General features: G+C 69.2%; 48 protein-coding genes, 2 tRNA genes and 2 pseudogenes (1 of these 52 only partly in view). 21 read left to right on the top strand and 31 right to left on the bottom strand.

Annotated features, from left to right (window positions below; translation table 11 throughout):
• Both H590_RS0102635 and H590_RS0102630 read left to right on the top strand, forming a co-directional pair.
• Positions 1-576, top strand: partial view of a hypothetical protein gene (locus tag H590_RS0102635; protein ID WP_028702331.1) — the 3' portion only. 183 nt of this gene lie to the left of the window's left edge; 576 of the gene's 759 nt are visible here — the last part of the coding sequence; the start codon falls outside the window, past its left edge; its stop codon occupies positions 574-576.
• 252 nt (positions 577-828) lie between these two features.
• Positions 829-2,256: an aspartate ammonia-lyase gene (locus H590_RS0102630; RefSeq protein WP_028702330.1), complete on the top strand. Its 1,428-nt coding sequence runs from the start codon at positions 829-831 to the stop codon at positions 2,254-2,256.
• Between the two features lie 111 nt (positions 2,257-2,367).
• Here H590_RS0102630 and fabI read toward each other — a convergent pair whose 3' ends face one another.
• Both fabI and fabG read right to left on the bottom strand, forming a co-directional pair.
• A complete protein-coding gene (gene fabI, locus H590_RS0102625; protein WP_028702329.1) occupies positions 2,368-3,141 on the bottom strand; it encodes an enoyl-ACP reductase FabI in 774 nt (257 codons plus the stop codon).
• Positions 3,142-3,188: 47 nt separating this feature from the next.
• The gene (fabG, locus tag H590_RS0102620) at positions 3,189-3,914 is read right to left on the bottom strand and encodes a 3-oxoacyl-ACP reductase FabG (protein ID WP_028702328.1); all 726 of its coding nucleotides are present in this window, start codon (positions 3,912-3,914) and stop codon (positions 3,189-3,191) included.
• A gap of 138 nt (positions 3,915-4,052) precedes the next feature.
• Between fabG and H590_RS0102615 the strand changes: the two genes are divergently transcribed.
• The 3 genes from H590_RS0102615 to H590_RS0102605 are packed head-to-tail and all read left to right on the top strand — an operon-like array spanning position 4,053 to position 6,230.
• Positions 4,053-4,478, top strand: coding sequence for a DUF3099 domain-containing protein (locus H590_RS0102615; RefSeq protein ID WP_232020930.1), 426 nt, complete (start codon positions 4,053-4,055; stop codon positions 4,476-4,478).
• A 10-nt stretch (positions 4,479-4,488) separates the two neighbouring features.
• Positions 4,489-5,397: an SURF1 family cytochrome oxidase biogenesis protein gene (locus tag H590_RS14530; RefSeq protein WP_126412800.1), complete on the top strand. Its 909-nt coding sequence runs from the start codon at positions 4,489-4,491 to the stop codon at positions 5,395-5,397.
• Positions 5,394-6,230 carry a methyltransferase domain-containing protein gene (locus tag H590_RS0102605; protein ID WP_331855826.1) on the top strand — a complete coding sequence of 279 codons (837 nt, stop codon included), beginning with the start codon at positions 5,394-5,396 and terminating at the stop codon, positions 6,228-6,230. Before H590_RS14530 ends, H590_RS0102605 begins: the two co-directional genes overlap by 4 nt.
• A 34-nt stretch (positions 6,231-6,264) precedes the next feature.
• Here H590_RS0102605 and H590_RS0102600 read toward each other — a convergent pair whose 3' ends face one another.
• From H590_RS0102600 to H590_RS0102590, 3 genes are all read right to left on the bottom strand, one after another.
• A complete protein-coding gene (locus tag H590_RS0102600) occupies positions 6,265-6,780 on the bottom strand; it encodes a helix-turn-helix domain-containing protein (RefSeq protein ID WP_028702325.1) in 516 nt (171 codons plus the stop codon).
• A 68-nt stretch (positions 6,781-6,848) separates the two neighbouring features.
• Entirely contained in the window at positions 6,849-8,447 is a 1,599-nt protein-coding gene (locus H590_RS0102595; RefSeq protein ID WP_028702324.1) for an ABC-F family ATP-binding cassette domain-containing protein, read from the bottom strand.
• A 56-nt stretch (positions 8,448-8,503) separates the two neighbouring features.
• Positions 8,504-8,959, bottom strand: coding sequence for a GNAT family N-acetyltransferase (locus tag H590_RS0102590; RefSeq protein ID WP_036980737.1), 456 nt, complete (start codon positions 8,957-8,959; stop codon positions 8,504-8,506).
• A 56-nt stretch (positions 8,960-9,015) separates the two neighbouring features.
• Here H590_RS0102590 and H590_RS0102585 point away from each other — a divergent pair, with 56 nt between their 5' ends.
• The 4 genes from H590_RS0102585 (at position 9,016) to ypfJ (ending at position 11,338) form a co-directional block, all read left to right on the top strand.
• Complete coding sequence (locus H590_RS0102585) at positions 9,016-9,375, top strand: hypothetical protein (protein WP_028702322.1); 360 nt, start codon at positions 9,016-9,018, stop codon at positions 9,373-9,375.
• Between the two features lie 188 nt (positions 9,376-9,563).
• Entirely contained in the window at positions 9,564-10,058 is a 495-nt protein-coding gene (locus H590_RS0102575; protein ID WP_126412798.1) for a hypothetical protein, read from the top strand.
• Complete coding sequence (locus H590_RS0102570; RefSeq protein ID WP_036980735.1) at positions 10,058-10,366, top strand: transcriptional regulator; 309 nt, start codon at positions 10,058-10,060, stop codon at positions 10,364-10,366. The genes H590_RS0102575 and H590_RS0102570 overlap by 1 nt, the downstream gene beginning before the upstream one ends.
• 78 nt (positions 10,367-10,444) lie before the next feature.
• A complete protein-coding gene (gene ypfJ / locus H590_RS0102565; RefSeq protein WP_028702319.1) occupies positions 10,445-11,338 on the top strand; it encodes a KPN_02809 family neutral zinc metallopeptidase in 894 nt (297 codons plus the stop codon).
• Positions 11,339-11,503: 165 nt separating this feature from the next.
• On the opposite strand, the gene H590_RS14525 is transcribed toward ypfJ, so the two are convergent.
• The 8 genes from H590_RS14525 to H590_RS0102525 all read right to left on the bottom strand — a co-directional run bounded on the left by H590_RS14525 (position 11,504) and on the right by H590_RS0102525 (position 18,294).
• A complete protein-coding gene (locus tag H590_RS14525; RefSeq protein ID WP_028702318.1) occupies positions 11,504-11,929 on the bottom strand; it encodes a metal-sulfur cluster assembly factor in 426 nt (141 codons plus the stop codon).
• Positions 11,926-12,465: a Fe-S cluster assembly sulfur transfer protein SufU gene (gene sufU / locus H590_RS14520; RefSeq protein ID WP_084149222.1), complete on the bottom strand. Its 540-nt coding sequence runs from the start codon at positions 12,463-12,465 to the stop codon at positions 11,926-11,928. Before sufU ends, H590_RS14525 begins: the two co-directional genes overlap by 4 nt.
• Positions 12,462-13,745 (bottom strand): aminotransferase class V-fold PLP-dependent enzyme, encoded by a 1,284-nt coding sequence (locus tag H590_RS0102550; RefSeq protein ID WP_028702317.1) that lies wholly within the window; start codon positions 13,743-13,745, stop codon positions 12,462-12,464. Before H590_RS0102550 ends, sufU begins: the two co-directional genes overlap by 4 nt.
• A complete protein-coding gene (gene sufC / locus H590_RS0102545; protein WP_028702316.1) occupies positions 13,745-14,512 on the bottom strand; it encodes a Fe-S cluster assembly ATPase SufC in 768 nt (255 codons plus the stop codon). Before sufC ends, H590_RS0102550 begins: the two co-directional genes overlap by 1 nt.
• A 7-nt stretch (positions 14,513-14,519) precedes the next feature.
• Positions 14,520-14,855 (bottom strand): non-heme iron oxygenase ferredoxin subunit, encoded by a 336-nt coding sequence (locus H590_RS0102540; protein ID WP_028702315.1) that lies wholly within the window; start codon positions 14,853-14,855, stop codon positions 14,520-14,522.
• Between the two features lies 1 nt (position 14,856).
• A complete protein-coding gene (gene sufD, locus H590_RS0102535; protein WP_414973626.1) occupies positions 14,857-16,065 on the bottom strand; it encodes a Fe-S cluster assembly protein SufD in 1,209 nt (402 codons plus the stop codon).
• Positions 16,066-16,115: 50 nt separating this feature from the next.
• The gene (gene sufB, locus H590_RS0102530; RefSeq protein ID WP_028702313.1) at positions 16,116-17,564 is read right to left on the bottom strand and encodes a Fe-S cluster assembly protein SufB; all 1,449 of its coding nucleotides are present in this window, start codon (positions 17,562-17,564) and stop codon (positions 16,116-16,118) included.
• An 88-nt stretch (positions 17,565-17,652) separates the two neighbouring features.
• Complete coding sequence (locus H590_RS0102525) at positions 17,653-18,294, bottom strand: helix-turn-helix transcriptional regulator (RefSeq protein ID WP_028702312.1); 642 nt, start codon at positions 18,292-18,294, stop codon at positions 17,653-17,655.
• Positions 18,295-18,881: 587 nt separating this feature from the next.
• Between H590_RS0102525 and H590_RS14515 the strand changes: the two genes are divergently transcribed.
• The 4 genes and pseudogenes from H590_RS14515 (at position 18,882) to H590_RS0102505 (ending at position 24,020) form a co-directional block, all read left to right on the top strand.
• A complete protein-coding gene (locus H590_RS14515) occupies positions 18,882-21,464 on the top strand; it encodes a sodium-translocating pyrophosphatase (protein ID WP_126412884.1) in 2,583 nt (860 codons plus the stop codon).
• Between the two features lie 87 nt (positions 21,465-21,551).
• Positions 21,552-22,262: pseudogene (locus H590_RS14510) on the top strand (ABC transporter ATP-binding protein); the annotation flags it as partial.
• A gap of 112 nt (positions 22,263-22,374) precedes the next feature.
• Positions 22,375-23,136: an ABC transporter permease gene (locus H590_RS0102510; protein ID WP_028702311.1), complete on the top strand. Its 762-nt coding sequence runs from the start codon at positions 22,375-22,377 to the stop codon at positions 23,134-23,136.
• Positions 23,124-24,020, top strand: a complete 897-nt coding sequence (locus H590_RS0102505) for a COX15/CtaA family protein (RefSeq protein WP_036980732.1) — start codon at positions 23,124-23,126, stop codon at positions 24,018-24,020. Before H590_RS0102510 ends, H590_RS0102505 begins: the two co-directional genes overlap by 13 nt.
• A 73-nt stretch (positions 24,021-24,093) precedes the next feature.
• On the opposite strand, the gene H590_RS14505 is transcribed toward H590_RS0102505, so the two are convergent.
• Together H590_RS14505 and H590_RS0102495 are read right to left on the bottom strand one after the other, a co-directional pair.
• Positions 24,094-25,125, bottom strand: a complete 1,032-nt coding sequence (locus tag H590_RS14505; protein WP_051238099.1) for a hypothetical protein — start codon at positions 25,123-25,125, stop codon at positions 24,094-24,096.
• Between the two features lie 445 nt (positions 25,126-25,570).
• Positions 25,571-26,551: a heme o synthase gene (locus H590_RS0102495; RefSeq protein ID WP_028702309.1), complete on the bottom strand. Its 981-nt coding sequence runs from the start codon at positions 26,549-26,551 to the stop codon at positions 25,571-25,573.
• Between the two features lie 340 nt (positions 26,552-26,891).
• On the opposite strand from H590_RS0102495, the gene zwf reads away from it, so the two are divergent.
• From zwf to valS, 5 genes and pseudogenes are all read left to right on the top strand, one after another.
• Complete coding sequence (zwf, locus tag H590_RS0102490) at positions 26,892-28,340, top strand: glucose-6-phosphate dehydrogenase (RefSeq protein WP_036980815.1); 1,449 nt, start codon at positions 26,892-26,894, stop codon at positions 28,338-28,340.
• Positions 28,341-28,362: 22 nt separating this feature from the next.
• A pseudogene (locus tag H590_RS14500) lies at positions 28,363-29,262 on the top strand (glucose-6-phosphate dehydrogenase assembly protein OpcA); the annotation flags it as partial.
• Positions 29,263-29,378: 116 nt separating this feature from the next.
• The gene (gene pgl / locus H590_RS0102480) at positions 29,379-30,113 is read left to right on the top strand and encodes a 6-phosphogluconolactonase (protein WP_028702307.1); all 735 of its coding nucleotides are present in this window, start codon (positions 29,379-29,381) and stop codon (positions 30,111-30,113) included.
• Positions 30,114-30,171: 58 nt separating this feature from the next.
• Positions 30,172-30,966, top strand: coding sequence for a DsbA family protein (locus H590_RS0102475; RefSeq protein WP_051238096.1), 795 nt, complete (start codon positions 30,172-30,174; stop codon positions 30,964-30,966).
• Positions 30,967-31,126: 160 nt separating this feature from the next.
• Positions 31,127-33,736: a valine--tRNA ligase gene (valS, locus tag H590_RS0102470; RefSeq protein ID WP_028702305.1), complete on the top strand. Its 2,610-nt coding sequence runs from the start codon at positions 31,127-31,129 to the stop codon at positions 33,734-33,736.
• Here the strand turns inward: valS and H590_RS14495 are convergent, their stop codons facing one another.
• The 13 genes from H590_RS14495 to H590_RS0102405 form a co-directional block, all read right to left on the bottom strand.
• Positions 33,737-34,303, bottom strand: a complete 567-nt coding sequence (locus H590_RS14495; protein WP_071161688.1) for a P-loop NTPase family protein — start codon at positions 34,301-34,303, stop codon at positions 33,737-33,739. It lies immediately after the preceding gene.
• Positions 34,304-34,551: 248 nt separating this feature from the next.
• The gene (locus H590_RS0102460; RefSeq protein WP_028702303.1) at positions 34,552-37,881 is read right to left on the bottom strand and encodes a S41 family peptidase; all 3,330 of its coding nucleotides are present in this window, start codon (positions 37,879-37,881) and stop codon (positions 34,552-34,554) included.
• A gap of 99 nt (positions 37,882-37,980) precedes the next feature.
• On the bottom strand, positions 37,981-39,270 hold the full coding sequence (gene clpX, locus H590_RS0102455) for an ATP-dependent Clp protease ATP-binding subunit ClpX (RefSeq protein WP_028702302.1): 1,290 nt from the start codon (positions 39,268-39,270) through the stop codon (positions 37,981-37,983).
• A gap of 207 nt (positions 39,271-39,477) precedes the next feature.
• Positions 39,478-40,191 (bottom strand): ATP-dependent Clp protease proteolytic subunit, encoded by a 714-nt coding sequence (locus H590_RS0102450; protein WP_036980729.1) that lies wholly within the window; start codon positions 40,189-40,191, stop codon positions 39,478-39,480.
• Between the two features lie 8 nt (positions 40,192-40,199).
• A complete protein-coding gene (locus H590_RS0102445) occupies positions 40,200-40,811 on the bottom strand; it encodes an ATP-dependent Clp protease proteolytic subunit (protein ID WP_036980808.1) in 612 nt (203 codons plus the stop codon).
• A gap of 115 nt (positions 40,812-40,926) precedes the next feature.
• A complete protein-coding gene (locus H590_RS0102440; protein ID WP_084149218.1) occupies positions 40,927-42,300 on the bottom strand; it encodes an AI-2E family transporter in 1,374 nt (457 codons plus the stop codon).
• Positions 42,301-42,449: 149 nt separating this feature from the next.
• Positions 42,450-44,033, bottom strand: coding sequence for a trigger factor (gene tig / locus H590_RS14490; RefSeq protein ID WP_036980727.1), 1,584 nt, complete (start codon positions 44,031-44,033; stop codon positions 42,450-42,452).
• Positions 44,034-44,153: 120 nt separating this feature from the next.
• A tRNA-Gly gene (locus tag H590_RS0102430) sits at positions 44,154-44,227 on the bottom strand.
• Positions 44,228-44,318: 91 nt separating this feature from the next.
• A tRNA-Pro gene (locus H590_RS0102425) sits at positions 44,319-44,391 on the bottom strand.
• 234 nt (positions 44,392-44,625) lie between these two features.
• Positions 44,626-45,462, bottom strand: coding sequence for an alpha/beta fold hydrolase (locus H590_RS14485; protein WP_051238095.1), 837 nt, complete (start codon positions 45,460-45,462; stop codon positions 44,626-44,628).
• Positions 45,452-48,721, bottom strand: a complete 3,270-nt coding sequence (gene lysX, locus H590_RS14480) for a bifunctional lysylphosphatidylglycerol synthetase/lysine--tRNA ligase LysX (protein WP_269471526.1) — start codon at positions 48,719-48,721, stop codon at positions 45,452-45,454. Before lysX ends, H590_RS14485 begins: the two co-directional genes overlap by 11 nt.
• Before the next feature lie 176 nt (positions 48,722-48,897).
• Positions 48,898-50,412 (bottom strand): hypothetical protein, encoded by a 1,515-nt coding sequence (locus tag H590_RS0102410; protein WP_126412797.1) that lies wholly within the window; start codon positions 50,410-50,412, stop codon positions 48,898-48,900.
• The gene (locus H590_RS0102405; RefSeq protein WP_028702297.1) at positions 50,409-51,224 is read right to left on the bottom strand and encodes an Fpg/Nei family DNA glycosylase; all 816 of its coding nucleotides are present in this window, start codon (positions 51,222-51,224) and stop codon (positions 50,409-50,411) included. Before H590_RS0102405 ends, H590_RS0102410 begins: the two co-directional genes overlap by 4 nt.
• Positions 51,225-51,255: 31 nt before the next feature.
• On the opposite strand from H590_RS0102405, the gene H590_RS18840 reads away from it, so the two are divergent.
• Positions 51,256-51,564, top strand: a complete 309-nt coding sequence (locus tag H590_RS18840; protein WP_175415770.1) for a hypothetical protein — start codon at positions 51,256-51,258, stop codon at positions 51,562-51,564.
• Between the two features lie 20 nt (positions 51,565-51,584).
• Here H590_RS18840 and H590_RS0102400 read toward each other — a convergent pair whose 3' ends face one another.
• The gene (locus tag H590_RS0102400) at positions 51,585-52,058 is read right to left on the bottom strand and encodes a ribose-5-phosphate isomerase (RefSeq protein WP_028702296.1); all 474 of its coding nucleotides are present in this window, start codon (positions 52,056-52,058) and stop codon (positions 51,585-51,587) included.
• A 59-nt stretch (positions 52,059-52,117) separates the two neighbouring features.
• On the opposite strand from H590_RS0102400, the gene H590_RS0102395 reads away from it, so the two are divergent.
• Entirely contained in the window at positions 52,118-53,437 is a 1,320-nt protein-coding gene (locus H590_RS0102395) for a GNAT family N-acetyltransferase (RefSeq protein ID WP_051238093.1), read from the top strand.
• Between the two features lie 15 nt (positions 53,438-53,452).
• Positions 53,453-54,055 (top strand): GNAT family N-acetyltransferase, encoded by a 603-nt coding sequence (locus H590_RS0102390; RefSeq protein ID WP_028702294.1) that lies wholly within the window; start codon positions 53,453-53,455, stop codon positions 54,053-54,055.
• A 148-nt stretch (positions 54,056-54,203) separates the two neighbouring features.
• Here H590_RS0102390 and ligA read toward each other — a convergent pair whose 3' ends face one another.
• Both ligA and H590_RS0102380 read right to left on the bottom strand, forming a co-directional pair.
• The gene (gene ligA, locus H590_RS0102385) at positions 54,204-56,432 is read right to left on the bottom strand and encodes an NAD-dependent DNA ligase LigA (RefSeq protein WP_028702293.1); all 2,229 of its coding nucleotides are present in this window, start codon (positions 56,430-56,432) and stop codon (positions 54,204-54,206) included.
• Positions 56,433-56,466: 34 nt separating this feature from the next.
• The gene (locus H590_RS0102380) at positions 56,467-57,069 is read right to left on the bottom strand and encodes a mycothiol-dependent nitroreductase Rv2466c family protein (RefSeq protein ID WP_028702292.1); all 603 of its coding nucleotides are present in this window, start codon (positions 57,067-57,069) and stop codon (positions 56,467-56,469) included.
• Between the last annotated feature and the right edge of the window lie 33 nt (positions 57,070-57,102).

Genomic DNA, 57,102 nt, shown 5'->3' with positions numbered 1-57,102 from the left:
ATCGCCCACTGGCCCGGGGCCGGGTCCGCCCTGTGGGCGATGGTGCTCACCGCTCCCGGTCGGCTGGCCGGACTGCGCGGGCCCGCCGAGCTCAACGCCGACGTGCTGGAGGCGGGGACCGCGGTGATCTGCCACACCTCGGGACCGGCGGGCATTCCGGCCGGGCTGTGCTGGATCCCCCAGCCGGTCGGCCCGGCCATTCAGTGGCGGATAGTGCAGGGCCGACCGCCGATTCCCCCGGCCACCCCTGCCGAGGCGGGCCAGCAGCTGCGTCAGGTGATGGCCGAGGTCTCCGGGGAGCTGGGCCGCCTCGACATCGTCACCGGCAGTCGTCCCGAGTCGGTCCCGCCGAGGTTGGGCCGGGGGCACCGGCACTCCGACCAGGTGCTGCTGGACCTGGCATGGACCGCCCTGGAGGCCAGTGAGTCGGGTCTGGAGTCCTCACCGATGCTCACCTCCCAAGGCTCCCAGGTCCGCGAGTCCGCTCTTCGCAGGCTGCGCGCCGCCGCTCAGGACGCCGTCACCGCCGCCACCGCCTGGCCCCGGGGCGATCGGGCGCCGGGCCGTCGAGAGTGACCGACCGAGCACAGAGCCACGGCCCACCGAGCACGTCTCATGGCCGCTTGAACACAGTGCGGTGACCGGACGAGCAGCCCTGCCCGACCACCTGATCAGCGTCTCGCGCTCAGATCGACGAACACCGTCGACGGCGCCGGACACGGGCCACGAGGAGGACTCGCGCAGGAAGGACCGCGCCGGACCCGAGCCTCGCGGCTGTCCGTATGGTTGGCCCATCATGAGTGGTGTCCAACCAAGGCGAGGAGCTTCATGACACAGCACCCGAGGTCATCCCAGTCCAGCCGCGTGGAGGTCGACCTGCTCGGGGAGGTGCAGATCGACGACGCCCACTACTGGGGCATCAACACCGCCCGCGCCCTCGAGAACTTCCCGATCACCAGCAAGAAGATCGGCAACTACCCTCAGTTCGTCGACGCCCTGGCCGTCATCAAGCAGGCCGCCGCCACCGTCAACTCCGCACAGGGGCTGGTCCCCGCCCGCGCCGCCGAGGCGATCATCGCCGGCTGCCAGCGGATCCGCGCCCGTGAGTTCGACGACCAGTTCGTGGTGGGCACCATCCAGGGTGGGGCCGGCACCTCCACCAACATGAACGCCAACGAGGTGGTCGCCAACGTCGCCCTCGAGGAGCTCGGTCTGGCCAAGGGCCGCTACGACGTCGTGGACCCCCACAACCACGTCAACTGCTGCCAGTCCACCAATGACGTCTACCCCTCGGCCATCAAGATCGCCCTGCTCCTGATGCTCGACGACCTCTCCGGTGCGCTCAGGCACGCCGGCGACGCCTTCGCCGCCAAGGCCGAGGAGTTCTCCGACGTCCTCAAGCTCGGACGCACCCAGCTCCAGGACGCCGTCCCGATGACCCTGGGCCAGGAGTTCGGCACCTATGCCGTGATGCTGCGCAATGACGAGTCGATCCTGGCGGCCGCCCGGAAACTGCTCACCCAGCTCAACATCGGCGGCACCGCCATCGGCACCGGCATCAACACCCCGGCCGCCTACGCCCCCGCCATGATCACCGAGCTCAACAGGCTGACCGGCCTCGAGCTGTCGGCCTCCCCCGATCTGGTCGAGGCTACTCAGGACGTCGGCGGTTTCGTGCAGCTGTCCGGGGTGCTCAAGCGGATCGCGGTGAAGATCTCGAAGATCTGCAACGACCTGCGGCTGCTGTCCTCGGGTCCGCGGGCCGGGCTCGGGGAGATCAACCTGCCGGCGGTCCAGGCCGGATCCAGCATCATGCCCGGCAAGGTGAACCCGGTCATCCCCGAGATGGTCAACCAGGTTGCCTTCGAGATCGTCGGCCATGACGTCACCATCTCGATGGCCGCCGAGGCCGGCCAGCTGCAGCTCAACGCCTTCGAGCCGATCATCGCCCACCTGCTGTTCGAGGAGATCCGCCACCTCCAGCGGGCCATGGTGGTCTTCACCGACCGCTGCATCACCGGCATCACCGCCAATGAGGAGACTCTGCGCGAGGAGGTCTGGAGGTCGGTCTCCATCGTCACCGCGCTGTCGCCGGCGCTCGGCTACCGCACCGCCACCCGGGTCGCTCAGCAGGCTCTGGCGGAGGGCCGCACGGTCGGCGAGATCATCCTGGAGGAGCACCTCCTCGACAAGGACGCACTCGCCTCGGCGCTGGCCCCCGAGCACCTCATCCACCCCTGGATGCCGACGAACTGATCCCGCGAGCCCGGCGGGGCGCCCCACAACCCCGCGGAGCGCCCCAGTACACAGCGACGGTCCGGCACTGCACAGTGCCGGACCGTCGCGTCCTCCCAGCGGAGGGTCGGATCAGGCGCCGGTGGAGTGCAGTCCTCCGTCGGCGTGCACCATCTCACCGGTGGTGGCCGGGAACCAGTCGGACAGCAGGGCCACCACGGCCTTGGCGGCCGCCGTGGCGTCCTTGGTGTCCCATCCCAGCGGGGCTCGGTCCCCCCACAGGTTGTTGAAGGCGTCGGCCCCGGGGATGGAGGTCTTGGCCATGGTGTCCAGCGGTCCGGCCGAGACGAGGTTGCAGCGCACCCCGTCCTTGCCCAGGTAGCGGGCCAGGTAGCGGTTGGCCGACTCCAGACCGGCCTTGGCCACTCCCATCCAGTCGTAGAAGGGCCATGACACGGTCGCGTCGAAGGTGAGCCCGACCACCGCGGCGGTCGTGCCGAACAGCGGCTGGACGGCCTTGGCCAGGGAGACGTAGGAGTAGGTCGAGGTGTGCAGGGCGACGTCGACGTCGTGCCACTCGGTGTTGAGGAACTCCCCGCCCAGGGCGGTCTTCGGGTTGGCGAAGGCGATCGCGTGGACGACGCCGTCGAGCTTCTCGACCCCCAGTGCGCGCAGGGTCTCCGGGAGGGCGGTGAGCTGCTCCTCGTCGGTGGCGTCCAGCTCGATCACCTCAGGTACCGGATCCAGCTTGCGGACCGCCCGGTGGGTGACCCGGATCGCGCGGGGGATGTTGGAGACGATGACCCGGGCGCCCTCGTCCTGTGCGATCTGCGCCACCTTGAAGGCGATCGAGGTGTGCATCGTCACCCCGGTGACCAGGATGGTCTTTCCTTCGAGAAGTCCCATTGTTGTAACCCTTTCGTTGACGTTTCAGAGGCAGCCGGAGGCGGAGCTCAGTGGCCCATGCCCAGACCGCCGTCGACCGGGATGACGGCGCCGGTGATGTAGGAGGTGGCATCGGAGGTGAGGAAGCGCACGGCGTTGACGACGTCGTCGACCTCCCCGAGCCGCCGGGCCGGGATCCGTGCCCGGTAGTCGGCGATGACCTTGTCCGGGAGCACCGCCGTCATGTCGGTGGAGATGAACCCGGGAGCGACGACATTGCAGGTGACCCCGCGGGCCCCGCGCTCCCGGGAGACGCTGCGCGCGATCCCGATCAGGCCCGCCTTGGAGGCCGCGTAGTTGACCTGGCCGGCCGATCCCAGCAGTCCCACCACCGAGGACATCACCACGATCCGGCCGAACCGGGCACGGGTCATGGCGCGGGCGGCGCGACGGATCACCCGGTAAGCCCCGGTGAGGTTGGTGTCGAGGACCGAGGTGAAGTCCTCCTCGCTCATCCGGGCCAGCAGGGTGTCGCGGGTGATTCCGGCATTGGCGACCAGCACCTCGACCGGACCCAGCTCCTTCTCCACCGTGGTGAAGGCGGCGTCGACCGAGTCGGCGTCGGTGACATCGCAGACCACCGGGAGGACTCCCTCGGGTGCGGTGCCGCTGCGACTGGTGGCCGCCACCCGGTAGCCGTCGGCGGCCAGTGCCTGGGCGATCGCCGCGCCGATACCTCGCGACCCTCCGGTGACGAGCGCGACGCGCCCCTGGTCAGGATCCTCAACAGTCATGGCACGAACCTAGCGCCGCACGGGAGCTTCAGGCACGACGGCCCCTGCCGGCGGGTGCCCGATGCGCTGGCAGCACAACCCGGAAAGCAGGTGTCTGTGAGGTCTCCACAGGCCCGACGGCGCGCCTACCCTGAAGGGGTGCCCACTCTTGTGCCATCCGAGTCGTCGCACCGCAGCGACACCGGCCACCCCGGCCGGAGGTCGCACTCGCGCCGCCACGGCGGTCATCTCATCACCGGCGCCCGGCCCTCGGCCTCCGAGGATCTGGAGTCGCGTCAGCGCCGCTACCTCATCTCGATGGCGATCAGGACGGTCTGCTTCATCGGTCTGGTGGTCGCCCCGAACCCGTGGCGATGGCTCTTCATCCCCGGGGCGGCCCTGCTGCCGGCCATCGCGGTGATCCTGGGCAATGTCGACGACCGTCGCACCAGTACCGTCGAGGCCTCCGAGCGTTCGCAGGCCCAGCACCAGCTCGGTTCGGCGGTGACCATCCCGGGACAACTGGCCGAGGACGACCAGGACCCGGCGGGAAGCCCCCGGGACCGGACCGACCGCAGCGACTAGGCTCGGCCGGGTGAAGAGGCTGTGGCTGCGATGGATCGGACTGGCGCTGTTCGTCGTGATCCTGGCCGGGGTGATGGTGCGCCTGGGCGAGTGGCAGCTCCACCGGCTCTCGGGCCGGCGCGAGGCCAATGCGATCGTCCGCGCCCACGAGGGCCAACCGGTCGTCGACTGGGCCCAGGTCTTCACCCCCGGCAAGGTCATCGGCGCCGACGACCAGTGGACCCGGGTCACCGTCACCGGAAGCTATGACGCCGCCCACCAGTTGCAGATCCGCTACCGGAAGTCCGGGGACCAGCAGGGCAGTGAGGTCATCACCCCGTTGCGCGCCGCGGACGGTCGGACCGTGCTCGTCGACCGCGGATTCATCCCGCGAGCCGGGGACGGCACCGATCCCGACATCGCCGACATCCCGGCACCTCCGGGCGGCACCGTCACGGTGATCGGCTATGTGCGCGGCAACGAGAACGGCAAGGACAGTGCCGTCGTCCCGGTCGACGGCCGCGCCAGACTCATCAACTCACAGGCGATCGGCCGCGCCCAGGGCGGCGACTACGTCGACGGGTACATCATGCTGGCCAGTTCGATGCCTCCGCAGTCGGCGCGGATCACCCCGCTGCCGCTGCCCCAGCTCGACGAGGGTCCGCACCTGTCCTACGCGATCCAGTGGTTCTGCTTCACCGCGATCGCGGTGGGCGGGCTGTTCGTCCTGATCCGCGGTGACATCCGCGACCGCCGCACGCGCCGGGAGCGCTCGGCCCGCAGGGCTCACAGGCCGGCCCCGGTCGGAAAGCCAGCCACCCGCAACGGCGTCCCGATCGGTAAGCCAGCCACCCGCAACGGCGTCCCGATCGACTCCGCGACCGGGGTGCCCGGCACCGGTTCCTCGAGCACCGGCCCCTCCTCGGACGATCCCTCGTGACCGGCGGCCTGGCCCAGGTCGTCGACTGGCTCATCTGCCCCACCTGTCGACGCCGGACGGGCGCCGAGGAGGGCCTGGAACTGACCGAGCGAACCCTGCGCTGTCGTCACGGTCACAGCCTGGACGTCGCCCGTCAGGGTCACGTCACGATGATCCCGGCGCGCCCCGGCATCAATGCCGACACCACCGAGATGGTCGCTGCCCGCCAGCGCGTCCTGGACTCCGGCATCTTCGACCCGGTGGACGCCGTGATGGCGCGACAACTGGCCTCATCGCAGCGGATCCTCGAGGCCGGGGCCGGCACCGGACATCATCTGGGGAAGGTGCTGGACGCCGTCGGGTCGGCCCACGGACTGGCCTCCGATGTCTCGGTGGCCGCCGTCCGCCGGGCGGCTCGGGCCCATCCGCGGATGGCGGCTGTCGTCGCCGACACCTGGCGCGGCCTGCCGCTGCGCAGCGGATCGGTGGACGCCGTGATGTGCGTCTTCGCTCCTCGCAACCGCCAGGAGTTCCACCGGGTGCTGTCTGCCGGGGGTCTGCTGGTCGTCGTGACCCCGCTCAGCACCCATCTAGCCGAGCTGCGCGAGGCCACCGGGATGATCGGGATCCAGCCCGACAAGAGGCACCAGATGATGGAGGGGCTGGTGGAGTCCTTCACACCCTTCGCCCATCAGACGGTCAGCAATGTCGTGACCCTGGATCCGCGGCTCGCCGCCGATGCGGTGGGGATGGGACCCAGCGCCCATCACGCCACCCACGTCGATCTGAGCGAACCGATCGCGGTGACGGTGGCGGTCGAGGTGACCACCTTCCGGCGTCGCGGCGGGGACTGACCATCTTCCTGCGCCGAGACCCGCACTGACCGACTCAGTGGCCGGTGTGGGCGTCCAGCTGCTCGCGGATCCGTTCCAGCCGGTCGGCGGCCTTCTCCGACTTCAGGCGGCGGTTGGCCACCTTCTTCTTCGCGGCCCTGCGCTGCTTCTTGGAGCTGTTGGCCTTGGTGAGCTTCGCCCGCGCCCGCAGCGCCTTGGACAGCCGGTTCGTGGCCCGTCGCGCCTTGGCCTCGGCCTTCGCCAGCTGCTCCTCGGTCACCGTCTCGGCTGCCTCATCGGGCTCCCGTGGCTGCTCCGGCGCATCCCGGGAATCATCCGTCGGTGCCTCGCTCTCACGTTCGGCGCGGGTCATCGGGGAGCTGGGGTCGGCTCCGCCACGGGCCCGGAACTCCACCCCGGCCTCGGCGAGAAGACGCTGCACCAGTCCGTAGGACCTGCCGAACTCCACCGCCAGGGACCGGATCGAGGCCCCCTCGTCATAGCGCTGGGCGAGCACCTCGGCCATCGCACGCCTCTGGTCCCCGGTGAGTCTGGGCTGGCGTGCTGGCATGGCTGTCCTCCGCGGTCGTGGTGATGACGCGCTCATGGTACCGGCACCTGCACCGCCGGGCCGGCCGCTCAGGCCAGCGTGATGAGGTCCTGGTAGTCGGGCCCCCACAGATCCTCGGTCCCCTCGGGCAGGATCAGCACCCGGTCGGGCTGGAGGGCCTGGACGGCGCCCTCGTCGTGGGTGACCAGCACGATCGCCCCACCGAAGTGGGCGATCGCGTCGAGCACCTGTGCGCGGCTGGCCGGGTCCAGGTTGTTGGTGGGCTCGTCAAGCAGCAGCACATTGGCCGAGGAGACGACCAGCATGGCCAGGGCCAGACGGGTCTTCTCGCCTCCCGAGAGCACCCCGGCGGGCTTGTCGACGTCGTCGCCGGTGAACAGGAAGGATCCCAGGATCTTGCGGATGTCGGTGTCGGTCATGTCCCCGGCGGTGCGCGCCATGTTGTCCAGCACCGTCCGGTCCATCTCGATGAGGTCGTGCTCCTGGGCGAAGTAGCCAATCTTCAGCCCGTGACCCGGAACGACCTCGCCGGTGTCTGGGGTCTCCACCCCGGCCAGGATCCTCAGCAGGGTGGTCTTGCCGGCGCCGTTGAGGCCCAGCACCACCACCTGGGAGCCGCGGTCCACCGCCAGGTCCACCCCGGTGAACACCTCCAGGGACCCGTAGGTCTTGGTGAGGTTGTGGGCGGTCAACGGCGTCTTGCCGCAGGGGGCCGGGCTGGGGAAGCGGATGGCCGCCACCTTGTCGGCGGCCCTCTCCCCCTCGACCCCGGCCAGCAGCCGCTCGGCCCGTCGGGCCATGTTCTGGGCGGCGACCGCCTTGGTGGCCTTGGCGTGCAGCTTGTCGGCCTGGGCCATCAGTGCCGAGGCCTTCCGCTCGGCGTTGACCCGCTCCTTGTGGCGGCGCTTCTCGTCGGCGGCGCGCTGGATGAGGTAGCGCCTCCAGTTCATCGAGTAGACGTCGAGGGTGGCCCGGTTGGCGTCCAGGTGGAAGACCTTGTTGACGGTCTCCCCGACCAGCTCAGTGTTGTGGGAGATCATCAGGACCCCGCCCTGATAGCCCTGCAGGAAGCCGCGCAGCCAATTGATCGAGTCGGCGTCCAGGTGGTTGGTCGGTTCGTCCAGGAGCAGGGTGTCGGCGCCGGAGAACAAGATCCGCGCCAGCTCGACGCGGCGTCGCTGGCCGCCGGAGAGGTTGCCCAGGGGCTGACTGAGGACGCGGTCCGGAAGTGCCAGGTTGGCCGAGATGCGGGCCGCCTCGGCCTCGGCCCCGTAGCCGCCGGCGGCCATCAGTCGGGCCTCGGCCTTGGCGTACTTGTCCATCGCACGCTGGCGGACGGCGTCATCGGGGGAGGACATCGCGTCCTCGAGGCTCTGCATCTTGTCGAGGATGTGGGCCAGACCGCGGGCCGACAGGATCCTCTCGCTAGCCAGCTGGGTGAGGTCGGGATCGCGCGGATCCTGAGGGAGGTAGCCGAGCTGACCGGTCCGGGAGACGGTGCCGGCGCTGGGCTGGGTCTGCCCGGCGAGGATCTTCGTGAGGGTGGTCTTTCCGGCGCCGTTGCGGCCCACCAGTCCGATCTTGTCCCCGGGTGCGACCTGGAAACTCACCGGGTTGAGCAACAACCGGGCCCCGATACGGACCTCCACATCCTTGACCTGCAGCACCGGACCATCCTGCCCTCACCCGCCCCGGTGGCCAAATGCGTGCACATCTTGTCAGCTCAGCGCGTGAGCCTCATCGGCACGTGCGGGATGCCGGCCTCCATGAAGGGCTCTCCGTCCAGGACGAATCCGAGGCCCGCGTACCAGCCCTGGAGGTGGGCCTGGGCGTGCAGGACGACGGGACGCCCGGCGGACTCCGCGACGGCTCGCCGGACCAGTGCCGCGGCCAGACCCCGACCCCGGTGGCCGGCCGCGGTGGCGAGTCGGCCGAGGACGGTGACCCCGTCCTCGTCGAAGGCGCGCAGGGTGGCGACCGGCTCGTCGTCGACCTCCACCCAGCCGATCCGGGAGGAGGGATCGAGCTCGCGGCCGTCCAGATCGTCGTCGGTGCAGTGCTGCTCCCCGTTGAAGACCTCGCTGCGCAGCCACAGCAGGCGGTAGAGCACCACCGGATCGATCTCGTCGAGGGACGCCCAGTGAACCTGGGGAGTGGCGGTGGGCGGAGTGTGGACCATGGAGGGAGTATCCCCCGGCGCGCCCCGACGGGCCAGCGTCGCCACAATGGGCAACAATGGACGACATGGCAGCACCACGGCGAGCAGCACCGGAGAACGAGGAGGAGATCGCCGCCGACCTGAAGGCATGGCGGCGGTACTCCATCTGGGTCATCATCGGGATGGTCGTCGCCGTCATCGGCATCGGCATCTTCGGCTATCTCGCCTGGTGGAGCCTGTGCGACTCGTCCCTGGAGGGGTGTCGTCCCGGGGAGGCCGCCACCTACTGGGGATCGGCGGTGGCCGCCGCGGCCCTCGGGTCGATCATCGGCATCCTCGCCCAGATCTGGCTGCGCCGCACCTGGCGGCTTGTCCTGATGTTCGGTCTTCCGGCGCTGGTGGCGGTACTCGCGGTGGTCTTCTGGTTCGTCGTCTAGCAGGGCCAAGTAGCTCCCCCCTCCGATGAGGGCACGGTGCTCGCCAAGCTCGCCCAGAACGACGACCTGTCGAGGACGGCGACCAGTCGAGGACGCCGACCCTTGCCGCGCAGCTTGACGAGGACCGATCGCGTTTCAGGGGCTCATTCCCCTTTTCCTGATGGCACACGACAGATACGCTTTCCTGCATGGAAAACGACTTCAGCCATGGCGGTGATCAGCCTGAACACCCTGAAGCCGCGTCGGCCCGCGAGACTCTCAGGCAGCTTCAGGATGACGGATCACGACTTGCCGCCCGAGTCGTGACACCGTGGTGGTACCACCCCGCGCTGGGGGCGATCGTCGCCGCCTTCGTCGGTTCGCAGGTGCTTCCCGGCTCAACTGCGATCTGGATCGTCGCGGTCGGAATCATGCTGCTGCCGGTGCTCACGATCACCTACAACCGCCGCTACGGGGTCTCAACAACCCAACCCGCTGGTTCTCGCGGCAAGCGCCTGCTTCTGACACTCCTCGCGATCCTGATCCTGGCGATGGTGAGCAGTCTCGCGATCAAGTTTCTTGCGTTCTCGCCATGGTGGGGGCTCATCCCTGCCGTCTCTGCACTCCTCGCGACAGTCGTGCTCGGGCGCCGCTACGATGACGCGCTGCGTGACGAACTGGGCGGGAGGACCGGACGAGCCTGATGACGTCAGATGCACAACCCGCTTTCAACGATGTGATCCACTCGCCGGTGCGGCTACGGATATGTGGCCTGCTCCGACGTATGTCGGAGATCGAGTTCTCCGTCGTTCGCGACACCTTGGGGTTGCACGATGCGAGTCTGTCGAAGAACCTCAAGGTGCTCGCCCAGGCGGGACTGATCACCCTCCGCAAGGAAGCCTCGCGCGCCCGGAGCGACTCGCGTCGTCTTACCTGGGTCAGTCTCACCGGCGCGGGGAGAGCCGCCCTTGAGGGACACCTGGCGGCCATCGCGATGATTGCCGGTGAGTAGACGACCTCGGGAGAGAAGCCGGATCGCACACTGTTGATGCGTAGTCTGGTCTCGCCTGCTGACCGACCCGGAGGAACGATGGACTTCAAGAATGACGCTCAGATCGACTCGGACTCCATCGACAACAGCGCCGGTGGACCGGGACGCGGTGGCGGCGGAGGAGGACGGATCGTCCTGGGTGGTGGGGCCGGGATCGTGGTGCTCATCCTCGCCCTGGTCTTCGGCGTCAATCCCGGCGACATCTTGGGCACCGACTCCGGAACCGGCACCGAGACGTCGCAGAGCACCGCCGTCTCGACTTCCAGCTGTCGGACCGGGGCCGACGCCAACCGGGACCCGAACTGCCGCTGGGCGGCCTACGCCACCAGCGTCAACCAGTACTGGGGGACCCAGATCGACGGGTACACGAAGGCTCGGATCAAGCCCTTCAGCGGCCAGATCTCGACGGCCTGCGGGACGGCGGACTCCCAGACCGGCCCCTTCTACTGCTCCGGCGACAAGCTGGTCTACCTGGACACCGGCTTCCTCTCGCAGCTGTTCACCGAGTTGGGCACCAAGTCCAGCACCGCGGCCGAGGCCTATGTCATCGCCCACGAGTACGGCCACCACGCCCAGGATCTGCTCGGCACCCTGGCCAAGGCCCACGCATCGGGCAACCAGACCGGTGCCCACTCCCCCTCGGTGCGCCTCGAGCTGCAGGCCGACTGCTACGCCGGGGCCTACCTCAAGTGGGCCTCCGACAACCCCGACGACCTCATCGAGAATGTCACCTCCGCCGACATCGCCAAGATCGTCGACGCCGCCAAGGCGGTCGGCGACGACCACATCCAGGAGCAGTCCTCCGGTCGGGTGAACCAGGACGCCTGGACCCATGGGTCCTCGAAGATGCGGGTCTACTGGACCCAGCGCGGGTTCAACGCCAGCAGCCTGGCCTCCTGCGACACCTTCTCGACCAACAACCTGGACGGCTGATCCGGCCCCCGAGCGAGCGGTGACCCGCCGCACGGATGGCGGCGGTCGCCATCGACGACGGCATCCACACCGGTCACGGCAGTCCTTGCGGTCACGGCAGGATGAGGGCGGGCCCCCACAGATGTGGGGGCCCGCCCTCATCAGAACCGGATCAGATGTCGCGGATCAGACGTTGAAGCCGATGGCCTGGAGCTGTGCCCGGCCGTCCTCGGTGATCCTCTCAAGACCCCACGGCGGCAGCCACACCCAGTTGATCGCCACGCTGTTGACGATCCCCTCGAGGACCGTCTGGGTGTCGTACTCCAGGCGATCGGTGAGCGGACAGGTGGGACTGGTCAGCGTCATGTCGATGGTGACATTGGCCTCGTCGTCGATCTGGACCCCGTAGACCAGGCCCAGATCCACCACATTGACCATGAGTTCGGGATCGATGACATCCTTCATCGCCTCGATGATGTCGTCGACGGTCGGAAGCGAGCGGGTCACCTCCCCGGACTGCTCCCCCGGCTGCGGAGTCGCAGGCTCCTGGTCCGGAAGGGTGTCGCGCACCAGGTCGGAGGGCCTGGCCTCCTGGGTGGTCTCCTCGCTCATGCCTTCTCTCCCCTCGCCGGTGCTCCTGCGCACACGGCAGTACTGCTGTTCTGCGTCGACACCGCGGTGTCGCTGCTCTGCGTCGACACCGCTGTGTCGCTGTTCTGCTGAGCCTCCATCATGGCTTCCTCCAGAGCCGACCAGCCGAGCATCGCGCACTTGACGCGAGCCATCAGCTTGGCGACCCCCTCGAAGGCCACGGCGTCGTCGTAGCGATCCGGGTCGAGGGTCTCCTCGCCGTGGGACCGCATCATCGCCTGGAAGCCGCGGTACAGCTTCTGGGCGTGGTCGACCGTGCCGCCGATCACCAGATCGGTCATCACCGAGGTGGAAGCCTGGGAGATGGAGCAGCCCACCGCGTCGTAGGAGACGTCGGTGATGACGTCTCCGTCCAGGTGCAGTCGGAGCATCAGCTCGTCGCCGCAGGACGGGTTCACCTGGGTCACCTCGGCGGCGTAGCCGTCGCGCAGCCCCGAGTGGTGCTTCTCGCGGTAGTGATCGAGGATGATCTGCTGGTACATGTCCTCGACGTTCATGAATCACTCCTTCCAGCCCCGGCGCCGGTCAGGGTCCGACCGGTGAAGAAATCGCGGGCGTACTCCACAGCGTCAACGAGGGCGTCGATCTCCCCGCGGGTGGTGTAGAGGTAGGCCGATGCCCGCAGCGAGGCCTGGATCCCCAGTCTCTCGTGCAGCGGTCGGGCGCAGTGGTGACCACCGCGCACCGCCACCCCGTGGGAGTCCATCAGGCTCATCGCGTCGTGGGGGTGGACCCCCTCGATCGTGAACGAGATGGTCCCGGTGCGATCGACGGCCTCGGTGGGACCCAGGATACGCAGCCCCTTCAACCCGGTCAGCCCCGCCAGGGCGTAGTCGGCGATGTCGCGCTCGTGGGCGGCGATGGCCGCCATCCCCACCCCGTCGAGGTAGTCGGCGGCCTTCGCCAGCCCGACCATCTGGGCGATCGGCGGGGTGCCGGCCTCGAACCGGTGCGGCGGCTCGGCGTAGGTCGAGTGGTCCATCCGGACGATCTCGATCATCTCCCCGCCGCCCAGGAAGGGGGGCAGGTCGGCGAGTAGGTCGTAGTGGCCCCACAGGATCCCGATACCGGTCGGGCCGACCATCTTGTGACCGGTGAAGGCCACCAGATCGGCACCCAGGGTCGAGACGTCGACGGGCATCTGGGGCACCGCCTGGGAGGCGTCGACCACCATCACCGCACCGACCGCATGGGCCTGGGCGGCGATCGCGGTCACCGGGTTGACGGTGCCGAGCACGTTGGAGGCCAGGGCGATCGAGACCACCTTGGTGTGCTCATTGATGAGCCCCTCGCGCTCGGCCTTCTCGAGGTCCAGCCGGCCCTCATCGGTGATGTCGAACCAGCGCAGGGTGGCGCCGGTGCGCTGGCAGGCCAGCTGCCAGGGCACCAGGTTCGAGTGGTGCTCCATCACAGAGACCACCACCTCGTCGCCGGGCTTCAGCCGCGATCCCAGGGTGTAGGCGCACAGGTTGAGTCCCTCGGAGGCGTTCGACAGGGCGATGACCTCCTCGGGCCGCTCGGCTCCGATGAACCGGGCGATCCGCTCGCGTCCCCCCTCGTAGGCCTGGGTGGCCTCCAGCCCCAGCTTGTGCATCGCCCGGGCCACATTGGCGTTGTGATGGGCGTAGTGGTCGGCCACCGCATCGATCACGACCTGCGGCTTCTGGGAGGTGTTGGCCGAGTCCAGGTAGGCCAACGGGTAGTCCCCCACCCTGGTGTTCAGGATGGGGAAGTCCGCCCGAACGGCCTCCACGTCGTAGTCGGTGGCCCCACTCATCAGGCGTTCGCCTTCGCGGCCTCGACGTACTTCTCGTAGCCCTCGGCCTCCAGCTGCTCGCCCAGCTCCGGACCGCCGGTGGCGGCCACCCGGCCGTCCACGAAGACGTGGACCTGGGTGGCGTGGATGTACCGCAGGATGCGGGTGTAGTGGGTGATGAGCATGACCCCGCGGGTCTTGTCCTCCAGGTAGTGGTTGACGCCGGTGGAGACCACCTTGAGGGCGTCGATGTCCAGGCCGGAGTCGGTCTCGTCGAGGACCGCGAACTTCGGGTGGAGCAGCTCCAGCTGGGCCATCTCGTGACGCTTCTTCTCGCCACCGGAGAAGCCCTCGTTGACCGAGCGGTCGGCGAAGTCGTCGTCGAGGTCCTGGCGCTCCAGGGCGGCGTCGACCTCCTTGATCCAGGTGCGCAGCTTGGGGGCCTTGCCGTCCACGGCGGTCCGGGCGGCGCGCAGGAAGTTGGCCACCGAGACGCCGGGGATCTCGACCGGGTACTGCATGGCCAGGAAGAGGCCGGCGCGGGCGCGCTGGTCGACGGTCATCGCCAGCAGGTCCTCCCCGTCGAGGGTGACGGTGCCGCTGGTGACGGTGTACTTGGGGTGGCCCGCGAGGGTGTAGGCGAGGGTGGACTTGCCCGAGCCGTTGGGGCCCATGATGGCGTGAACCTCGCCGGAGTTGATGGTGAGGTTGACCCCCTTGAGGATGTTCTTGGGACCGGTCTCGGTCTCGACGTCGACGTGCAGGTCGGTGATCTTAAGAGTTGCCATGGGTGTGTCAGGACTCCTTGTAGGGAATGGGATGGGCGACGTCGACGAGGACGTCGTCGCCGTCGATAGTCACGGGAAATACGGGAATCGGCTCGGTGGCCGGCAGGCTGAGCGGTGCGCCGGTGCGCAGGTCGAACATGGAGCCGTGCATGTAGCACTCGAGGGCGCAGTCCTCGACCTCTCCATCGACCATCGGCACCTCGGCGTGGCTGCACAGGGCCCCGATCGCGAAGGTCTGGCCCTCGGTGCGCACCAGGACGATGTCGGTGCCCTCGACGTCGTCGAACTCGGCCGGCGTGTCATCCGCCAGCTGGTCGACGGTCGTCACCTTCACCGCTGCCATCTCAGCCCTCCGAGGACTGGTCGGCGGCGGTCTGGGTGGAGGCTCCGAGGCTCTCGAGAAGCTCCTCCTCGATGCGGTCCATCAGCTCGTTGCTGATCTCCTCGACGCCGATCCTGCGGACGATGTCGGTGAAGAAGCCGTGCACCACCAGACGCCGTGCCTCCTCCTCCTCGATCCCTCGGGACTGGAGGTAGAACAGCTGCTCGGCGTCGAACCGGCCGGTGGAGGCCGAGTGCCCGGCGCCGACGATGTTGCCGGTCTGGATCTCCAGGTTCGGCACCGCGTCGGCCCGGCAGCCCTCGGTGAGCACCAGGTTCTTGTTGGACTCGTAGGTGTCGATGCCGGTGGCGACCGGACGGATCAGCACGTCGCCGACCCACACGGTGTGGGCCCCGGCGCCCTGCAGACAGCCGCGGAAGTCCACCCGCGACTTGGTGCGCGGGGCGTTGTGGTCGACGAACAGCCGGTGCTCGATGTGCTGGCTGGCATCGGCGAAGTAGACGCCGAGCTGCGAGAGGTCGGCTCCCGGCCCCTGGTAGGAGGCCGTCTGCGAGATCCGCACGGCCTTCCCGCCGAAGGTCGCCTGGGCGGTGCGCACCGTGGTGTCGCGGCCCAGCTCGAAGGCGATCTGGGCGGCGTGGACGGCGTCGTCGTCCCACTCGTGGACGAAGACAATGGTGGCCTCGGCGCCGTCGCCGATCCGGAAGGTCCAGTTCTCGCCGAGGTTCGCCGATCCCTTGTACCGCACCACGAGGGTGACGTGTGCGAACCGGCCGATCTCCACGACGAGGTTCTGGTAGACCGACTCGCCCGAACCGGTGCCGGTGAGGTTGATGTCGATCGGGTCGTCGTACTGGGCGTCGGCCGGGATCTCGATCCGCCTCGAGGGGTTGACGGAGTTGGTGGCCGCCACCGCCGAGAGGCGGTCCTGGGGGGTCTCGGCCAGACCGCGCAGGTCGTCGGGGGCCAGGTCGGTGACGGTGACCTGCTCGGGTGCCTTGATGTCCCACTCGAGGCTGGCCCGGGTCGGACCCTCGGCCAGGATCGGGGCGAACTCACGGACGGGGGTGAACCGCCAGATCTCCTCGCGCCCGGTGGGCATCGGATGGTCGGCGAGCTGCCAGGAGGGGCGCGGGTGCAGATGGGACTCGACGTCCCCCTCGATCGTCACATTGTGACCCTTCTGGGGGGTCTGGACGGGTGCGGTCAACGCTGTGCTCTCTTTCGTGTGGATTGCGGGTGATGTGGTGGTCGACCGGGTCAGCCGACCGCACCCTCCATCTGGATCTCGATGAGCCGGTTGAGCTCCAGGGCGTACTCCATCGGGAGCTCCTTGGCGATCGGCTCGATGAACCCGCGGACGATCATGCCCATCGCCTCCTCCTCGGTGAGTCCCCGCTGCATGAGGTAGAACAGCTGGTCCTCGCTCACCTTGGAGACGGTGGCCTCGTGAGCCATCGACACCTCGTCGGTGCGGACGTCGTTGTAGGGGTAGGTGTCCGACCGCGAGATGTCGTCGACCAGCAGCGCGTCGCAGCGCACCGAGGAGGCCGAGTGGTGGGCGTTCTTGCCCACCGCGACCAGGCCTCGGTAGGCCGACCGGCCGCCTCCCTGGGAGATCGACTTCGAGACGATCGTCGAGGAGGTGTAGGGGGCGTTGTGGACCATCTTGGCGCCGGTGTCCTGGTGCTGACCCTCGGCGGCGAAGGCCACCGAGAGGGCCTCGCCCTTGGCGTGCTCGCCCATCAGGTAGCAGGCCGGGTACTTCATGTTGGACTTGGAGCCGATATTGCCGTCGATCCACTCCATCGTCCCGCCCTCCTCGACGTAGGCGCGCTGGGTGACGAGGTTGTAGACGTTGTTCGACCAGTTCTGGATGGTCGTGTAACGACAGCGGGCGTTCTTCTTGACGATGATCTCGACGACCGCGGCGTGCAGCGAGTCCGACTTGTAGATCGGGGCGGTGCAGCCCTCGACGTAGTGCACGTAGGCACCCTCGTCGACGATGATCAGGGTCCTCTCGAACTGACCGAGGTTCTCGGTGTTCATCCGGAAGTAGGCCTGCAGCGGGATGGTGCAGTGCACTCCCTTGGGGACGTAGATGAAGGATCCGCCCGACCACACCGCGGTGTTGAGGGCGGCGAACTTGTTGTCGCCGACCGGGACGGTGGAGGCGAAGTACTCCTTGAACAGCTCGGGGCACTCCTTGAGGGCGGTGTCGGTGTCCAGGAAGATCACTCCCTGCTTGCCGAGCTCCTCGTTGATCTTGTGGTAGACCACCTCGGACTCGTACTGGGCGGCCACCCCGGCCACCAGCCGGTCCTTCTCGGCCTCGGGGATGCCGAGCCGGTCGTAGGTGTTCTTGATGTCGGCGGGCAGGTCCTCCCAGGACTTCGCCTGCTTCTCCTGGGCCCGGACGAAGTACTTGATCTGGTCGAAGTCGATGCTGTCGAGGTTGACGCCCCAGGTCGGCATCGGCTTCTTCTCGAACTGGCGCAGGGCCTTGAGGCGCAGCTTGAGCATCCACTCGGGCTCGTGCTTCATCGCCGAGATGCCGCGCACCACCTCCTCCGACAGGCCGCGCTGGGAGGCCGCCGCATAGGCGTCGGAGTCGTGCCATCCGTACTTGTAGCCGGACAGTGCCGCCAGGTGCTCGTCCTGGGTGGCACCGGTGCCCGGCAGGGCGGTGGTTGTGTCGACCTGAGTCATATCTGGGCCTTTCAGTCAGTCGAAGCCGTGGGAAGAAGTTGAGAACTGAGGGTGATGCGCGAGGCGGCGCACCGGCGGGATGGGCCGATCAGCCCGACACCGGTGGGCCGATGCGTTTTCGGGTGATCTCCACGTCGACCGGGACGTGGGTGGTGCACACCCCGTCGCCGTGGGCGATGGTGGCCAGCCGCTGGACGTTGGAGCCGAGCAGTTCGGAGAACAGTCGGGTCTCGACCTCGCAGAGCTCGGGGAAGACCTTGGCGACCTCGGCCACCGGGCAGTTGTGCTGGCAGATCTGGCGTCCGGCGACGGCCGGCTCCAGAGAGGCCACGTAGCCGTCGGCGGACAGGCTCTCAGCCAGCGTCTGGGCCGGGTCCTGATCGGGTCGGGCGGCGCGCAGCTCCCGGTACTTCGCCTCGATGTCGTCGACCCTGGCCTGGGCGACGGCGGCCAGGGCGTCGGGACCGGCGGCTGCGGCGAGTTGCTTGAGGGCCGCGATCGCCAGCTCGTCATAGGCGGTGTAGTAGTCGGCGCGACCGGAGTCGGTGAGGAAGAAGACCCGCGAGGGACGCCCCCGGCCCCGGGAGCCGAAGACCCGCTGTTCGCGACTGGCGATCTGGCCGCTTTCGCCCAGGGCGGACAGATGCCTGCGGACGGCCGCCGGGGTCAGGCCCAGACGATCGGCCAGCTGGGCAGCGGTGGAGGGTCCATGGTGGAGGATCGAGGACATCACACGGTCACGGGTGGTGCCGTCCGCGGGCTCTTCGAAGGAATCTCCTGCCGCGGGACGGCCCCCGCCGTGCTCGCGCGAGGGATCATTCGAAGTTTTCACAACTCCATTGTTTCCAAATGACCGTCGGATGCAAGTAAGGCGACCCTTCTTCCTGGGCTCCCGACTCCCGGACCCGTCCCCCCAGGACCGCCTGACTCCCCTTGTCACCGCTTGTCACGGGGTCGACGACGGCACCCCGGGGCACCCGGGACGGCGAGTGACGGCGTCGCGAATCGGGCTCACGGCCGTGACACCCCTCCACGGGACTTGACCCGGCGTCCCGAGGAGACGCCGATCACGACCCGTGAGCGGCTCGATAACGAAACTGTGATGTTGCCCACATCCGGGCCCTTGACCCGTGACAACCCCTTCCAGAGGTCATAGCGTTTCTGGGACGGGTCCCCGTCCCCACGACGACGTGCCAACCACCATGGCGGTGGTCCGGGGGACCCCTGAACGAGAGTGCTCGAGGAAGAGAACGAATCGTGAACGCCAGGCAAGACACGACACACGTCCCCATCGGGACGCACCCCTCGGCCCGCCGCATCGTCTGGGCCGCCCTCGCCGGCCTGACCCTGCTCGGGCTCGCCGGCTGCTCAGGCGGCGGATCCGGCGACCACAAGGTCGGCGGCGAGGCCAATATCGCACTCCCCCCGCTCAACGAGCAGGTCGGCGGGATCTCCGGCACCACCCTGCTGTGGATCGGCCTGGGAGTGTGTCTGCTCGGCCTGGGATTCGGCCTGCTGAGCTACTCCAAGCTGCACGGACTGCCCGTCCACCGGTCCATGAAGGAGGTCTCGGAGACCATCTACGAGACCTGCAAGACCTACCTCAAGCAGCAGGCCCGGTTCCTGATGGTGCTGTGGGCCTTCATCGCCGCGGTGATCCTGGTCTACTTCCTGTTCCTCCAGCACATGGGCGCCAAGGTGCTCATCATCCTGGCCTTCAGCCTGGTCGGGATGGCCGGCTCCTTCGGCGTCGCCTGGTACGGGATCCGGGTCAACACCTTCGCCAACTCCCGGACCGCCCACGCCTCCCTGCGGGGACGGCCCTACGAGTGCTTCGACATCCCGATGCGCTCGGGGATGAGCGTCGGCATGGTGCTCATCTCGGTCGAGCTGTTCATGATGCTGTTCATCATGCTGCTGCTGCCCGGCGAGATCGCCGGCCCCAGCTTCATCGGTTTCGCGATCGGCGAGTCGCTGGGAGCGGCCTGCCTGCGGATCGCCGGCGGCATCTTCACCAAGATCGCCGATGTCGGCGCCGACCTCATGAAGATCGCCTTCCACATCAAGGAGGACGACGCCCGCAACCCGGGTGTCATCGCCGACTGCACCGGTGACAACGCCGGGGACTCGGTGGGCCCCTCGGCCGACGGATTCGAGACCTACGGGGTCACCGGCGTCGCGCTCATCACCTTCCTCACCCTGGCGGTGCCGAACCCCTCGGAGCAGGTCACCCTGCTGATCTGGATCTTCGTGGTGCGCGTGGTGATGCTCATCGCGTCGTTCCTCTCTTATCTCATCAACAATGCGGTGACCCGGTCCCGCTACGCCGATGCGGAGGCCTTCGACTTCGAGAAGCCGCTCAGTTCGCTGGTGTGGATCACCTCGGTGATGTCGATCGTGCTCACCGTGGTCACCACCTGGTGGATGCTCGGCTCGATGGCCGACGGGCTGTGGTGGAAGCTGTCGATCATCGTGTCCTTCGGCACCCTGGCCGGGGCCCTCATCCCCGAACTGGTGAAGTCCTTCACCTCGACCAAGTCCCGCCACGTCCGCGAGGTCGTCACCAGCGCCAAGGAGGGCGGCGCCTCCCTCGACATCCTCTCGGGGCTGGTGGCCGGCAACTTCTCCGCCTTCTGGCTCGGCACCGTGATCGTCGCCCTGATGGGCGGGTCCTTCCTGGTCGCCAGCACCGGGCTGGGAGACATGGGCGCCATGTCGGAGGTCAAGTGGGCGGTCTTCGCCTTCGGTCTGGTGGCCTTCGGGTTCCTGGGGATGGGTGCGGTGACGATCGCCGTGGACTCCTACGGCCCGGTCACCGACAACGCCCAGAGCGTCTACGAGCTGTCCACCATCGAGGAGATCGACGGGATCGACGAGGAGATCGAGCGCGACTTCGGCTTCACCCCGAAGTGGGACGTCGCCAAGCACTTCCTGGAGGAGCAGGACGGCGCCGGCAACACCTTCAAGGCGACCGCCAAACCGGTCCTCATCGGGACCGCGGTGGTCGGCGCCACCACGATGATCTTCTCGATCATCATGGCTCTGACCGACGGTCTGGCGGCAACCTCGGAGGTCACCAAGCTCGGACTGACCCACGCCCCCTTCCTGCTCGGCCTGATCACCGGCGGGGCGATCATCTACTGGTTCTCGGGAGCCTCGATGCAGGCCGTCACCACCGGCGCCTACCGGGCGGTGGAGTTCATCAAGGACAACATCAAGCTCGACTCCGACGCCACCAGGGCCTCGATCGAGGACTCCAAGAAGGTCGTGCGGATCTGCACCGAGTACGCCCAGAAGGGGATGCTCAACATATTCCTGGGAGTGTTCTTCTTCGCCCTGGCCTTCGCCTTCCTGGACCCGTACTTCTTCGTCGGGTATCTCATCTCGATCGCGATCTTCGGGCTCTACCAGGCGATCTTCATGGCCAACGCCGGAGGAGCCTGGGACAACGCCAAGAAGATCGTCGAGGTCGACCTGGACGCCAGCGGCACCCCGCTGCACGACGCCTCGGTGGTCGGCGACACGGTGGGCGACCCCTTCAAGGACACCTCCTCGGTGGCCCTGAACCCGGTGATCAAGTTCACCACCCTGTTCGGGCTGCTGGCCGTGGAGCTGGCCGTCTCGATCGGTGCCGGACTGCTCACCCACCTGCTGGCCGCGGCCTTCTTCGTCACTGCGGCGGTCTTCGTCTACCGGTCCTTCTACGGAATGCGGATCCACTCCGCGGACGGTCCCGGTGACGACGAGTGGCGCCTCGATCTGCCGAGCGGGGACGGCTTCGGCGCCCTGGCCCAGGCTCCGATCTCCCCGGCCTCCCCGGAGTCGCCGCAGACCCCCTCCTCACCGACCTCACCCGAGTCGGTGCACCGGGTCGCCCCGCAGATCGACCACGCCGGCTGACCACTGTCCGAGTACCGCTCAGAGACTGGGCCCTGGTCCGCCGCCGTGGCGGACCAGGGCCCTTGAGCACGCCGTACACTGTCGCTCGTGCCGGAACCCGAACCCCTCGTCATCGACGACCTTCACGTCTCTTTCGGCCCCGTTGTCGCCCTCGACGGTCTCACCCTCACCGCCCACCGGGCGGAGGTCACCGCGATCCTGGGACCCAACGGGGCCGGTAAGACGACCATGATGAGATGCTGCACCTCGCTGATCCACCCGGACTCGGGACAGGTCAGCGTACTGGGTCACGAACCAGGCTCACCGCAGGCCGCCGAGGCCACCGGGCTGATGCCCCAGAGCGCCGGCGCCTGGGTGAACATCAAGGCAGGTGAGCTGCTGCGCTACATGGCCGGGATGTACTCCGACCCGATCAGCCCCGACCAGCTCATCGAAGCGCTGGGGATCACTCCCTTCGCCCGCACCACCTACCGACGGCTGTCGGGGGGCCAGCAGCAGAGCGTCAACCTCGCCGCCGCGATCATCGGGCGGCCCCGACTGGTCTTCCTCGACGAGCCCACCGCCGGGATGGACCCGCACGCCCGGCACCACACCTGGGATGTCATCGAGGAGTTGCGCCGCGACGAGGTCTCGGTGGTGCTCACCACCCATGCGATGGATGAGGCCGCCCGGCTGGCCGACCACGTCTGGATCGTCGACCGGGGAAAGGTCGCGATCCACGGCAGCGTCGCCGAGCTCACCGCCCAGCAGAGCCTGGAGGACGTCTTCCTGACCCACACCAGTGACCGGGCCGAGGGAGCGCAGTGGTCCTTCCCCCACCCGAGTGATCCGTCCGGGCCCGACGCCCCGACCAACCCTGCCGCCCCGAACGACCCTGCTGCCCCGAACGACCCTGCCAGGAGGCACTGAGGTGAGTGCACTCGATCTTCACCCGGCACCGCACGCCGCGACGCCGGCCGCCAGAATCCGCAACCACGGCCTCACCGAGGCGCGTCTGGTGATGCGCAACGGCGAGCAGCTGGTGCTCGCCCTGGTGGTCCCGGTGGCCATCCTGTTCGCCGGCCGCTACGTCGGCGACCGGGTCGGCCTGCCGCTGTCCATGCTCGCCCCCTCGGTGCTGGCGCTGGCCATCTGGTCGACCTGCTTCACCTCCCAGGCGATCCAGACCGGCTTCGAACGCCGCTACGGTGTTCTCGAGAGGCTGGCCGCGACCCCCCTGGGACGGGGCGGGCTGCTGGCCGGCAAGGCCTTGGCCTACTCCCTCATCTCCGCCCTCCAGGTGGTGATCCTGGTGGTGGTGGCCGTGGTGTTGGGCTGGTCCCCGGTCGGCTCCGCGCTGGCCTGGCTGCCGATGCTCGTCTCGGTGCTGCTGGGGATGTCGGCCTTCTCGCTGCTCGCGCTGTCACTGGCCGGGTCGCTGAGGGCCGAGGCCACCCTGGCCCTGGCGAACCTGATCTACCTGCTCGGCGTGGCCGGCGGGGTGATGTGGCCGCTGCGCGACTACCCGTCGGCACTGCGTCCGGTGGTCGCCCTGCTGCCGACCACCGCCCTGGGCGAGTCCCTGCGGGCCTGGGGCGAGGGGGTCACCCAGTGGTGGCCGCTGCTCTCCCTGGCGGTGTGGACCGCCGTCCTCGGGTTCGTCGCGCACAAGGTGTTCCGATGGGTCTCCTGAACTCCGTCTCGGCGACCCGCAGGGCACTGTCGGGCTGGGCGATGGCCACCCTGGTCGTCAACATGGTGCTCATCGTCTCGGGAGCCGTGGTGCGGCTCACCGGGTCCGGGCTGGGCTGCCCCACCTGGCCGCACTGCACCGCCGGGTCCTTCGTCCCCCACCAGTCGATGGGCGCCCACGGCGTCATCGAGTTCGGCAACCGGCTGCTCACCTTCGTGCTGCTCATCACCTCGGCGATGACGGTGGTCGCCGCCACCCGCACCCGGGCCGCCGGCAATGTCCGCTCCCTGTCCTGGGTGGCCCTGGTCGGCATCCCGCTGCAGGCGGTGGTCGGCGGGCTGAGCGTACTCAGCGGGCTCAACCCCTTCGTCGTCGCCCTGCACCTGCTGCTGTCGGTCGCCATCATCCTGGTCGTCGTGAAGCTGGTCTGGGTGGTCTCCCACCACGACACCGTCGAGGTGGACGGCTTGGCGATGGCGCTGGTGAGAGCCGTCGTCGCGGCCACCGTGGTGGTGATGTGGCTGGGCACCATCGTCACCGGATCGGGGCCCAATGCCGGGGATGCCGGGGCCCGGCGGACCGGATTCGACCTGGAGACCGTCGCCCGGCTGCACGGCATCTCGGTGTGGGTGCTGGTGATCCTCACGGTGGCCTGCCTGCTGCTGGGAATCGCCCATCGCGCGGCCCCGATGCGCCGCTGGGCGCTCATCCTGCTGACCGTGGAGATCTGCCAGGGTGCGATCGGCTACGCCCAGTACTTCGCCCACCTCAACCCCTGGCTGGTGATCTGGCACATGGTGGGGGTCTCGGCCTGCGCGATGGCGGCCGGCGCCCTGTGGTCCAGCGTCAGACCTTTCCAGGCCCCCGACCTCACCCCGCGCTGACTGAGGGGACGCCGGCAGCGCTGAAGGCCCGTCCCACCTCACCAGGCGCCCCTTCCTCCGCCAAGCGCCTCTTCTAGTTGGCGCCTGGTGGGAGAAGGGGCGCGTCGTCGTCCCACACTGCACCGAGCGGCGCCCTCACAGCCCGTCGAGGACCTGCCCATGTCCCGGACGCCACCGTCATCGCGCTCGGCGCCCGACTGGCCAGAAGACGGTTGAGCCGTGCTGCGGCCGCTCTGGGGTTGCGCAGGTCGGCTCTGCAGAACCGGATGATCTCCAGACCCTGGTCGCGGATGTTGGCCTCGCGATCCTTCTCCGCGTCGACCACCGCGGACACCGTCTGTCCCGGCCTCAGAAGACGCCCGTACTTCTCGACCCCGTCGTACTCGCCGACCACCCCATACCTGCGCCAGCCGTAGTCGCAACGCGCCACCAGGAAGCCTCGCGCATCGAGGATCTCGACCTGGAGTTCCGGCTCAGGGCAGCCCTGCATCTGCAGCTGAGCCCTCATCAGCGACTCCCCCGGACTCTCGGACAGCCCGTCGGCGAATGCCGCCACCGCCCTGGCCGTGGCATTTCCGCGACGCCGGGCACCGCGTCGCACGAGCTCCTGCAGCCGCTCGGGCTCCCCGGACCGGCGAAGTACCGCGTCGGCGACCATCACTCCGGTGACAAAACCGAACTCCCTGGCCATGTCGACGGCGGTACGTTCCGGACCGGTGACCAGCAGGCCGTCCACCTCCGTCACCTCGTCCCACTCCATCGGCCCGTCCCGGACAACGAGCTGCCGACGTCGGTGGGAACTGCTCCCGGCAGGCCGATTGAGCCACACTCGATCAGAACCCATGACGGTCATCGGCAGACCGAGCAGGGCTGTGGCCGAAGTATGGGTGAGAACCCCCTGCGCACCGGACAGCACCGGCATCGTCGCCGCGATGAGTTCCAACTGACGGCGTCGGGCATCCCGCTCGGGAGCTCCCTCCACCACGACACCGCGGCGCACGGAGCTGAAGGTGCCGTCTCTCCTCAGCCTTGCGATCTCACTGGGGCCGATGCCCTGGAGCGCAAGATCGGACACCTTCAGGACCCGCCTGGTCTGCTCGGTCATGGGACCAAGCCAGCCATGAGAAGTCCGCCGACGCCAGGGGCAGTTCCGATCCTGTGGACAACCCACTCGGCGAGAGTCCGGCCCCCTGTGGACAACCTCGCGACCCGGTCCCGAGCCGCTGTGGATCATCCTGCAGACCCGACCGCACTCCGTCGGCTACCCCCTGACGGCTCCTCGGTGGTACGTCACCACTCATTCCTGCGACGGAGCGCCTCTTCCTTCACCACGCGCCAGCTGGAAGAGGCGCCTGGTGAAGGAAGAGGCGCTCGGTGCCGGTTGAGCACAGCAGCCGGTCCAGGAGACGGCAGGTTCAGCACACCAGCCGGTCCAGGAGACGGCAGGTTCAGCACACCAGCCGGCCCAAGACGCCAGCAGGTTCAGCACACCAGCCGGTTGAGGTCAGCAGTCGGTCCAGGACACAGCCGGTTCAAGCACACCAGCAGGTTCAGGGCAGCAGCGGGTCGATCGCCACGGCCAGGAAGACCAGCGACAGGTAGGTGTTCGACCAGTGGAACAGTCTCATCGGCTTGAGCTGGGCATCCCTTAGTCCGGCCCGGGCACGGCGCAGCAGCTGCACCGCCTCCGCGATGAAGACCGCCCCGGCCACGAGGCACACCGCCGGGTAGAGCCAGTTCATCGGGGCCACCGGCCACAGCACCAGAGAGGTCGCCACCGTGACCACGGTGTAGACGAGGATCTGGACGCAGACCGGAACGGCGTCACGGACGACCGGGAGCATCGGCACCCCGCCGGCCGCATAGTCCTCCCGGTACCGCAGTCCCAGCGCCCAGGTGTGCGGCGGGGTCCAGAAGAAGACCAGCGCGAAGAGCACCAGCGGCTCCCAGCTCACCCGGCCGGTCACCGCCGTCCAGCCGATCAGCGGGGGGAAGCAGCCGGCGATCCCACCCCAGATGGTGTTCTGCCAGGTGCGCCTCTTGAGCACCAGGGAGTACACGAGGATGTAGAACAGGTTCGCCCCCACGGCCAGACCGGCCGACAGCCAGTTCGCACCCAGACCCAGCAGCAGGGTGCCGACCAGGCCGAGCAGCACCCCGAAGACCACCGCGTTGCGCGGCGCCACAACATGGCGGGGCATCGGGCGGCGACGGGTCCGGCGCATCTTCTGGTCGATGTCGGCGTCGATGACGCAGTTGAAGGTGTTGGCGCTGCCGGCCTCCAGGAAGCCGCCGATCAAGGTGACCAGGGCCAGCCGCCAGTCCGGCACCCCGCCCGAGGCCAGGAACATCACCGGCAGGGTCGCGACCAGCAGCAGTTCGATGACGCGGGGCTTGGTGAGGGCCAGGTAGGCGTCGAAGCGGGCGCGGGCGGTGCTGCGCTGCATGCGGGACCGCGCCGATCGGCCCTCGCGGCGGTCGGCGGACAGCGACTCAGATGCTCTCAACGTTCTCGACGTGTTGTGGGTCACGGTGTCCTTCGCAATGCTGGGCCCGCCTCGAGACCGGTTCCCGGGAGGGGACCTGCTCCTGGCGCTGAGGCCGAGTGTAGGCAACTGTCGTCCGCACCGGCCAACCATCGTGGTCGGCTATCGCGGACGGCGAAGCAGCGACCATCGGCCTGCTACTAGCCTATTGGCAGTGCCCCCGGCGTCCCTGGCGACGCGATCACGGCGGCACCTCATCTGACCGGAAGGACATTGCGTGAGCACCCTCGAGACAGCCACCGAGAGGACTCGTCGACGTGGCGGCAACCCACTTCGAGACCCACTCGACCGCCGCCTGCCCAGGGTCGCCGGACCGTGCGTGCTGGTGCTCTTCGGAGTCACCGGTGATCTGTCGCGCAAGAAGCTGATGCCCGCGGTCTACGACCTGGCCAACCGCGGGCTGCTGCCGCCCGGCTTCGGGCTGGTCGGCTTCGCCCGCCGCGACTGGGAGGACGAGGACTTCGCCCAGGTGGTCCACGACGCCGTCGCCGAGCACTCCCGGACCCCCTTCCGCGAGGAGGTCTGGCAGCAGCTGCTGGAGGGCATCCGGTTCGTGCGCGGCGAGTTCGACGACGACAACGCCTTCGCCCGGCTGGCCGACACCATCCGCGACCTCGACGAGGAGCGCGGCACCGGCGGCAACCACGCCTTCTACCTGTCGATCCCGCCGAAGTCCTTCGAGAAGGTCATCGGCCAGCTCAAGAACCACGGCATGGCCACCCAGGACCACAGCCACTGGAACCGGGTGGTCATCGAGAAGCCCTTCGGCCACGACCTGGCCAGCGCCCGTGAGCTGGACGCCCTGCTGTCGGGGACCTTCTCCCCCGACGCGGTCTTTCGGATCGACCATTATCTGGGCAAGGAGACCGTCCAGAACGTCATGGCGCTGCGCTTCGCCAACCAGATCTACGAGCCGATCTGGAACCGCAACTACGTCTCCCATGTCCAGATCACGATGGCCGAGGACATCGGCATCGCCGGGAGGGCCGGGTACTACGACGGGATCGGCGCGGCGCGCGACGTCATCCAGAACCACCTCCTCCAGCTGCTGGCGCTGACCGCCATGGAGGAGCCCACCAATTTCGAGGCCGAGCAGCTGCGCACCGAGAAGAAAAAGGTGCTGGCTGCGGTCACCCTGCCCGAGGACCTGGATGCCCACACCGTGCGCGGCCAGTACCAGGCCGGCTGGCAGGGAGGCACCTGGGTGCCGGGGTATCTCGACGAGGACGGCGTCGACCCGCACTCCACCACCGAGACCTATGCGGCGATCCGGGTCGGCGTCGACAACCGCCGGTGGGCCGGTGTGCCGTTCTACCTGAGGACCGCCAAGCGGATGCCCCGACGGGTCACCGAGGTCGCCCTGAACTTCCGGCGGGCCCCCCACCTGCCCTTCCACGACACCCAGTCGCTGGGCTCCAACGCCCTGGTGCTGCGGATCCAGCCGAACGAGGGGGTCACCCTGAGATTCGGCGCCAAGGTGCCCGGCACCCACAACTCGGTGCGCGACGTCACGATGGACTTCGGCTACGGCAGCTCCTTCACCGAGTCCAGCCCGGAGGCCTACGAACGGCTCATCCTCGACGTCCTGCTCGGCGACCCGCCGCTGTTCCCCCAGCACGAGGAGGTCGAGCTGGCCTGGCGGATCCTCGACCCGATCCTGAACCACTGGGCGGACTCCCCCATCCCGCCGCACGGATACGCATCGGGCACCTGGGGACCTCTTGCCGGCAAGCAGATGCTGGCCCGCGACGGATTCGAGTGGCGCCGGCCCTGAGCCCGCCAGACAGGACATCGACATGATCGTCACCCTTCACGACACCACCGCGGCCGACATCAACGCCGCGCTCATCGAGAACCATCGCGAGATGGGCGGCACCGCCCTGGTGCACACCCTCATCACGATCTGCGACTCCGACCACTACGAGACCGCCCTGCAGGACGCCGTCGACGCGGCCCGCGAGCATCCGGCCCGGGTCCTGATGGTCGTCCACACCAAGGGTCGCGGCAACACCCTGGACGCCGAGATCCAGACCGCCGAGGCCACCCCCGGAGACGTCATCGTGCTGCGGGTCTGCGGCAAGATCGCCGAGCACGCCGACTCGGTGGTGCTCCCACTGCTGCTGCCCGACTCCCCGGTGATCGCCTGGTGGCCCTTCAACGCCCCCCGGGATCTGGCCGCCGACTCGATCGGCCGGCTGGCCACCCGACGGATCTCCGACTCCGGAACGGCCAAGGACTCGCGCAGGGCGCTGGAGCTGCGCGCCCAGCACCTCAGCCCCGGGGACTCCGACCTGTGCTGGGCCCGGATCACCTCTTGGCGCGCGCTGGCCGCCGCAGCCCTGGACCAGCACCCCAGCCAGGTGCACTCGATCCGCGTCGAGGCCGACCCGACCAACGGCCCGACCTCCCTGCTGACCGCCTGGCTGGCCCTCAAACTGGGGGTTCCGGTCCAGCGCGACGACGTCAAGGGGCCCGGTGGGATCATCTCCCTGGCGCTGAGCACCGCCGCCGGCGACATCGAGATCCGCCGCACCGACCGGCGTTCGGCGGTCTACCGGATACCCGGCGAGCCCGCCCGAGGGGTCGCCCTGGACCGCCGCAGCATCGCCGAGGTGATGGCAGAGGAGTTGCGCCGGCTGGATCCCGACCCGGTCCAGGCCGAGGTGATGGCGGCTCTGCACCGAGGGGTCGGCCAGCCCGGAACGTCCACCGAGTCCGGGACGAAGAGTCCCGCCGGCAAGAGCAACCCCACCGGCAAGAGCAACCCCACCGGCAAGAGCAACCCCACCGGCAAGAGCAAGGAGAAGGCACGATGAACGCCCCCCGAGTGATGCGCTACCAGTCGGCCGACGATCTGGCCGAGGGGGTCGCCCACCGGCTGGCGCACAACATCGTGCTGCTCCAGGCCGAGCGGCCCCGCGTCGACCTGTGCCTCACCGGCGGCCGGATCGCCAACCAGATCTACGCCAGCCTGTCCAATGCCAGCGAGTGCGGACGGGTGGACCCCGAGAAGCTCCACGTCTGGTGGGGGGACGACCGGTTCGTGCCGGCCGGCGATCCCGACCGCAACTCCCTCCAGAGCCTGCTCCAGCTGCAGAAGGCCTTCCACCTCGACCCGGCCAACACCCATGTGATGCCGGCCGCCGACGGCCGGGCCGATCCCGACGAGGCCGCCTACTCCTACGCCGAGGAGGTCGGCGACACCGCCTTCGACATCTGCCTGCTCGGGATGGGGCCCGACGGCCACGTGGCCTCGCTGTTCCCCGGGCATCCGGCCTTCGTCCCCGACACCAGCCAGATCGCGGTCGGCGTCACCGACGCCCCCAAGCCGCCGCCCGAGCGGATCTCGCTCACCCTGCCGGTGATCAACCGGTCGCGCAACGTGTGGTTCCTGGTGAGCGGGGCGGAGAAGGCCGACGCCGTCGCCCAGGTCTTCGCCGGCGACGAGTCGCTGCCGGCCACCCTGGTGCACGGCACCGAGGAGACCTGCTGGATGACCGATCCCGAGGCCGCCGCCGGACTGCCCCGCTACAACTGCGCGCTGTGATCGCTGGGTACCATGGCGGCGGCGTCATCGCATGCCACACCGATAGCTGAGGGAGACCATGAGTCAGTCGAAGTCGTCACGTCGTGAGGCGCTGCGCGCCCAGCAGGAGGCCGAGGTCCGGGCCGCCAAGCGCAAGAAGGTGCTGAGCATCGTCGCCGGAGTGGTGGTCATCGTGGTCGCCGCGGTGGCGGTCTTCGTCGGTGTCGACCGGCACCGCAGTGCCCAGCAGGCCCAGTCGGCGGTCACCGGCTCCCAGGTGGTCCCGCCCAACGCCGACCCGAAGACCGGGATCTACACCGTCAACGCCGACGCCGCCAAGAGCGGGGTGCCGACCCTGACGATCTACGAGGACTACCAGTGCCCCAACTGCAAGAACGCCGAGAACGCCTTCGGCCCGTCGATCCGCCAGCTGGCCTCATCGGGTGACATCAAACTGCAGTACTGGACGCTGACCTTCCTGGACGGCTCGCAGGGGGACAACTCCTACCGGGCCGCGGTGGCGGCCGCCTCGGCCGCCATGGTCGGCAAGCTGGAGAGCTATCACAAGACGATCTACGACAACCAGCCCGAGGAGGGAGTCGGGTTCACCGACGACCAGCTACGCAACACATTTGCCAAGGACGCCGGGATCACCGGCTCCGACCTCACGAAGTTCCAGAAGTACTACGACACCAGGGCCACCTCCGACTTCGTCAAGAACGCCGCCGCCAAGGGTCTGGCGGAGGGATCGAGGCTGGACAACCAGTTCGGCACCCCGTTCTTCACCGTCAACGGCAAGCCGTACACCGGCTGGCAGTCCATCACCAACCCGACCCCCGCCGCCCTGCTGACCTCCATCAAGTCCGCTGCCTGATCCGCCTGGCGGGCACGGACCCCGTCCGCTCCTCTGCTGCCCGGCGCGGTGCACCCGGGCCCTGCTCGACCGGTCCGGTCGGCAGGGCCCAGCTCCATTCCCCGGCCCGGTCCGCAGGCCGTTTCGCGTCACATCTCGGGCACTCATAGAATGATGTGACATGACGTCTGAAGACCATCGACCCAGCACCGACGAGTCCACCGTGGCCCGCGGCGTCGTCCCCGACAAACCGGCTCTGGAGGGCCTGGAGGCCAAGTGGGGGAAGGTCTGGGAGGACGAGCAGCTCTACGCCTTCAGCGCGTCGCAGGTCGACTCCCGCGAGCAGGTCTTCTCCATCGACACCCCGCCGCCCACCGTGTCGGGCCATCTGCACCCCGGACACGTGTTCTCCTACACCCACACCGATCTGGTGGCCCGCTACCAGCGGATGCGCGGCAAGAAAGTCTTCTACCCGATGGGCTGGGACGACAACGGCCTGCCCACCGAACGCCGCGTCCAGAACTTCTACGGGGTGCGCTGCGACCCGACGCTGCCCTACGACCCCGACTTCCGGCCGCCGGCCAAGCCCGACCCGAAGCACCAGATCTCGATCAGCCGGCGCAACTTCGTCGCGCTGTGCGTGGAACTCACCCGGGTCGACGAGAAGACCTTCCAGGACCTGTGGCGCTCGGTCGGCCTGTCGGTGGACTGGAACCAGCTGTACAGCACGATCTCCCCGGAGGCCCAGCGGATCGCCCAGCTGGCCTTCATGCGCAACCTGGCCCGCGGCGAGGCCTACATGAAGGACGCCCCCACGCTGTGGGACGTCACCTTCCAGACCGCCGTCGCCCAGGCCGAGCTGGAGGCCCGGGACTACCCCGGCTCCTACCACCGGCTGGACTTCCACCGCACCGACGGGTCGGGCGACGTCGCCATCGAGACCACCCGCCCCGAGCTGCTGGCGGCCTGCTGCGCACTCATCGCGCACCCCGATGACGAGCGCTACCAGCACCTCTTCGGCACCACCGTCACCACCCCGCTGTACGGGGTGGAGATCCCGGTGCTGGCCCACCCGGCAGCCGAGATGGACAAGGGCGCCGGAATCGCGATGTGCTGCACCTTCGGCGACCTCACCGACGTCACCTGGTGGCGCGAGCTGCAGCTGCCGACCCGCACCGTGATCGGCCGCGACGGACGGCTGCTCTCCGAGACCCCCGACTGGATCGTCAACCGGGAGGCCTACTCCCCGATCGCCGGCAAGACGGTCTTCACCGCCCGCAAGCTGGTCGTCGAGGCCCTCCAGGCCTCCGGCGAGATGGAGGGCGACCCGACCCCCACCGAGCGCAAGGCGAACTTCTACGAGAAGGGCGACAAGCCGCTGGAGATCATCGGCACCCGGCAGTGGTACATCACCAACGGCGGGCGCGACCAGAAACTGCGCGAGGAGCTGCTGGAGCGGGGCAGGGAACTGGCCTGGGTGCCCGAGCACATGCGCTACCGCTACGAGAACTGGGTGGAGGGGCTCAACGGCGACTGGCTGATCTCCCGCCAGCGGTTCTTCGGCGTCCCCTTCCCCGTCTGGTACCCGCTGGACGCCGACGGGCGGCCCGACTACGACCACCCGATCACCCCCTCTGAGGAGCAGCTGCCGATCGACCCGGCCTCCCAGGCCCCCGAGGGATTCCAGGAGTCCCAGCGCGGGGTGCCCGGCGGTTTCGTCGCCGACCCCGATGTGATGGACACCTGGGCCACCTCCTCCCTCACCCCCCAGATCGTCACCGGCTGGGAGCGCGACGCCGACCTGTTCGCCAAGACCTTCCCGATGGACTTCGCCCCCGAGGCCCACGACATCATCCGCACCTGGGTGTTCTCGCGGATCGTGCGGGCCCACCTGGAGAACCACGTGCTGCCGTGGAAGCGGGCGGCGATCTCCGGATTCGTCACCGACCCGGACCGCAAGAAGATGAGCAAGTCCAAGGGCAACACGGTGGTGCCGACCGAGATCATCGACTCCTTCGGCGCCGATGCGGTGCGCTGGCGGGCCGCGATGGCCCGGCCGGGGATGGACTCCCCCTTCGACAAGGCCCAGATGAAGGTCGGTCGCCGACTGGCGATGAAGATCCTCAACGCCTCCAAGTTCGTGCTGGGCTTCGGTGAGGGCGGCGGCATCGCCGACGTCACCGAGCCGGTCGACCTGGCGATGCTCTCCCAGCTGCACGAGGTGATCGTGGCGGCCACCGCGGCCTTCGAGGAGTTCAACTACACCGCGGCCCTGGAGGCCTCCGAGCAGTTCTTCTGGGCCTTCTGCGATGACTACCTGGAGCTGGTCAAGGAGCGCGCCTACGATTCCGACGGGACCGATGTCCCCGGTGCCACCAGCGCCCGCACGGCGCTGCGTCTGGCCCTGGACGTGATGCTGCGGCTGTTCGCCCCCTTCCTGCCCTTCGTCACCGAGGAGGTGTGGAGCTGGTGGCAGTCCGGTTCGGTGCACACCACCATGTGGCCGCTGCCCGAGGAGCTGCCCAAGGCCGGCGACACCGAGCTGATGACCGACGTCTCAGCCGCCCTGGTGGAGCTGCGCGGGGTGAAGTCGACCCACAAGAAGCCGATGCGCACCCCGATCCTGGCCGCCACCATCACCGCCCCTGCCTCGGTGATCGACCACCTCAAGCAGGCCGAGCAGGATCTGAAGAACGTCTCGAAGACCACCGGCGAGATGACCCTGGTCGAGGAATCCGGGGAGCTGACCGTCGAGGCCACCCTCGGAGAGCCGCCCGCCAAGCACAGGTGATCAGGAACTGATCTGCGCGATCAGCGCATCGAGTCGGCCGGGGCCGTCCACCAGAATGGTGGGTGGCCCCGCCGGGTCCAAGGCCCAGTCGCGCATGGTGGCGCGCTTGTCGGCGAAGGTCTGGAAGTGCCAGACGATGATGGACTCGCCGCCGAGGGTCTGGCGCAGGGTCTCCCGGTTGCCGTTGCAGACCGGGGTGCGGTCCCGTAGACGCCCGGCGGTGCGGCGCAGCAGCCGGCCCAGCGACAGCCAGCGCGGATAGTCCAGCCCGACGACGATGTCGGCACGTTCCAGCACGATGTCGCGAAAGGAGCTGTAGCTGGCGTCCAGGACCCAGCCGGGCTCCGCGGTGATCTCGGCGGCAATCGCGCGCATCTGATCGGGTTCACGGTTGGTCCACACCGCCTCGGAGGCCGGCAGGAAGCCGATCTCCTCGTCGGCCAGATGGACCGGAAGGCCCAGTGCGCGGCCGATCCGGGCGGCAGCGGTCGACTTCCCCGAACCGGTGACCCCCTGGATGAGGACCCGTCGGGCGGACCTGAGATCTGCGGCGGTGGCGTGAGACATGCCCGCCATCCTCCCACCCCGGCCCGCCAGCACCGCTACCGAGCGCGGAGCTCACCATCGGTGCTGCTCCAGGCTGACGACCGGGGCCGCGATCCATGTCGCCTACGGCAGGAGGTCCGGCTGGCCGAACGGCCAGACCGGATGCCCCTCGAGTACGTCGTGACCGCCCACCGGCCAGAGCCCCGGCCCGCCCGGCAGTAGCGGGCGGGCAGTCGGGGGGAGGGCCGGGCGGGCAGCCGCGGTCCCGGTCAGCCGAAGACGGCGGGCGGGAACTGCGGGGGCACCGCGGCCGGGTGCTCGGCCAGCTGGCGCAGGCACTCGGTGATGGCCACGTCGAGCTGGATGTCCTGGTCGGACTCCCAGTCCTCGGGGCTCTGGGTCACCACGATGTCGGGGTCGACGCCGTGGTTCTCCACCCCCCAGCCGTAGCCGGCGAACCAGCTCGGGTAGCGCGGTTGGGTGACCGCGGTGCCGTCGACCAGGTCGAACCGTCCGTCGATGCCGATCACCCCGCCCCAGGACCTCTCCCCGATGATCTTCGCGTATCCCATCGCCTGGGTGACCGCGGAGACGATGTCCCCGTCGGATCCGGCCCACTGGTTGGTGACCAGCACGACCGGTCCGCGGACCGCGTTCTGCGGGTAGGTCGTCGGCTCGCTGTGGTAGCGGCCGTAGTCCCAGCCGACCACCCTGCGGGCCAGCTTCTCGACGACCAGCTGGGAGGTGTGTCCGCCGCGGTTGAACCGCACATCGGCGACCACCCCCTCGTGAGCGGTGGCGTCGGCGATCTGGCGGTAGAGCTCGGCCCATCCGTCGGCGACCATGTCGGGGACGTGCAGGTAGCCCAGCCGACCCCCGGAGCGCTCCTCGACGTAGCGCCGCCGCGAGGCCACCCAGTCGTGGTAGCGCAGTACCGACTCGTCGGCCATCGGGACCACGGCGACCCGCCTGTCAGCGCCGTCGTGGGGGCGCACGGTCAGTTCCACGGTGCGCCCGGCCGAACCCTCCAGCCGCTCCCCGATCGGGGTGCGGGAGGTGACCGGCTGCCCGTCGACGGCGGTGATGACGTCGCCGTCGCGCACCGCCACCCCGGCGGCCCGCAGCGGCGACCAGGCTCGCGGGTCAGAGGTCTCCCCGGGCACCACCCGGCGGATGGTCGACCCCTCGTCGGTGGAGGTCGCCAGGTCGGCTCCCAGGCGACCGGCACGGCTGGAGGCGTCCCCGTCCAGCCCCGAGGGGATGACATAGGAGTGGGAGGTGTTGAGCTCGGCGACCACCTCCTGGAGGACGTCGTAGAGGTCGTCGGCGCTCGCCAGCCGGTTCAGGGTGGGCCGGTAGGCCGCCAGGGCCCCCTGCCAGTCGGTGCCGTTCATGTCGGGGCGCCAGTAGTGGCTGGCCATCAGCCGGCCGTTCTCCTCGAACATCTGACGCCACTCGGCCCGCGGAGACACCTGCCGGCGCAGCCGGGTCAGGTCGACGACCACCTTGGCCGGGTCGTCGCCGTCGACCTTGTGATCGGCGGGGATGACGGTGACCTCGTCCTTGTGGCGCACCACCAGCCGCTGGCCGTCACCGGAGGCCGAGAAGGTGTCGACGGCCTCGCAGATCTCCTCCAGGCGCCGGGTGGTGAGGTTGTACACCCACAGAGAGTCCGTCGGCTGCTCGCCGCTCACCCCGGCCCGCGAGGTGCCGATCTGGCCGCCGCGGTCGGCGTCCTGGATCCAGGCGAGGCCGTCCTTGACCGCGGTGAGGCCGTGGTAGGCGCCCGAGGCGACCGGGAAGGCGATCATCCTCTCCTCGAACCCCTCGGCGTCCAGACGGCAGGAGATCTCCTCCTTGTCCCTGCCCTCGACGGACCCCTCACCGGTGCCCTGCGCAGCCCCCTGCTGGGATCCGCCGCGGGCCGGGTCCTGGACCTCGCTGATCCGCCAGCCCTCGGGGCTGGGGCCGAAGGGAGAGGGCTCGTCGGCGCGCAGCGGCACCAGCCAGGGCCGGATGGTGTGACCGAAGGTGAGGTCGAAGGTCTGGCCGTCGTAGTCGGGGTCGAAGGTGCGCGCCGACAGGAAGACGAGGTACTTCCCGTCGGCGGTGAACACCGGCTCGGAGTCGTCATAGGACCCCCGGGTCAGTGCGACCGGTTGCACACCGGGGTCGGAACCCTCGGCCCGGGTGTCGACGCAGATCAGCTGGCCCTTCATCTCCGGGTCGGCGGCCACCGCCGAGCGCCACGCCAGGTAGCGGCCGTCGGGGGACCAGGCCAGCCCGGTGGCCTCGCCGTAGCGGGAGGTGGCGAGCTCGCGCACCGCCCCGGTGGCGATCTCGACCAGCAGGACCCGGCCGTCGTGGCTCACCACCGCGGCCCGCTCCCCTGCCGGGTCCGGTGCCAGGTCGAGCACCCGGCCGAGCTCGCCCTGGGCGATTCGCACCGGGGTGCCGGTGCCATCGAGGGATGCCGTCTCCAGACAGTCCTCCCCTGCCACGTCACTGGCCCAGATTCCTGCGCCGGTGGCGCCCAGACAGCGCGGCTCGCGGATCCGCACCCCGTCCTGGGCCGACAGCGCACGGGCCGGTCCGCTGCGGTGGGTGAGGTAGTAGGCGGCGCCCCGCCACTCGAGCAGGGAGCCGTCCCCACCCTGGTCGCTGACCACCCAGCCCAACCGGTCGCTGGGTTCGATCCAGAACGGCCGGGGATCCCCGATGCCCAGCTCGACCGGGATCTCGACAGGGTCGGCGGCCAGCCCGGCCATCGCGTAGATCCGCCCGCGGCAGTGGAAGACGATGGTGCTGCCGTCGGTGCGGGGGTCGCGGACGTAGCCCTGGGACAGGTCCTGATGGGTGTGCAGCCGCAGGTCGGCGCCCTGACCGTCGACCGACCACAGCTGGGCCTGACGGCCCGGATTGGCGGTCTCCTGGCCGGCCGGGTCGAGCTCGGCGCCCATGTCGGAGCTGAAGATGAGACGTCCGTCGATCCATCCGACCGAGTACCGGCCGGCGGCCGCGTAGACCCCGTCGTGGTCGTCATTGCCGTCGCGCAGCACCCGGAGGAACCGCTCGGCCCCGGCCGGACGCAGCCAGATCTGGCCGGCGGTGCCGCCCCGGTAGCGCTTCCAGCGCGAGCAGTCCCCGGAGTTCGGGCTCACCACGGCCACCGCCCCGTGCGGATCGACGGCCAGATCCATCCCCGGCCCGTAGCCGCAGGGCTCCACATCGCCATCCATCCCGACCGTGTACAACCAGCCCAGTCCGGCGTCATTGCGCTGATAGGGGGAGGAGATCACCATGTGCTCGTCGTCGGCCCAGCCGACCACGACCGTCTTGACCGATCCCAGCCAGGTGAGACGGCGTCGGTTCCCGTTGGCCAGGTCGAGGACGTAGACCTCGGGACGCTGGGCCGCGGTGGAACTCCAGGCGATCCTGCTGCCATCCGGGGAGAACCGCGGATTCCTGGCCGGGGCGTGATCGGTGGTGAGCCGGGTCGCCCGGCCACCGGTGATCGGGGCGAGCCACAGGTCGTCATCGGCGACCAGGACCACGCGGTCCTGGTGAACATCGGGGTAGCGCAGGTATCCAGAGGGCATGAGGAACAGGTTATCCCTGCCCTCTGACACTCTCCCCGTCTCGCTCCACCGTCAGCGGTTCTCAGCCGATCAGCCGATCGCTGGACGCCTCAGCCGCCCTCAGGCGGTGAGCTTGCCGCGGCTCTGACTGATCTTGACCCGGGACTCCAGCCGACACTGCTCGGACCCCTCGACGGCACCGGCGGTGACGACGACGCGGGCGACGTCCTCCCGGGAGGGCACCTCGAACATCGCCTCCATCAGGGTCTCCTCGATGATCGAGCGCAGCCCGCGGGCACCGGTCTTGCGCTCCAGGGCCTTGGCGGCGATCGCCTCCAGGGAGTCCTCGGTGAACTCCAGCTGGACGCCGTCCAGTTCGAAGAGCTTCTCGAACTGGCGGGTGAGGGCGTTGCGCGGCTCGGTGAGGATGCGCACCAGGGAGTCGCGGTCCAGCGAGTGGACCGTGGTGATCATCGGCAGCCGGCCGATGAACTCGGGGATCAGGCCGAACTTGTGGAGGTCCTCGGGGGTCACCTGGGCGAGGATGTCGGAGGTGTCGATCCGCTGGGCGGTCGGATCGGTGTTGAACCCGAGGGGCCGGGTGCCGACCCGCTTGGTGATGATGTCCTCCAGGCCGGCGAAGGCGCCGCCGACGATGAACAGGATGTTGGTGGTGTCGATCTGCAGGAAGTCCTGGTGGGGATGCTTGCGGCCGCCCTGTGGCGGGACCGCCGCCACGGTGCCCTCCAGAATCTTCAGCAGGGCCTGCTGCACTCCCTCACCGGAGACGTCGCGGGTGATCGACGGGTTCTCCGACTTGCGGGCCACCTTGTCGATCTCGTCGATGTAGATGATTCCGGTCTCGGCCTTCTTGACGTCGAAGTCGGCGGCCTGGATGAGTTTGAGCAGGATGTTCTCGACATCCTCGCCGACATAGCCGGCCTCGGTGAGGGCGGTGGCGTCGGCCATCGCGAAGGGGACGTTGAGGCGTCGGGCCAGGGTCTGGGCGAGATAGGTCTTGCCGCAGCCGGTGGGTCCCAGGACCAGGATGTTGGACTTGCCGAGCTCAATCCCGTCGTCCTCGGCGCGTCGGGCGTGGGGGGTCTCCTGGGAGACCTGGATCCGCTTGTAGTGGTTGTAGACAGCCACCGACAGGGTCTTCTTCGCCTCGTCCTGACCGATCACGTAGGAGTCGAGGAAGTCGCGGATCTCGCGGGGGTGGGGAAGCTCGTCGATCGGGCCGAGTTCGCTGGACTCGGTGAACTCCTCCTCGATGATCTCGTTGCACAGGTCGATGCACTCGTCGCAGATGTACACCCCCGGGCCCGCAATGAGTTTCTTGACCTGCTTCTGGCTCTTTCCGCAGAACGAGCACTTGAACAGATCGCTGCTCTCGCCGATCCGTGCCATGAGCTTCTCCTCCTTCCCCTGGGCCCGTCGTTCAGGCCTGTCGTGTCCCGATGGGGCCGATACCTCCGACCCGGTCCGGGCCGATCTCCCGGGGGCCTGTGGGGCCCCTGTCGTGTTGCGATGTGGGCTGTTGTTTCACCCTAGCCCGCCGGGGGTCCCGAGATCCTCAGGACCCCCGCGAGCCGTGCCCCCGAGGGGGCGGGATCCTCACACCGAGGTGAGGATGTCGTCGATGAGGCCGTACTCCTTGGCTCCCTCGGCGGTGAGGTACTTGTCACGGTCGACATCCTGGGAGACCTGCTCCTCGGTCTGGCCGGTGGCCTCCGAGAGCATCTTCTCCATCAGCCTGCGGATCCGCTGGATCTCGTTGGCCTGGATCTCGATGTCGGAGGACTGACCGTAGCTCGACTGGCCCATCGCGGGCTGGTGGATGAGGATCGTCGAGTTCGGCAGGGCCAACCGCTTGCCCTTGGTGCCGGCGGCGAGCAGGACCGCCGCCGCCGAGGCCGCCATTCCCAGGCAGATCGTCTGGATGTCGGGGCGCACGTAGTTCATCGTGTCGTAGATGGCGCTCATCGCGGAGAAGGAGCCGCCGGGCGAGTTGATGTACATGCTGATCTGGCGGTCCGGGTCCATCGACTGCAGGCACAGCAGCTGGGCCATTACGGCATTGGCGATGTCGTCGGTGACCGGGGTGCCGAGGAAGATGATCCGGTCCTCGAAGAGCTTGGTGTAGGGGTCGACCCGCCGCACCCCGTAGGAGGTGCGCTCCTCCCACTGGGGGATGTAGTAGTCCATCGAGGGTGCGGGCTGGCTGCTCGTCGACGAGGGCATCACGGGTGAGACCGGGGAGACGCCGGCGCCGGCCAGCGCGTGGGCGGCCTGCTGGGCGTTGAATCCGGCCATCGTGGAAAGATCCATCGGAAACCTCACTTGGTGGGAGCGTCGTGCGGGATCTGCGAGGCGTTCTCGTAGACGTGGTCGATGAAGCCGTACTCGAGGGACTCCTCGGCGGTGAACCAGTGGTCCCGGTCGGAGTCGGCCTCGATCTTCTCGACCGGCTGGCCGGTGTGCTCGGCGATGATGCGCGCCATCTCCTTCTTGATGTCGACCAGGAACCTCGCGTGGATGGCGACCTCGGTGGCGGTGCCACCGATCCCTCCCAGCGGCTGGTGCATCAGGATCTTGGAGTGCGGCAGGGCATATCGCTTGCCCTTGGCGCCGGCGGTGAGCAGGAACTGCCCCATCGAGGCGGCCATCCCCATGGCCACCGTCGCGACGTCGTTGGAGATCCACTGCATGGTGTCGTAGATCGCCATTCCCGCGGTGATCGATCCGCCCGGGGAGTTGATGTAGAGGTAGATGTCGGCCTCGGGGTCCTCGGCGTTCAGGAGGAGCATCTGGGCGCACAACGCGTTGGCGTTCTCGTCCTTGACCTCCGAACCCAGGAAGATGATGCGGTTGCGCAGCAGGGACTGGTAGACGTTGTCGGTCATTCCGCCGCCGAGGGACTCCCCGGCCATCCGAGGTGCGCCCGCCATGATGGGTGCATTGGTGTCGTTCACGTCTACGAACCTACCGTGTGCCACCGACACTTCACGGCCCCCCGTGCGGGTTTCGCGCACGGCGGGGCCGTCGGGACGCCCGGACCGGGGCTCAGTCGGGGGCGGACTGGCCCGAGGAGGACTCGAGCTCGTCGCCGCGCGGGGAGATCAGCGCATTGACCCAACGGGACTCGGGATCGGGATCGATGAGCATCGCCTTGACCAGCAGGGAGCAGGGAAGCGCGATGAGGGTGCCCAGGGCGCCGAACACCCATCCCCACAGCAGCAGGGAGAGGAAGGACAGGGTGGGCGTCAGCCCCACCGCGTCCCCGGCGAAGGTCGGCTGAATGATCGACTGGACGACGAAGTTGAGCACCGAGTAGGCGGCGACGACGATCACCGCGCTCACCCAGCCCTTGTCGAACAGGGCCAGCATCGCCGGGGGGATCACGCCGATCACGAAGCCGATGTTGGGCACGTAGTTGGTGAGGAAGCTGAACAGCGCCCAGACCGCGGCCAGCGGAACACCGATCGCCGCCAGCACACCCCAGTCGAGCAGCGCCACGATGAGGCCGAAGACGGTGGTGACCAGCCAGTACCGCCGGATTCCGGAGGCGAAGGCGATCAGCGAGGCGACGATGCCCGGCTTCTGCCGGCCGGCGGCCTCCAGCCTCTCGCCGAACCGGGAGGTGTCCATCACCATGAAGATCATCCCGGTGATGATCACCACGATCATGGTGAGCACCGAGGTGGTGTCCGACAGCAGCGAGGTGGCGACCCCGACCACCTGCTGGGGATCGATCCGTCGCACCTTCTCCAGGATGAACTCCTCGTCCCAGCCGATTCTGGTGAGCAGTTCGATGGCGTTGCGGTACAGCGACTCCATCTGCGGGACGTACTTCTGCATCTGGGTGATGGTGGCGGCCACCGACCATGCGATACCGGCAAGGAAGCCGCCCAGGACCAAGACGACGACCAGGCCGGTGATGATCGCGGAGATCCCCCTGGGCCAGTGGTGGCGGACCAGGAAGGAGTGGATCGGGTAGGCGGTGATCATGAGGTTCAGCGCCAGGAACATCGGGGCGATGACGCCGGCCAGATCGTGGAGCAGACTGAAGGCCAGCCAGGCGGCCCCGATGGTGAGCACCGCCACGGTGAATCTGGGCAGGTTTCCGTGTTCCTGCGGGACGCCGGGGTGCGGCTCGGCCCCGTGGTCCTGGCTGGCCGACACCGGCTCGCCGCCGACACCCCGATCGGCGGTGCCCTGATCGGCGGCAACACTCTGATCGGCGGTGCCCTGATCGGCGACGTTGACCGGCTGCTGCGGGATCGGCGGCGGGGTCACCGCGGTGACCGCCTGGACCTTGGAGATCTGTCGGCGGACCGCCCGCTGGATCCGGACCAGTCGGCCGGAGGACGGCTCCTCCGATCGTGTCGGGGACTCCTCGGTCCCCTCACCGTCCGGGCTGGATGATCGTCGCGTCATGAACTACCCCTCCCTGGAGACGCCGAACCGGCACCGCACGACGTCTCATCGCGGGTGCCGGTTCGGATCACCGTACCGTCGAGCGGCCGTGCTGGCACGATCCTGCCAGATCGGCAGCCCGTTGCCCGCACGGGACTCGGGTCAGATCATCACTTCTTGGCGGAAGCCCTGGACTTGGCCTTGGCCTTGGGCTCGTCGGACTTGGGCTCGTCGGCCTTGGCCTTGGGCTCGTCGGACTTGGGCTCGTCTGCCTTGGCCTTGGCCTTCGGCTCATCAACCTTCGCCTCGTCGGCCTTCGCCTCGTCGGCCTTCGCCTTGTCGGCCTCGTCGGCGGGCTCATCGGCCTTGTCGGCGGGCGCGGCGGCCTCGTCATCGGCCGGAGCGTCGGAGATCGAACCGTCGGGCTGGATGCGGTCCAGCTCCAGGACAGTGCCGGAGGCGTCCTTGACGGTGGCCTGCTTGACCATCGAGGCCAGCGCCTTGCCGCGTCGGATCTCCTCCATCCACTCAGCCAGATGGTTGTGCTCCATCATGTGCTGGGCCTCCTGCTGCGGCGTCGAGCCGTTCTGCTGGGCCTTGCGGACGATGAGCTCGGACAGCTCGTTCTGCTCGACGCCGATCTCGTCGTCGTCGGCCATCTTGTCGAGCACGATCTGGGCCTTGAGGGCGTCCAGCGAGCGCTTCTCGATCTCCGCCCAGAAGGCGTCCTCGTCCTCGGCCTCCTCCTCGGAGTCCTCGAGGTACTGCTCGACGGTCAGTCCGGCCTGGGCGAGCTGCTGGCTCACCTGGTTGCGGCGGGCCTCCAGCTCGGAGTCGACCAGGGCCTGCGGCAGCTCGATGTCGATCTTGGAGATGACGGCCTCGAGGACCTTGTCGCGGGCATCGGCGGACTGGTCCAGACGGGCCATCCCCTCCAGCGAGTTGCGCATGTCCTGGCGCATCTCGTCGACGGTGTCGAACTGGCTGACCAGCTGGGCGAAGTCGTCGTCGACCTCCGGCAGCTTCTGCTCGGAGACCTTGGTGACGGTGGCCTCGATCTCGGCCTCCTCGTCGCGGTGGGCGCCGCCCAGCAGCTTGGAGGTGAAGGTCGCCGACTCGCCGGCCTTCAGGCCGGTGACGGCCTCGTCGAGACCCTCGAGCATGCCGCCCGAACCGATCTTGTAGGTGATGTCATCGGCGGTGGCGTCCTCGAGGACCTCACCGTTCTGGGAACCCTTGAGGTTGAGCACCACGACGTCGCCGTCAGCAGCCGGGCGCTCGACCTCGGTGTTGGTGGCGAAGCGCTGACGCAGGGTCTCGATGCGCTCGTCGACGTCCTCGTCGGGGACGTCGAGGTCGGGCACCTCGACCTCGATGGTCGAGACATCGGGCAGGTCGAAGTCGGGACGGATGTCCACCTCGGCGGTGAACTCGACGTCGACGTCCTTGCCGTGGTCCTCGAGCTTGGTGACCTCGATGTCGGGCTGGCCGAGAGGAACGATCTTGTTGTCGTTGACGGCGCTGCTGTAGGCGGTCGGCAGGGCGTCGTTGATGGCCTCCTGGAGGACCGCGCCGCGTCCGAACCGCTGGTCGATGACGGGGGCCGGCACCTTGCCCTTCCGGAAGCCGGGGACGTTCACCTGGCCGGCGATGTCCTTGTAGGCCTTGTCGAGGCTGGGCTTCAGCTCTTCGAAAGGAATCTCGACAGTGAGCTTCACGCGATTGTTGGTGAGCTGCTCGAGGGTGCTGGGCACGAAGTTCTCCTGATGGTCCGGGGTAACACAGTCTCCGCCCGTCACGGCGGGGACACACGCCGTGCAATTGTACCGAGCGCAGATGGGGTCCACCAATGCTGGAAAACCCACGGCGGCATGTGGAGCGGATGACGAGAATCGAACTCGCGTAGCCAGTTTGGAAGACTGGGGCTCTACCATTGAGCTACATCCGCACGTCCCTGACGGAACTCGGGTAATGCTACATGGAACCGGCCGTCGCGTCATATCCGCCGGATCTCGCCGACGATGAGGCCGTACCGTCCGTCGGGGCGACGGGACTCGAACCCGCGATCTCCTGCTCCCAAAGCAGGCGCGCTAGCCACTACGCTACGCCCCGATCCCACCGCCTCGGCGGCAGAACGACGGCCAGTGTAGTGGACCCGACGCCGTCCGGCATCCCGACTCCCGGCTGTCGTGCGCGAGTCTCACCCGCGGTCGTCTGCGCGGGTGGCCCGAGGACCGCCTCGCAGCGGTCCTGCGGCAATGGTCCCCGGGCCGCCCTGCGGCACCGGAACCAGAGCCGTCCCGAGGAATCGGGCCCGGCTGCGCCAGGACGGACGGCGGCGCAGACTCAGGACAGCTCCCGGATCGCCCCGGCGATCGCCCCGGGTTCGTCGAGCATGATGAGATGACGCGAGCCGTGGACGACCCGCAGCTCGGCCCCCAGCAGTCGGGCGAGCCTGTCCTGACGGTCGACCTCCTGCTCGGCGTGGGAGTGTTCTGCCGACAGCAGGATCGTGGCGGTGCCGGGCCAGGGGTGATGCGCCCGGACCTCCATCAGCTCCCAGGCCTGGCGGGGGTAGGCCAGCAGTTCGGCGGTGGACATCGCCAGGGAGTCCGGGTCGGCGAAGACCTCCCTGAGTCGGTGGGTCCGCAGGTATCCGCGCAGCCGTCCGGCCGACCAGCTGGTCTGCAGCAGGGTGCCGGTGGCCATCGTGAGCTCCCCCAGTCCCGACAGGCCGCTTCGGGCGGCCAGCCGGACGGTGTGGGCCAGGCGGCTGCCCTGAGGACCGGGACGACGCGCGTGCCACTCGACCGAGGGGTCGACCAGCACCAGGCCGGCCACCAGGTCGGGGTGCTCACGGATCATGGCCTCGGCGTGGAAGGCGGCCATCGAGTGGGCGACCAGGATCACCGGCGGGCCGATCCGGCGGGCCAGCGCGGTCGCCGTCTGCGCCTCCTCGGCCAGGCTCGGGAGCCGTCCGGGCCAGCGCGTGCCGCCCATCCCGGGTCGGTCGTATGAGACCACCAGACGGTCGGGAAGATCCTCGACGACCGGACGCCACAGCTCGCTGGACTGCGCCGCTCCCGACATCAGCAGGGCGGCCGGGCCCCGGCCGTGACGGATCCTCAGCCGGACCTGTCGCGGCCCCGCCGATGTCGGCGTCTCGACGATCTCATCGGTCACCGCGACCCGTCCCCTCCCGCCGTGCCGGGCGCACCAGCGGGAAGGCGATGGTCTCCCGGATCGAGGTGTCGGTGAGCATCATCACCAACCGGTCCAGGCCCATCCCCATCCCTCCCGAGGGGGGCATCGCGAACTCCAGGGCCTGGAGGAAGTCCTCGTCCAGCTCCATCGCCTCAGGGTCCCCGCCGGCGGCGCGCAGGGACTGGTCGGTGAACCGCTTGCGCTGGATCACCGGGTCGACGAGCTCGGTGTAGGCGGTCGCCACCTCATCCCCCAGGACGATGAGGTCCCACTTCTCGGCGAGCCGCGGGTCGTCGCGGTGCTGTCGGGTCAGCGGCGAGACGTCGGTCGGGAAGTCGCAGAAGAAGGTCGGCGCGACCGTGACGTGCTCGGACAGGTGCTCATGGAGCTCCAGGACCACGTCTCCGCGCTCCCACTTCGGGGAGACGGCGATCCCCAGCCGGTCGGCGTGACGGATCAGCTCCTCCTTGGAGGTGTCGGCGGTGATCTCCTCGCCCAGGGCCGCGGAGATCCCCTCGTTGACCGTCACCACCCGCCACTCCTCGGCCAGGTCGATCTCGTGCTCGACGCCGGAGCGGTCGCGACCCCGGATCGACGTGCCGCCGGTGGCCCGCCGGGCCGCGGTGAGGATCATCTCGCGGGTGAGATGGCGCATCTGCACGTAGTCGCCGTAGGCCTGGTAGGCCTCCAGCATCGTGAACTCCGGGTTGTGGGTGGCGTCGGCCCCCTCGTTGCGGAAGTTGCGACCGATCTCGAAGACCCGGCCGGCACCGCCCACCATCAGCCTCTTGAGGAACAGCTCCGGCGCGATCCGCAGGTACAGATCCAGGTCGTAGGCGTTGATGTGGGTGCGGAAGGGCCGGGCATTGGCCCCGCCGTGGATGGTCTGGAGGATCGGCGTCTCGACCTCTAGGTAGTCGTGGCCCAGCAGGGTCTCGCGCACCGCCCGGATGGTCTCGGAGCGGGCCCTCAACTGGTCGCGGGCCGACCTGTTGATGATGAGGTCCAGGTAGCGCCGACGGACCCGGGCCTCCGGGTCGCTCATCCCGGAGCGGCGGTCCGGCAGCGGCCGCAGTGCCTTGGCGGCCAACCGCCAGGAGGTCAGCAGCAGGGAACGGGTGCCGTTGCGGGTCGGTCCGACGGTGCCCTCGGCCAGCAGATGGTCGCCCAGCGAGATCTGGGAGCGGAACAGGGCCATCGACCCGGCTCCCAGCGCCGAGACCTCCAGGACGACCTGGGCCGATCCGGACCAGTCGGCCACCTCGGCGAAGATCACCCCGCCGTGGTCGCGCACCGCCAGCACCCGTCCGACGACGGAGATGGACTCCCCCATCGCCACCGTCTCCACGTCGTGCGGCCGGTGGTCGGGGTGGATATCGGGCGGGTAGGCCTGTCCCCCCTCGTCGAGGATGTGCTGTCGGGTGGCCATCCTGGCCCGCATCTGCTCGGGCACCGGCCGGGTCGGGAGCAGGGAGGGTTTCGACTGCTCGGCGAGGAAGGCGGCGATCTCGGGACGGGACTCGGCGGTGTAGATCGGCTGGACCGGAAGCGGCAGCGGACGCATCCATCGCGGCAGGTCCAGCTGCCCCTCGGCCTGTCCCAGGGCGACACCGACCTGCCCCAGATCGGCGGCGTCGGCGTATCCCAGGTAGCGCGCCTGCCACTGCGGGCTGTACTTGACGTTGGACCGGTAGAGCTGCTCGATCTGGAACCAGCGGGAGGCGGCCGCGATGAGTCGCCGGTTGAGTCTCTGCAGGAGGGTGGCCCCGACCCGCGAACCCTGCTCGATGGCCTCGCGGAAGACCGCGAAGTTCAGTGAGACGTGGTGCAGACCCATCTCCCGGCCCGCCGACATCAGCCCGGCCACCATGAGCTCGGTGACCCCGTTGTCGGCCCTCGGGTCTCGGCGCATCACGTCCAGGGAGAGCCCGTCCTCCCCCCACGGCACGAAGGACAGCAGTCCGGCGGTGCCCTGGTCGTCGGGATAGCGGGCCTCCACCATCACGCAGCGTCCGTCCAGGACGTCGCCCAGGCGAGACAGGGCCATCGAGAACCCGCGCTCGTCGCCGTCGATGCGCCACCGGTCGGCGAGGGTGATGAGCTCTTCCAGCTCGGCCGGGGCGATGTCCTCGTGGCGGCGGACCCGCACCGAGTAGCCGGCCTTGTGCAACCGGTCGACGGTGCCGCGGACGGCCTTCAGCTCGTGGTCGTCCAGGTGGAAGGTCGACGGCGAGATGATCGCCTCGTCGCCGATCCTCATCACTCTCAGGCCGGCCCGCTCCCATGCGGTGGCGCCGGCCTCCGAGGTCCCCAGCACGGCCGGTGTCCAGCCGAAGGTGTGGGCGGTGCGCAGGAAGGAGTCGATCGCCGCGGGCCACTGGGAGGCGGGTCCGATCGGGTCCCCGGCGGCCAGCATCACCCCCGAGACGGTGCGGTAGGCGATGGCGGCCCGCCGGTTGGCCGAGAAGGACACCGACTTGTCGCGACGCAGGGCGAAGTAGCCCAGCGAGTCCGCAGGATTGGCGGCCAGCAGGCGACGCACCTCCAGCTCCTCGGCCAGGGTCATCACCGCGACCTCCCGCTGGGAGCGCAGCAGCACGATGAGGGCGGCGACCAGGGTACCGGCGATGAGCAGTCCGATGATGTCGCCCACCCAGGCGGGGGCCAACGGGCTGGTGTCGGCGCGGTGGCCCTCCAGCATCCGGGCGATGAGGTGCCACAGCCGGCTGCGGGGGCGTCCCGATCCGCCGGAGGCCCACACCAGCAGCCATCCGATGAGGGCGGTGGCGGCCAGTCCCGAGACCAGCACCACGATGGCCCGGCGCAGATTGGCCCGGGCGGTGCGGGCACCGAACTGGGAGTGGTTCTCCACCAGGACCAGCAGGATCCAGCCGACGCTCACGACGTTGAACAGGTAGGAGGCGATCCCCATGTCCTCGAACGGGTCGGTGGGGTCTCCCTGAACCACCTCGACGATGAGGACGACGAAGAAGAACACCGACACGAGCCACATCAACCCGAACATCACCAGGCAGCCCAGCCAGGCGATGCGCTTACGGCGGTTCAGGGAGTAGGCCAGCACCATCAGCAGGACGACCAGCCCCCAGCTGCCCAGGTCGGTCGGGAAGACCAGCACCGAGAACAGCGAGCTCAGGCCCTGGACCCACCAGGTCTGGGCGAACAACAGCCTCAGGGCGGTCAGGACCGCTCCCACGAGCATGAGTCGCGGAACGACCACGGCGGCGCCGCGTCTGGATCGGGTTTCTGCGATGGTCACGCTCACACTGTGCCACCCGGGGTGCAGCCTTCGCGCGCACCACACCGATCGGCGCCACTCCGGAACGCGCCCGCAACCTCGGCAACAGAGGTGTTCTCCCCAGCCCCCCGGTCGCTCCCTGCCCGCTCCCTGCGCGCTCACCAGAGCAGCAGGGCCAGCGTCTCGTCTCTCAGCTCCGGGTCGAGCAGCAGCCGACGGGCGGTCCGTTGCCGCAGCCGGGTGACGTCGACACCCCAGTCGGGGCCGATCTGCCACCACTGCGGCCAGAAGGAGCAGATGGCCGAGGCCCAGGCCGACTGGATCGGGTCCACCGGGCCGGTCCGGCCCATCAGGGGGCGGGGGCCGGGGACGGGCAGCGCCGACCCGAGCCACCACAGCGCGGCCAGGGCGTCTGCGTCCGGGCCGTCGTCGACGCCCGGTCCAGGGTTCGGTCCTGGGTTCGGTACGGGGCCCGGTCGCAGCAGCACCGACCGTTCGGCGCGCACCAGCGGGTCGTCGGCCCTGCCGCTGCGGGGTGCCGGGACCTGCCAGTCGTGGAGGAGGGCCCGCGACCGGGCCAGCGCGTGGCCGATGAGAGTGCCGGGGGCCTCCGCGGGCAGGCTCGCCAGGCCCTCCATCGCAGACTCCCAGATGTCGGCGTCGCCGATCTGGGCAGCCACCGTGATCGCGGAGACAACGGTGAAGAAGTCGGCGCCCGGGCGCGCCAGCCGGTTCTCCAGGGACTCGGCGACCGCGGCGACGACGTCCTCGCCGCGGACCGCCCCGACCGGGGTGGCCTGGAGCAGGATCCACAACTGCGCCCCGGTGACCAGCCGGGGATCCATTCCCTCGAGGATCTCCTCGGCGCGCCGGCGGGCGTGGTCGCGGGCCATCATCGCCCAGCCGACCATCAGCCGCGTGGTGCCGCGGGCCTGGCGCACCTGCACCTCGTGCATGACGTCGTGATCTGTTGTCGGGGAGTCGGTGCCGGGACTCAGCCACTGGTCGCTCGGTGCGCCGTCCAGGAGCAGTCCGGCGTCGGGGGTGTCCAGCCAGATCTCCTGGTCGACGGCGGGATCGACCAGCAGTTCGTCGGGCAGCCAGGACGGCAGTCTGGCTGCCGCCGAGGCGACGTCGTCGACCGGCGTGGCCCGCCACAGGGCGGTGCGGGTGCGTCCCGGCTCCAGGGTCAGCGACTCCCCCAGCGGGCGGATCCCCTCGACGTCCAGGCTGGAGTCCCCGACGATCTGGCGCCAGACGATCCGTCGCCCAGCCGGGTCCTGCGGGTCCCGGTCGGTGAGAGCGAGGCCCTCGGCGCCGGCGGTCCACACCTGGACCGGACTGTCGGTTCCGAACCGCCAGACCGGCCCCGGCACCTCGACCGACGTCATGGCCTCGGACGGCGGAGCCACCGCGATGCGGACGTCCCAGCTCTCATCGATGCTCTGACGGATCCTCATCCGCGCCCCGCTGGGGTGAATCGCGCTCACCTCGATCTCGGTGCCCAGCCGGTCGGCCTCCCTCACCCCCCAGGGGGAGGGTGCGCTGACCAGGACCTCCCCGGCCGGGGAGCAGCCGGTCACCCGGGGCCAGGAGTCGGCGTCGACCCCGAGGTCGAGGGTCCAGCCCTGCCAGTCCACTGACCGGGAGTCGGATCCTGACGCCGGGGTCATCGGTGCCTCCGCTGGCAGCGCGGGCACCAGAACAGGTGGCGTCCGGCCAGATTGGTCCGGCGCACGGTGGTTCCGCAGACCAGGCAGGGCTGTCCGTCCCGGCGGTAGACGTAGACCTCGCCGCCGTGCCGGTCGAGGCGAGGGGGCCGCCCCATCGCCTCCGGGGTGTGCTCGGGCCGGACGGTGTCGATGCGACCGGTGGCCACCCCGCGGCGCATCAGAACCACCAGGTCCTCCCAGATGGCCTGCCAGGTCGCGTGCGCCAGTCTGTTCCCGGGGGTCATCGGGTCGATCCGGTGGCGGAAGAGCACCTCGGCCCGGTAGATGTTGCCCACCCCGGCGGTGATCGACTGGTCCATCAGCAGCACCCCGATCGCCCGGGTGCTGCGGTGGATGGCCCGCCAGGCTTTCTCCGGATCGGCATCAGGGCGGATCGGGTCGGAGCCGACGGTGGACAGGACGGCCTCCCACTCCTCGTCGCTGAGCAGTCGGCACCACTGCGGTCCTCGCAGATCGGCAGAGCTCACGGCGTCCTCGATGCGCAGTCTCACCTGGCCGTGCACCGGGGTGATCGGCCCCACCGTGAACCTGCCGATGAGTCCGAGGTGGATGTGGACCAGGTGGGCTCCCTCGGCGGCGAAGTCGATGAGCAGGTGCTTGCCCCAGGCCTGTGCCCCGCGCAGCCGGCTGCCGTTGAGATGGGCGGCCTCCACCGCGAAGCGGCCCTGGGGGGAGGTGACGGTCACCTCCTCGCCCGCGAAGGCGTCCTCGATGGCGCCTGCAAGACGGTGGATGACGTGCCCCTCTGGCAACTCGGCCTCCCGGACGTGGTGGAATGGAGCAATGAGCAGGTCCGGCAGGCCGACCACGAACGGGCGGCGATCCGGCCCGGTCGTCGACCGGGTCCGTGCGCTGCGCGCCCGCGAGCTGCTGGGCCGTCAACACCGTACGCCGCCCTCGGAGACGGTGCCGATGCCCGCGAATGGCCGCGAGTGGCCGTTCATCCTCGATTCGCTGAGGAGACGGGCACGGGGCGAGGACCACAGGGCCGAGGGCCGGGGTGCCGGCCGGGCCGGTAGCAGGGATGCCGGCCACGGTGCCGACGGGGACGCGACCCGGACCGACGGACGGGACGACGCCCCCACGAAGTGATCAGCCGGGATCGGCCTGGATCAGCTGAGGGCTCCGGCCGACTCCCAGTGGGCCAGCTTCTCGATCCGGCGCTGGTGGCGCTCGACCCCGGAGAACGGGGTGGTGAGGAAGACCTTCACCCACTCCCAGGCGTCCTCGACCGACTGCATCCGGCCACCCAGGGAGATCACATTGGCGTCATTGTGCTCACGGGCGAGCTGGGCCATCTCGGCGTTGTAGACCAGCGCCGCGCGGATCCCGGCCACCTTGTTCGCCGCGATCTGCTCGCCGTTGCCCGAACCCCCGCACACGATCCCCAGCGAGCCCGGCTCGGCGACCACCGCCTGGGCGCAGGGGATGCAGAAGTCGGGGTAGTCGTCCTCAGCGTCATAGCTGGTGGCCCCGTGGTCGACGACCTGGTAGCCGGCAGCGCGGAGCTCCTTGACCAGGTACTCCTTCAGCTCGAAGGCGGCGTGATCGGTGGCGACATGGACATGGCTGGGATGGAAGGTCATGGGCTCATCCTTTCATCGCCCGATCGGCCGTTGACGTGGGGCTCCGATACGGTGAGGGCATGTCCGAGGATCGACGCAGGCCCGATGTCAGCCAACCGCGAGAACTGCCAGACCCCTACCGGTTGGCGCGGGTGGTCACCGACGGGACGGTCTCCCAGGGAATCGTCGCGCAGTGCCGTGCGGTCAATCTGGGCTTCCACATGCCCTGGCCGGACGACGACTTCCTGAACCACTTCGCCCAGCACGTCGCCGGGGAGCGCCTCTGGGCGGTCCAGGGCCCCGAGGACGACCCGGAGCTGCCGGGTCTGCCGGTGGCCACCCTGGCCAGTTACGACCAGACCATCAACACCGGCCACGGTCACCTCGAGCCGGCCGACTTCATCACCGATGTGACGGTCCGTCCGACCCATCGACGTCGAGGCCTGCTCCGCGGTCTCATCAGCCACGACCTGGCGGCGGCCAGGCGGGCCGGCCTGTCGATGGCTGCTCTCACCGCGACCGAGGGGGCCATCTACGGCCGTTTCGGGTTCGGGGTGTCCACCCAGAACCAGCGCATCGAGGTGACCAGCGGAGGCCGGTTCGTGCTGTCCCACCGCCCCGAGGGCTCGGTGGAGATGGTGGCTCCCGGAAAGATCGACGAGCTGCGTCTGGAACTGTTCCGGCGCTTCCACGCCTCCCGCCGCGGCTCCCACGGCCGCCTCGACTGGTGGGTCGAGTTCGCCTCCGGACGATGGTCCTACGAGAAGCAGAAGCCCGACCGGAGGGTCCGTTCGGCGATCCACCGGGATCCCCAGGGCCGCCCCGACGGGGTGGTGTCCTACCAGGTCACCGAGGACTTCGGGAGCACCCTGGAGGTGCATGACCTCATCGCTGTCACCGCCGACGCCGAACTGGGCCTGTGGGAGTTCCTGGCCTCCATCGACCTGGTGACCAAGATCACCGCCGGAAACACGAATCCGGACACCCCCCTTCCGTGGGCCGTCCGGGACCCGCGGCTGGTGCGCTTCACCGGACGGTCGGACCTCACCTGGGTGCGCATCCTCGACGTCGTGAAAGCGCTGTCGGTGCGCGGCTGGGACCACACCGGCTCGGTGGTGCTGCGTGTCACCGATCCGTTGGAGTGGTGCACCGGCAGCTACCGGATCGAGGTGAGCGACCCGGAGCGGCCCGCCGTGGTCACCCGGGTGGCCGACGACGCGGCGGGGACCGAGGGGCATGCCACTATCGGGATCGCCGCCCTGGGATCGCTGTACTTCGGCGCCGTGCGGGCCCAGTCCCTGGCCGGGGCGGGTCACCTGCGCGGCACCGCCGAGCAGATCCAGACGATCGGACGGATGTTCGCCACCGACGACCTCCCGTTCAGCATCACCGAGTTCTGAGACAAGGAGACCACCATGGCCTGGATCGATCCCGGACTGACTCTCACCGGGCGGATCGTGCGGCTGGAGCCGCTCTCGATGGACCATCTCGACGCGCTGCGGGAGGCCACCCGCGACGGCGATCTGGGAGATCGCCTGTGGTGGACCTCGACACCGAACCCGGAGCGGATGGCCGACGACATCGCCGGCAAGCTGGCGGCCCGTGACGCCGGCAGGATGGTCCCCTTCGTCTGCGTGCGGCTGGCCGATGAGCAGGTCGTCGGGGTGACCACCTACTACGACCTGGAGCCCTCGGTGCCGCGTCTGGAGATCGGCTACACCTGGACCCGCGACTCATGCCAGGGCACCGGCACCAATCCCGACTCCAAGCGGCTGCTGATCGCCCATGCGATGGAGGAGCTCGGCTGCCAGCGCGTCGGGCTGCGCACCAAGTGGACCAACCAGCAGTCGCGGGCCGCGATCGAGAGACTCGGGTTCCGCCGCGACGGGGTGCTGCGCGGCTACGCCCGCCACGCCAACGGGGTCCTGGACGACGCCGTCGTCTACTCCCTGCTGTCCCACGAGTGGCCGGCGGTGCGGCGGCGTCTGGAGGACCGGGTGGCGCGTCACCTGAGCTGATCGGTCCCGCACCTGAGCTTATCGCCGGCGTCCGGGGTCTGCGGCCCCGACGATCACGACCGGGGCCGCCTCCCGCACGGCGCGCCAGGATCGTCGTGGCGGTCGGCCGGTGCTCACCGGGACTCGGCCGCCAAGGGGTGTGTCGGCCTCAGCCGACCGTCGGCACCCCCTGGGGTCCGTGGTCCAGGAGATGGCGGAATCCCGCCTCGTCGAGGATCGGGCGGCCCAGTTCCCGCGCCCTGGTCTCCTTGGACCCGGCGTTGGCCCCCACCACGACGTAGTCGGTCTTCCTGGAGACCGATCCGGCGGCCTTCCCGCCGCGCGACAGGATGGCCTCCTTGGCCTCGTCCCGGCTGAATCCCTCCAGGCTGCCGGTGACCACCACGGTGAGCCCCTCCAGGGTGGCCGCCGGCCCCCCGGAGGTGTCGTCGGCCATCCGCACTCCGGCGGCGGCCCAGCGCTCGACGATCTCCTGGTGCCAGTTGACCCCGAACCAGTCGATCACCGACTCGGCGATGACGGGTCCGACCCCGTCGGTCTGGGCCAGTTCCTCCTGACTGGCGGCGCGGATCGCCGCCAGGGAGCCGAACCGGGTGGCCAGGGCGCGGGCCGCCGTCGGCCCGACGTGGCGGATGGACAGTGCCACCAGGACCCGCCACAGCGGCTGGTTGCGGGCCTTGGCCAGCTCGTCGAACATCTTGCGGGTGTTGGCCGCCGGGGCCGAGGGCCGGGTCCTGGTGGCCCGGGTCCAGAAGTAGGGTTCCCGGACCCACGGCCCGGGAGAGCCCTTCACCTTGCGCTGGCGCCACACCTGGACGTCAGCGAGGTCGTCGGGTTGCAGGTCGAACAGTCCGGCCTCGCTGGTGAGCACCGGGGTCTGGGGTTCGGGCATCTCCCCGGTCACCAGGGAGGGGTCGGGCCGGGCGTTCTCAGGATCAGTGAGGGCGATCGCGGCCTCCCATCCCAAGGCCTCGATGTCGAGTCCGGAGCGGGAGGCCAGCGCGAAGACGCGCTCGCGCAGCTGGGAGGGGCAGCCTCTGGTGTTGGGGCAGCGCAGGTCCTTGTCCCCCTCCTTCTCGTAGCCGAGGGTGGCTCCGCAGGAGGGGCAGACGGTCGGCATCTGGAACTCCCGCTCGGTGCCGTCGCGCAGCTCGACGACCGGCCCGAGGATCTCGGGAATGACGTCTCCGGCCTTCCTCAGCACGACCGTGTCGCCGATCAGGACACCCTTGCGCTTCACCTCGAAGGCGTTGTGCAGGGTCGCCATCTCGACCGTGGAGCCCGCCACCGTGACCGGCTCCATCACCCCGTAGGGGGTGACCCGGCCGGTCCGGCCGACGTTGACGCGGATGTCCAGCAGCTTGGTGTTGACCTCCTCGGGCGGGTACTTGAAGGCGATCGCCCAGCGGGGGGCCCGGGAGGTGGCACCCAGCGCCCGCTGCACCTCGACGTCGTCCATCTTGACGACGATCCCGTCGATCTGGTGGGCGGCCTCGTCGCGGTGCTCCCCCCAGTACTGGACGAAGTCCATCACCTGGGCGGGGGTGTCGACCAGCTTGTAGTAGGGCGAGACCGGCAGTCCCCACTCGGCGAGCTTGCGGTAGGCGTGGCCCTGGCTGGAGAAGTCGTGGCCGTCCACCCGTCCCAGTCCGTGGCAGATCATCGACAGCGGTCGTCCGGCGGTCACCCGGGGGTCCTTCTGGCGCAGCGACCCGGCCGCCGCGTTGCGGGGGTTGGCGAACGGCGGCTTGCCCACCTCGACCAGATGGGCGTTGAGATCGGCGAAGTCCTCCACCGGGAAGAAGACCTCCCCGCGCACCTCCAGCAGGGCGGGGACGTCGTCGCCGGTGAGTCGCTGCGGGATGGCCCGGATGGTGCGCACATTGCCGGTGACGTCCTCGCCGACCCGTCCGTCGCCGCGGGTGGCACCGCTGTCGAGCCGGCCGTTGCGGTAGACCAGATCCAGGGCGAGGCCGTCGATCTTGAGTTCGCACAGCAGCTGGGAGTGCTCACCGGGGACCTGCTGGGAGGCTGTCGCCCCGGCCCGGGCGATCCACTCGGCGAGCTCGTCCAGGGTGAAGACGTTGTCCAGGCTGAGCAGCCTCTCGATGTGCTGCACCGGGGCGAAGTCGGTGACCTGCTGCGGCGCACCGACGCGCTGGGTGGGCGAGTCCGGGGTGCGCAGCTGGGGGTTGTGCTCCTCCAATGACTGGAGGTCGCGCATCAGGTGGTCGTACCGGGCATCGGAGATGGTCGGCGCATCGGCACCGTAGTAGGCCTCCTGGGCGGCCAGGATCTGGTCGACCAGCTCCTTCCAGGTGTGCCGCAGCGTCGACTCGGAGGTGCTGGCCTCCACCGGGTTCTCCTCATTCACCATGGATCCATCCTTGCGCACCGAGATTCCCCCTCGCTCAGTCGAAGATCGGCCCCACCGTCCGGGTCCGCTTCAGCTCGAAGAATCCCGGGTAGGAGACCATCTTGAGGAAGCCGTCGAAGAGTTCACCGGCCTGCTCCCCCTTGGGAGCCGGGGAGATCACCGGGCCGAACAGCGCCATCCCGTTGACGTGCAGGACGGGGGTGCCGACGTCCTGGCCGACCGGGTCCATCCCCTCGTGGTGGGAGGCCCTCATCGCCTCATCGAACTCCTCGGTGGTGGCGCGCTCGGCGATACCGGTGTCGTAGCCGCACTCCTGGAGTGCGGCGGCCACGGTGTCGCGGTCGTGCGGGGCCCTGCCCAGGTGGTAGCGGGTGCCCAGCGCGGTGTAGAAGGGGCGCACCGCCTCCTGACCGTAGCTGGTGGCCACAGCGGTGGCGGCCCGGGCGCCGATCCAGGCCCGGTCCATCTCCCGCCGGTAGTCCTCGGGCAGGTCGCGCCCCTCGTTGAGCACCGCCAGGCTCATCACGTGGAAGACGGTGTGGACGTCGCGGACCTTCTCCACCTCGAGCATCCATCGCGAGGTCATCCAGGCCCACGGGCATGCCGGGTCGAACCAGAAGTCAACAGTTGTCGTCATGGCCCCAGTCAACCGCGAGGATGCCCGTCAGAG

It is taken from the genome of Acidipropionibacterium jensenii DSM 20535 (genome assembly GCF_000425285.1).
In the GTDB taxonomy this organism is placed as follows: Bacteria; Actinomycetota; Actinomycetes; order Propionibacteriales; family Propionibacteriaceae; genus Acidipropionibacterium; species Acidipropionibacterium jensenii.
This window is presented reverse-complemented; position numbering and strand designations above follow the sequence as displayed.

Bases quoted from the DNA above. Each gene is read 5' to 3' on its own strand.
- H590_RS0102630 (WP_028702330.1), top strand. From the start codon at position 829: ATGACACAGCACCCGAGGTCATCCCAGTCCAGCCGCGTGGAGGTCGAC.
- fabI (WP_028702329.1), bottom strand. From the start codon at position 3,141: ATGGGACTTCTCGAAGGAAAGACCATCCTGGTCACCGGGGTGACGATG.
- fabG (WP_028702328.1), bottom strand. From the start codon at position 3,914: ATGACTGTTGAGGATCCTGACCAGGGGCGCGTCGCGCTCGTCACCGGA.
- H590_RS0102600 (WP_028702325.1), bottom strand. From the start codon at position 6,780: ATGCCAGCACGCCAGCCCAGACTCACCGGGGACCAGAGGCGTGCGATG.
- H590_RS0102590 (WP_036980737.1), bottom strand. From the start codon at position 8,959: ATGGTCCACACTCCGCCCACCGCCACTCCCCAGGTTCACTGGGCGTCC.
- H590_RS0102585 (WP_028702322.1), top strand. From the start codon at position 9,016: ATGGACGACATGGCAGCACCACGGCGAGCAGCACCGGAGAACGAGGAG.
- H590_RS0102575 (WP_126412798.1), top strand. From the start codon at position 9,564: ATGGAAAACGACTTCAGCCATGGCGGTGATCAGCCTGAACACCCTGAA.
- H590_RS0102570 (WP_036980735.1), top strand. From the start codon at position 10,058: ATGACGTCAGATGCACAACCCGCTTTCAACGATGTGATCCACTCGCCG.
- ypfJ (WP_028702319.1), top strand. From the start codon at position 10,445: ATGGACTTCAAGAATGACGCTCAGATCGACTCGGACTCCATCGACAAC.
- H590_RS14525 (WP_028702318.1), bottom strand. From the start codon at position 11,929: ATGAGCGAGGAGACCACCCAGGAGGCCAGGCCCTCCGACCTGGTGCGC.
- sufU (WP_084149222.1), bottom strand. From the start codon at position 12,465: ATGAACGTCGAGGACATGTACCAGCAGATCATCCTCGATCACTACCGC.
- H590_RS0102550 (WP_028702317.1), bottom strand. From the start codon at position 13,745: ATGAGTGGGGCCACCGACTACGACGTGGAGGCCGTTCGGGCGGACTTC.
- sufC (WP_028702316.1), bottom strand. From the start codon at position 14,512: ATGGCAACTCTTAAGATCACCGACCTGCACGTCGACGTCGAGACCGAG.
- H590_RS0102540 (WP_028702315.1), bottom strand. From the start codon at position 14,855: ATGGCAGCGGTGAAGGTGACGACCGTCGACCAGCTGGCGGATGACACG.
- sufB (WP_028702313.1), bottom strand. From the start codon at position 17,564: ATGACTCAGGTCGACACAACCACCGCCCTGCCGGGCACCGGTGCCACC.
- H590_RS0102525 (WP_028702312.1), bottom strand. From the start codon at position 18,294: ATGTCCTCGATCCTCCACCATGGACCCTCCACCGCTGCCCAGCTGGCC.
- H590_RS0102505 (WP_036980732.1), top strand. From the start codon at position 23,124: ATGGGTCTCCTGAACTCCGTCTCGGCGACCCGCAGGGCACTGTCGGGC.
- H590_RS14505 (WP_051238099.1), bottom strand. From the start codon at position 25,125: ATGACCGAGCAGACCAGGCGGGTCCTGAAGGTGTCCGATCTTGCGCTC.
- pgl (WP_028702307.1), top strand. From the start codon at position 29,379: ATGAACGCCCCCCGAGTGATGCGCTACCAGTCGGCCGACGATCTGGCC.
- H590_RS0102475 (WP_051238096.1), top strand. From the start codon at position 30,172: ATGAGTCAGTCGAAGTCGTCACGTCGTGAGGCGCTGCGCGCCCAGCAG.
- valS (WP_028702305.1), top strand. From the start codon at position 31,127: ATGACGTCTGAAGACCATCGACCCAGCACCGACGAGTCCACCGTGGCC.
- H590_RS14495 (WP_071161688.1), bottom strand. From the start codon at position 34,303: ATGTCTCACGCCACCGCCGCAGATCTCAGGTCCGCCCGACGGGTCCTC.
- H590_RS0102460 (WP_028702303.1), bottom strand. From the start codon at position 37,881: ATGCCCTCTGGATACCTGCGCTACCCCGATGTTCACCAGGACCGCGTG.
- clpX (WP_028702302.1), bottom strand. From the start codon at position 39,270: ATGGCACGGATCGGCGAGAGCAGCGATCTGTTCAAGTGCTCGTTCTGC.
- H590_RS0102450 (WP_036980729.1), bottom strand. From the start codon at position 40,191: ATGGATCTTTCCACGATGGCCGGATTCAACGCCCAGCAGGCCGCCCAC.
- H590_RS0102445 (WP_036980808.1), bottom strand. From the start codon at position 40,811: ATGGCGGGCGCACCTCGGATGGCCGGGGAGTCCCTCGGCGGCGGAATG.
- H590_RS0102440 (WP_084149218.1), bottom strand. From the start codon at position 42,300: ATGACGCGACGATCATCCAGCCCGGACGGTGAGGGGACCGAGGAGTCC.
- H590_RS0102410 (WP_126412797.1), bottom strand. From the start codon at position 50,412: ATGACCCCGGCGTCAGGATCCGACTCCCGGTCAGTGGACTGGCAGGGC.
- H590_RS18840 (WP_175415770.1), top strand. From the start codon at position 51,256: ATGAGCAGGTCCGGCAGGCCGACCACGAACGGGCGGCGATCCGGCCCG.
- H590_RS0102400 (WP_028702296.1), bottom strand. From the start codon at position 52,058: ATGACCTTCCATCCCAGCCATGTCCATGTCGCCACCGATCACGCCGCC.
- H590_RS0102395 (WP_051238093.1), top strand. From the start codon at position 52,118: ATGTCCGAGGATCGACGCAGGCCCGATGTCAGCCAACCGCGAGAACTG.
- H590_RS0102390 (WP_028702294.1), top strand. From the start codon at position 53,453: ATGGCCTGGATCGATCCCGGACTGACTCTCACCGGGCGGATCGTGCGG.
- ligA (WP_028702293.1), bottom strand. From the start codon at position 56,432: ATGGTGAATGAGGAGAACCCGGTGGAGGCCAGCACCTCCGAGTCGACG.
- H590_RS0102380 (WP_028702292.1), bottom strand. From the start codon at position 57,069: ATGACGACAACTGTTGACTTCTGGTTCGACCCGGCATGCCCGTGGGCC.